Genomic DNA, 57,671 nt, shown 5'->3' with positions numbered 1-57,671 from the left:
CCGGCGAAGATGGAGGAGCCGGTGATGATGCTGTTGATCCGCAAATCCTCGCAACACGCGACGTTCGACGGCGAGTCATTGCACAAGATCTTCTTTCCGAGCGCCGCATACTCGAGCAATTTGGTCGGCGTCTGATAACAATGCGGACGGTGGTACGGAAAGTACGACACCGCAATCGACGACTTCGCGACAAGTGCAAGCGCCTCGCGCTGCGGCAACGGGCCCGCGAACACCAACCCGCGCTTGCCGGCGTATCGCTCGTAAAGACGCGGCTCGGGTTTGCCTACGAGCAATAGCGAAACATCGCTTTCGCGGAAGTTCTCAAGGAACGCGTCAATGACGAGATGAAATCCCCGCTCGAAGCTCATGTCGCCGATATAGCAGAAGTCGGCGATATCTTCGGCATCGGGTGCTTGTTGCGGCACCTCGAAGATCCATTTCGGAACGCCCATTGGAAGTATCACTGACGGCACGTCGTCGTTGAACTTCATGATGTTCTGCTGCCGCGTGTTCTGGAAGATCCGCAAATTGGGCCGCGCGTTCAGATAGCGCTTTGCGATGTCTTTTAGTCCCGCCGAGCCGCCGACGGACAGCGACCGGTAGTCGTGAATGACGAAGTCCGACGCCAGTTGCTTCGGATAGAACCCCATGATTGCCCACACCAGAAAGTCGGCCTTGTTCTCCAACGCCTTGTAGTCGGTCAGCGTTCCGGCGACCACATCGACACCGCGCGCAGCGTAGTAGTCCTGGTATGCCAAAAGCTCGGGATAATTGGCCCGCCCCGGATGCAGCAAGAAAATTTTGTACACAGTGGGTCTCTCTGAATCGTTGGTGCGCTCAACTAGTCGATCGGATCGAATGCCGGAACTACACTGACTTGTCCGGGTTAGGCTGGATATCGCAAGGTCCGATCGAATGGGTGTCCATGACTTCCTTGCTGCGTTTTTCTGCGGTGGACTCGTAAGTGCTCAGCCATCTGTGAAAGATGATGTCCATCGAAAATTTGGCGATCGCGAGTTCTCTTGCGGCCGCGCCCATCTTTTCTCTCAGTTGCCGGTTGCCGCGGAGCTGCTCCACGTAACCCGGCATCTCTTCGTCGGACCCGACGAATCCCGTCACGCCGTGAACGACCACGTCGCGATTGCCGACCACGTCCGTCACGACCGCGGGGATGCCCGCGACCTGCGCTTCGATGAGCGCCACGGGCATGCCTTCCCAGCGCGAGGTCTGCACGTAGATGTCGAGCTCGGACATCAACGCCAGCGCGCGCGAACGAGTTAGCCAGCCACTGCATGTAAGCGCCGACGCCTGACTCGCATCGGGCACCTCTTCTCGGTTGCCGCCGATCCACACAAAGCGCGTGGTCGAGTCGTGCAACGTGTTCGCGAGAGAGATGAAGAGCTCGTGATGTTTCTGAAACGACGCGCGGCCATTCATTCCGATGACCACATCTCCGTCGTCGCGAATTCGGCGCAATGGGATGCTGCTAATGTCGACGCCGTTCTCTATCAGTTCCGCGTCCTTCACTCGCACCTTCTCTTCGATTTCGCGCAGCTCTCCCGGCGAACACGCGACCACTGTTCCGCCCATCAGGTCGGCCATGCGTTCGAACATCAGATACGCAAGCTGCTTCGTGCGAGAAACGTCGCGACGCAAAAATGCAAGACCGTGCGGCGAGTAGAGAACCTTCGCGTTCTGCGTCGCAATTTTGGCGGCCGCCCGCCCTAATACGCCGGCCTTCGACGAGTGAAGATGAATCACCGTCGGGTCGACGCGCCGCATGTGTCTCGCCAGTTCCCACACGCTCGACCAATCCTTGCGAACATGCACGTCCCTGCACATGGACACGTGCACGAGGTCGACCTTGGGGTGGAACAGTTCGACGAAATTCCTGGGCGTTTCAGGTCGTGTCGAGTAAAGCACCGTGACATGCGCGCCGACTGACGCCGCGCGGTTGCAGAGCTCCGTGAGCATCGACAGAACGCCTCCTCCGAATGCCTCGGTAACGTGAACGATTCTCATGGGGCTCCCACGCCAATTAACGATTTGCCAACTTATTCGCCCTGCTCGCCGTCCAGATATGCGCCAATTAACCGGGTGTCCTGGAGCCTGCGTCCGTTTTAAAACGCAAAATGCGAAAATTAATCTGCGCAACTGGAAGTCATGCGTGAAGCGTCGCCAGGTAATCGATTTCAGGGCGCCGCGTTCTTTTTTGCCCGTAGCGAACACCGTTCAGGCCGCAATACGCGAAGCAATACAATGGATTAATACCAGTTAACGCGAACACGCAATTCGAGTTGCTAATCAACGCGAGACTTAGCTTTTTTCGGATTGATGCCTGTCGATCAACAAGCAAACAAGGAAGGCTACTGCTTCTGCAAACGCGGATTTCGCAAACCGCGATGGAACAAAAAGGAAAATCAGGCTCGTCGCATCTTTTAAATGCCGAAAAATGCAATGCGCAAAACCCTGCGTGACGATAAAAGTCTAAAAGTTATCGCTCCGTGCGGAAGGACACATCGCGCGGTAAGTTTTGCAAATGGCGTTTTGGAAGGAGCGGTAAGACTGACTTTCAGATAATATTATTACTTGGCGGGGATTTTTCGATTTATTCTGGGTCCAACCCATTGATTCGCGGTGAAGCGGCTGGAATGGTTATAAGCACGGTTCATTCACAGCGGATAGACCGCCGGAGCGCTTCTACAAACGGGCGGCCAGGGGCGAAGAGAGCAGCGTATGCTTGTGTCGGAAGGTCCGGGACGCGCAGCGCAACGGCTGCTCCTGGCAGGCATGGCCGTAACAGGCGGTGAACGTTCTACAACGAAGCTGTGACCGTCGGCCTGTCGTTTTGATCGTGTACGCTTTGCTTTTTCTATGGAGTACGGCGTTGACAGCGATTCCGATGGCCCTGAGGATCAAGCACGCGTTCTCCGTTGTACGCGTGCTGTGCATCTTTCTTGTGCTTACCGTTTGCATGCAAGTCGTCCAGACCTTCGAACGGTTCGCCGAGCGGCGCAAGGCGCGTCGCGATAATAAATAGCTTTGGCATCGCGATGCGCCGGGTGGCGCGGCTGCGCTTCTTGCCCGGCGTCGGTAGTGAACGGAGTTAGAACGACCGTCGTCAAGCAAGCCGATAAACGCGCGAGACTGTGCCGCGAAACAGTGCCGCGCGTTCGTCGGCGCTTGCATGCGCAGTGAGGCGCTTGAACGCATTCCAGCCGTTGCTATACGGATACGAGCCTTTGTCGACGGGGAAATTGCTTTCGAACATGCAGCGGTTCACACCGAACGCCTCGATGCAGGTATGCATCCACGGTTTCCAGGCGTCGGCCAGTTCTACCGACGACGGCGGACGCTCGCCCTTCTCGAAGTCGAAGCCGTTGATCCGCATTCCAAGGCCGCCGACCTTCACATAGACGTTCGGCAGTTGCGCCAGTTGACGCATCGAGCGCGACCAGTTGTCGAAAACCTCTTTGCGCTTGTCCGCGTAGCTCGCAATGCGCACGACCCCGCCGCAATGATTGATGATGATCGGCATGTCGGGGTACGTCTTCGCCAGATCGAACAGTTCGGGAAGTTGCGGAAAGAACAGCCACGCATCGTATGAAAGACCGCGTGCGGCCAGTTGCGCGACGCCTTCGCGATAGCTCAAATCGAGCAGCAGACCGCGCGGAACCGCGGACAGCGGATTGACCAGCGTTTGATCGGCGTCCCACGTCACGAGGTGCCGAACGCCTCGAAAGCGCCCTTTGCCCGCCTCGATATGCGCGTCGAGCACGCTTTGCACGGCCGCGCCGCGACGAAGATCCGCGTAACCGACAATGCCCTTTGCGACCTGCGGCGAACCGGCGGGCAACGCGGCAACGGCGTTCGCGACATACTCCGTTTCTCCCACCGGGCGCAGCTCTTCGGGGCCGCTCTGACGATAGCGCGTCAGTCCCTGCATGAAGACGGACGCCGTGATGTTATGCCCCGAGCGTGCATCGGCGAGATAGTCGTCGAGCAGATAAATCCAACCGGGACGTTCATAAAAGTGATGATGCGCGTCGATGATCGGCATCTCCGGCTCGATGGCGGCTTCGGTGCCCGACGCGAGCCATTCCGGGCGAACCGGCAGATAGTTGCTGGTGGTCTTCATGCTGTGCGTGTCCTCTGTGGCGAACGCATGCCTGGGTGCGATGGCGCAAGCCGCAACCGATGTCGCGGCAGCGCTGAGAAAGTTGCGTCTTCCTCGTGAACGGATTGTGTTCATGGTCATTTTTATTGGTCGCGATTGAATGCGTAGAGCGACAGCGTCAGCAGCGTCGTGATGCCGAGCACGATGGCAAGCCCCATCATTCCCGCCGTGAAAGTGCCGAAACTGTCCTTCAGATAGCCGACGAGATACGGTCCGGCGAAGCCGCCCAATGCGCCGATCGAATTGATCAGCGCAAGGCCGCCCGCGGCTGCCTGTCCCGACAGAAAGCGGGCCGGCAGTGTGTAGAAAATGGTTCGTCCGGCAATCGTGCCGATGAGCGCCAGCGTCACGCCGAGCAGCGCCCGGCCGAGTTGATGAAAGTGCGTCGATACGCCGAGCGCCACCGCGCCGATCAAGAGGCCCGCCGCGAGATTTGCAATCGCTCCGCCCCGCCGATCGACGCGTTTCGCCCACCACAGCAGCGCGATCGTCGCGAAGAAGTAAGGCACCGCGGAGAGCCAGCCGGTCTGCGTCACGCTCATGCCGTGTCCCTTGAGCATCTGCGGCAGCCAGATGCCGATGCCGTACGAGCCCATCGTGAAGCCGAACGAGATCATCGCGAGGATGTAGACGCGCACGTCCTTCAGCGCCGCGCCGAAGTGCTTTTCCTTGCGTCCCGACGATGCTTCACGATCGAACGCACCCTGCAGCGCTTCGCGTTCTATCGGCGACAACCATTTGGCGTCGGCCGGCCGATCCGCGAGCATCTTAAGCACGAGGAAGCCGAGCACACACGCGGGCAATCCTTCGATGATGAACATCCAGCGCCAACCGGCCAGACCCAGCACGCCATCCAGTTGCAGAAGCCAGGTCGACAGCGGCGCGCCGATCAGCGATGAAAGCGGCGTCGAGACGGTAAACCACGCCAGCACGCGAGTGCGGTATTGAGCGGGAAACCACACGGCCAGAAAAAAGATCACGCCGGGAAAGAAGCCCGCTTCGCCGATGCCGAGCAGCAGCCGGATCGCGTAGAAGCTGTTGGGCCCGACCGCGGCCGAGGTGGCGGCGGCCATCAAGCCCCACGTGATCATGATCCGCGCGAGCCACCGTCGCGCGCCGAAGCGATAGAGCGCGAGGTTGCTCGGGACTTCGAAGATGCAATATCCCGCGAACATGATGCCGGCGCCCCAGCCGAACTGCGTCGCCGTCAGTCCGAGTTCCTTGTTCATCGTCAGAGCGGCGAAGCCGACGCTCGTACGGTCGAGATAATTGAAGAAGTACGCGAGCGCGAGCAGCGGAATAAAACGCCACGCCGCCTTGCGCACCGCCTGCTGTTCGAGCGAACTGTCGTTCACGCTGTCGGCAGCCATGCCGGGGGAAATTGAGGTCATCGTCGTCTCCATGACTTCGCCGGGCCGCTGCGAGAATGGGCGCGGCCGGGCGGTTTGATGCGTTGGCGGTTTTAACTTTTGCGGTTGCGGCCTTTGCGGTTTTCACCACTAACCGCTTCAGGCACTGGCAAGCTCGTTTGCAGATGGGCTGATGCGATCGCCGGCCTGCCACTCCTGACAGCGGACAACGCCGGCATCGGTCAATTGCCTGACGTGCTCATCCGTATAGCCAAGCTCCGACAGCAGCGCCTGCGTGTTCTGTCCAAGCGCTGGCGGCGCGGCGCGCAGGCGCAGCCGCTCGCCGGCAAGCGTCAGCGGCAACAACGCCGTTCGCGTGGTAACCGGCTGTCCCGCACCGCTTGCGTCGGGCGGCAAGGTCACGTCGGCGAGTCCGCCGGTCGCGAGAAGATGCGGATCGTCGAACAGGTCCTGGGGCTTCGTGATCGGCGCATAAGGCAAGCCGATCCGGTCGAAAATCCGGCTGATTTCCGCCGCGCTGAACGCCTCCATGTGCGTGCGCAGCCGGGGCAACAACCAGTCGCGCGCCTGAACCCGCTGGTTGTTGGTCGCGATCCGTTCGTCCACTTTGAGCTCGTGCAAACCGAACGCATCGCAGAAAAGCGCCCACTGTGTGTCCGATACCACGGCGAGGAAAATCTGTTCGCCATCCTTCACGGAGAACACGTCGTACACGGCCCATGCGGACAGGCGATTCGGCATCGGCGCGGCGGCCTTGGCCGGTCACCGCGAACTGCATCATGTGCTGCGCGACGAGAAACACGTTGTTCTCGAACAGCGCACTCTGCACTTCCTGGCCCTGCCCCGTGCGTTCGCGCTGCGCGAGCGCGGCCATCGCACCGATCGCGCCGAACATGCCGCCCATGATGTCGTTCACGCTCGTGCCGGCGCGCAGCGGCCGCCCTTCGGGTCCGGTCATATACGCGAGGCCGCCCATCATCTGCACGACTTCGTCCAGTGCCGTGCGATGGTCGTAAGGCCCCGGCAAAAAGCCCTTGTGCGAAACGTAGATGAGGCGCGGGTTCAGCTTCGACAGCGCGGCGTAGCCGAGCCCGAGCTTGTCCATCGTTCCGCTCTTGAAGTTCTCGCTGAAGATGTCCGCGCCGCCCAGCAGCTTGTGCACGATTTCGAGCCCGCGCGGATCTTTAACGTCGACGGCAATGCTTTTCTTGTTGCGGTTGAAGGTGCTGAAGAAACCCGCACCCGAACCGCGGAGCGCGCGCGTGCTGTCGCCGGCGATCGGCTCGACCTTGATGACCTCCGCACCCAGGTCCGCGAGCACCATGCCGCAGGTCGGGCCCATCACCATGTGGGTCATCTCGACCACGCGCACGCCGCTATAGGGCAGCGACGGGTTGTTGTTGGCATCGCTCATTGCGCGGCTCCTTTGAGGCAAGCTTCCGGCTGGACGGCGCTTGGGCCGCGGCCGTCCGCGTAGGTGAATCCCTTGGGCAAGCCGGCGTCCTGCACGTGTCCGTACAAGGCTTCGCCGGGGAGCGCGTCGGCCAGGATCGAGCGCGCGGCAACGAGCGCATCGATGTCGATGCCGGTGTCGTATCCCATCGCTTCGAGGAGGAACGCGAGGTCTTCGGTGACGATGTTGCCGGTCGCGCCTGGCGCATAGGGGCATCCGCCCAGACCTGCCTGACTGGAGTCGATGGTCGTGACGCCCACTTCGAGTGCCGCGACCACATTGGCGAGACCCTGGCCGCGCGTGTTGTGAAAATGCGCGCCGCCCGCCTTGCTGCCGAACTCGGTTTGCAGGCGGCGAAACAGGCGTCGAACCTGGGCCGGATTCGCATAGCCGCTGGTGTCGGACAGGCCGATTTCATCGACGCCGCACGCCGCCATCGCGGCGCACATGCGGATCGTCTCGTCGTCGCTGACCGCGCCGGCAATCGTGCAGCCAAACGCAACCGACACACCGGCTTCGATTGCAATGCCGGGAAATTCAGCGTCTCGCAACGCGACGATCTGCCGGACCTCTTCGATCATCTGATCGGTCGCCTTGCGGATGTTGGCCAGCGAGTGCTCGTTCGTCACCGACACCGGCAACGTCACTTTATGGACGCCCGATTCGAATGCCGCCTGACATCCGCGCAGGTTCGGCGCGAGGACCGCGACGTTCAGTCCTGGGATCGTCAGCGCGTGCGCGACGACCTCGCGGATGTCGGCCATTTGCGGCAGCAACTTCGCGGGCACGAACGAGCCGACTTCGATTTCCTTGAGCCCGGCTGCGGCGAGCGCGGAGATCCAGCGCAGCTTCGCGTCGGTGGGCATGACGGTTCGGATGCTCTGAAGGCCGTCGCGCGGACCGACTTCACTGATCATCACCGGTAAAGGGAGAGACGTATTCAAGAGATGCTCCTTATCGTTCTGCTATACAGAATGGTGTTCTGTTAAACAAAACTATAGGAGCGCGGTGATTGCGCATCAAGCGGGTAAACCCGTTCGCCGTGTCCGTTTTATAGAATAACGTTCTTCTATGCAGAACGACGTGGACAGTGTTTACCCTTGTATGTGTTACGCCGACGAAAGTTGACGCATCTTCGGCGAACCCCTACGATGGTCTGCACAACAGAACGGTATTCCAGATGCAAGCGGACGATGCAGACAAAGGTGGCGTAGCAGCACTAGACCGGGCCTTCGCCATTCTCGGCGTGTTCCAGCCGGGCGAACGCGCGCTTTCGCTCGCCGAAATTGCCCGGCGAACGGGCTTCTACAAAAGCACGATTCTTCGATTGCTGAGTTCGCTCGAACGCGGCGGCTTTATCCGAAGGCTTGACGGTAACTATTCGATCGGCCCCGAGCCGCTTCGGCTGGCGCAAATATTCCAGGAGTCGTTTCACATCCGCGAGGTGATCGAGCCGGTATTGCGGCAGCTTTCGGACGATTCGGGCGAGACGTCGTCGTTCTACGTCAGGCAGGGCGAATATCGCGTGGTCTTGCATCGCGTCGAGCCGCCGCGTTCGGTGCGCGTGTCGATTCGTGAAGGCGAGCGTTTTCCGATCGATCGCGGCGCGTCGGGGAAAATACTCATCGCATTTTCAAAGCCGTCCCGAGCCACTCACGATGCAGTGCGCGAAAGATTGTGGGCGTTGTCCTACGGCGAGCGCGACCCCGACACGGCCGCCGTGTCGGTTCCGGTCTTCGGGCCGAACAGCGAACTCGCGGGCGCGTTGACGTTGTCGGGTCCGAAAGATCGCCTCGGCGCCAGCGACAAGATGCGAGCCGCGTGCAATCTGTTGCTGACCTCGGCAGCGCGGGCGACGGCTGCGCTTGGCGGCGATCATCGCCTCTTCGCGTATGGCATCGCGCTCGCCGCGCAGTTCGATTTCGCGCTGCCGGGTGAAACGCAAAAAGCGTGAGCGTGTATCGCGGATATGGCCTATGGGCGATTCGTCGCATAGACCTGCGGCTCACTCTCGCCCTGCAACTCAGCGCATATGCCGTAGTGTCGAACATCGTCTGACGCGGCAATAGTCCGACACTCTGAAACGCCACGCTGATCTTGTCGCGGCCTGGATCACGCAAGCCTTTGGCGTTGCGTTTAATGCGCTCATCGTCGGAATGACTAATACGTTCTGGCGCATCGCCCCGCATTGCAAGCGCTGACAACTCTCCCTTCCCTGTTCGTTTCTCCGTCACGCGATTCGCTTCGCTGCGGGCGGACGGCGCGCGCGATAGTACCTTTCCTAGCGGCATCAACGTTCGCGCAGCGACGCTGCCGTCGCCGGCGTGTGTGCGGCTGCCAAGTGCTCGCAGACGCGCGATGAGCGGCAGTAAGCAGGCACCAGACGACTAGCAAGCGATCAGCAAGCCGACCGCTCATCGGCCGCCGAATCCGGCTGACCGGCTCTATCGCCTCGACGCACTGCATGCATTGCCGCTCGCCCTTCATCCATTGCACGCCGCCGGCGGCCCGTGCCCGCACTAACACTCGCACTCGCTGCACAGCGATCCGGTTCACGCGGTCACGACATAGAGACAACTTAACCAGGGAAATACGACATGCCTCAGATCGAACCAGGTTCCTCCGCATCCGGCCACAACCCGCACCTGCCGCCGCCCGGCGGAATTCCCGCCGAGGAGCCGGCCACGCCGTCGGCTACACCGCAACCGCTCTCGCCCAGCCTTCCGACTGCCAGAGCGCGAGGCCCCGAAGGTTCCGGCGAGCCCGCGCCGTCGGCACGCCCGCGCCAGGCGCTGCCGGCATCGAAGACCGACACAGCCGCGCCGGCGCAGAGTAAAGAATGGCCCGCCAGGATCTCCATGCGCGACTATCTGACGCCGGAGAACTGCGGCGCGCTCGCTCGCGATGGCTCGCTTTCGATGCTCGGACGCGCGCTGCCGCGGCTGACGCCGCAGACGGTCGGACGTTATTTCAAGGAGCCGGCGGGCGACTGGCCGCGCGATCGCAACAAGCTTGGCCCCGCGGTCAGTAAAAATCTGACGCTGCTCGCCAGCATGGAGGAAGGACCGAAGCGCGAGCAACTGCACTTAGAGACGACGCTGCAATGGCACGCGCTCTGCGAAGCCGAGCAAGGCGACGTGCTCGAAGCGCTCGGCACGCGGCAAGCGGACCTTCTCGGCGATACGGCGCGCCAGGCTTCGAACGATCTGCCGCGCACGCCGGTTCGCGACTGGCTCGAGCATACGGCCGTTTTCATGAAGCCCGAAACCGCCGCGCGGCTGCTCAATTCGTGCACGCCGGAGGCGCGTCAGAAGCTCGACATGCCGATGCAAGCCGCAGGCGACGACGCCGATCTCAAAGCGCTTCTGAAGGACCGCTTCACCGATCTGCGCATGACCATGCCGCTCGATCACATGTACGACTACACCGGTTTCTGGTGGGACAACAACCGCCAGGTGGGCACGCTGCCAGAAGGCGTCGCGGAGAACCTCAAGGTCTGCGTGGTCGGTGCGGGCCCGGCCGGCATCATGGCGGCGGACGCGTTGAACCGCATCGGCGTGAAGCCGGTCGTGCTCGAACAGGCGGATCACATCGGCGGACGGATTGCGTCGGGACGCTGGGAAGACGATCCCACGCCCTATCATCCGGGCGGCATGCGCTTTCACACGACGCGCGGCAACTTCTACTGGAGCCTCGCCGAACACTACGGCCTGGAGCATGTGCCGTTTCCGAATTCGAGTTCGGTGCAGACGTCGTATCTTATCGGCGGCAAAGTGTATGAAGCGCAGCCCGGCGAGGCGCCGGAGAACGCGACGATGCGCAAGGTCGCGGAAGACGTCATGCGTTCGATGACCGAGCCGCTGCTCGCGCCGATCCGCGAAGCCCGCGACGCAGGCGATACCGCGCGCTTTCGCGAGCTTTGCGACGACGCCAAGCAGAAATTCGACAGCCACACGTTCCAGTCCGGCCTCAAAGAGCTGCTGAAGGAAAAAGGCATCACCTGGAACAAGGACGAATGGCGCACGTTCGGCGCGACGGGCATCGGCGTGGGCGGCTATTCGGGCTACTTCAGCACGGGCTTTCTGGAGGAATTCCGTTTTCTCGCGGACGAGCGTCTGGAGGATCACGTCGCGCTCGTCGACGGCGCCGATGCCCCGCTCTACAAGGTGATCGAAGATAGCGACGACTTGCCCGAAGGAGCCGTTTCGCTTGCCGAGCAGAACGCGATCCAGCTCAACGCCGAAGTTACGAGCATCAAGAAGGTGGACGGAAAGTACCAGGTGACGTGGCTCGACAAGACGAGCAAGGAAACGAAAACCGCCGAGTACGACGAACTATTTTTTGCCGGCGGTCCGCGCGAGGCCGTGCGTCTTGGCCTGACCGGTCCGCAGGAAGGTTCCGAGCCGCTGCTGCCGGACGATTTCGCCGCTGCCGTCAAGGACGCTCGCGTGGTGCCCGCCACCAAGATGGCCGTGAAGATCGCCGCGGATCTGCTGGAAGACCGCCAACTGCCGGGCAATGTTCAGGCGGACGAACTATTTCAGCAGTCGTACGTGGTGCCTGCCCGCGACGGCGGCGCCGTGGTTTATCCAAGCTATACGCTCGGCGACAACTCGACGAAAGTCGCCGGCATGACGGGCCGCGAGCAGATGGACCTGTTTATCCAGACGCTTCGAAACGTGGCCTCGCGCGATCCGGAGAATCCGTCGCATAAGAAGCTCGCGGATCTCGCCGACGTCGTCGAGCAGAGCCGCGAGGGCATCGCGTATACGCACTGGGGCCTGGAGCGTCATCAGTGGGGCGCGTTCAAGATGGACGGACCGGACCAGCTCGACAACACGCGCACGCTGTATGCCGCGCTGCTGCGCATGAGTGACGGTGCGATCGCGATCGGCGAGGAACTGACGTTCGAGGGCGGCTTCGCGAGCGGCGCGCTGGCGTCGGCGACTCATGGCGTGCAGCAGTTCGTGCGGCGTCAGGGCGGGACACTGCCGCCGAATTCGCCGTACTACCAGGAGTTGCTGTAAAGCCGGCATGGCAAACGGCGACCGGCAAGCAGCAAAACAAGTGCTTTCCCTATAACCGTCCTAAGTGCTTGACATGGGAAATTTGATTTCATAAATTCGTTCCCAGTCTGTCGCCATGAATCTTGTGGCGGCACACGGCAACGTTGCCGTGCTACACATGGAAGGCTATGCAGCCCCCTAACCTTGCGTTTTCAACGCTGGTCAGGGGGCTTTTTGTTTTGGGAGACGAAAACAGCAATGTCGCACTACGACCTCGCAAAGCCCGGCTCAGAGGAACTCGTCATCGCGTGCGTGCAGATGGAGCCGCACATCGGTGCCAAGCGCGCCAACGTGGCGCGGCTGATCCGGCATGTGGAAACCGCCGCGGGTAACGGTGCATCGCTCGTCGTATTGCCCGAGCTGGCGACGACCGGTTACGTGTTCGCGGACCGCGACGAAGCGTTCTCGCTTGCCGAAGGCTTGCCCGATGGCGAGACGTCCCAACTCTTCGCCGAGACCGCGCAGCGCCTCGGCGTTCATATTGTCACCGGCATCGCCGAACGCGCGGGCAAGCGTCTTTATAACTCGGCGCTCTTCACCGGTCCTTCCGGCCACATCGGTATTTATCGCAAGCTGCATCTGTGGAATAACGAAAACCGCTTCTTCGAGCCGGGCGATCGCGGCGTGCCCGTGTTCGGCACACCGCTCGGGCGCATTGCGATTGCGATCTGCTACGACGGCTGGTTTCCGGAGACCTACCGGCTCGCGGCGATGCAAGGCGCGGACATCGTATGCGTGCCGACCAACTGGGTGCCGATGCCCTCGCAGCCCGACGACCGCTCGGCGATGGCGGCGACACTCACGATGGCCGCCGCGCACAGCAACGGCATGGCGATCGCGTGCGCGAACCGCATCGGCACCGAGCGCGGGCAACTGTTCATCGGTCAGAGCCTGATCGTGGGCGGCGACGGCTGGCCGCTCGCGGGGCCCGCGAGCGTCGACCGCGAAGAAGTGCTCTACGCGACGATCGACGTCAAACGCACTCGCGCCGCGCGCACGCTGAACGCTTTCAATCACGTCCTGCGCGATCGCCGCGCGGACGTGTACGACCCGATGCTGGGCGCGCGCTGGCCTTCTTTTCAGACATGAAGCATGCCGTATTCGTGCAACTCCCCTACTCTACTCACCACCACTGCGAAGGACATCATGAGACCGTTCACTAAACTCTTCCTGGTTGCCGCGGTCGCGGCAATGGCCGGCGCGGGAACCTGCGCGAACGTGTTCGCCGCGGAGCCGATCCGCATCGGCGTCGCGGTCGGACTGTCCGGCGCGAACAGCGTGGTCGCGCCCGCAGTGGTGCAGGCGTCGCAACTCGCCGTCGATGAAATCAACGCAACGGGCGGCATTCTCGGCCGGCCGGTGCAACTCGAGATCGCCGACGACGCCTCCGGCGCGGTCGGCGCGCAGAAGGCGTACGACACGCTCGTCTTCCAGAAGAACGTCGACGCGATCATCTCGATGGAAACCAGCGCCGCGCGCAATGCCGCGCTGCCGATCGTCGCGCGCGGCAAGAAGCCGTTCATCTACACGTCGTTCTATGAAGGCCGCTCGTGCAATCCGTGGATGTATGTGAACGGCTGGGTGCCGGAGCAGCAGGTCGCGCCGGTGGTCGACTACTTCGCGAAGGCGAAGAGCGCGAAGACCTTCTATCTGGTCGGCAACGACTACGCGTTTGGCCGCGGCATGCTGCAGTTCACGCGCAAGTACATCGAGGCGCACGGCGGCAAGGTCGTCGGCGAGGAATATCTGCCGACCGACGGCACCGACTGGACGCCGATCCTTTCGAAGATCCGCGCGGCGCACCCCGACGCGCTGATCAGCGCGACCGCGGGCGGCGCGCCCAACGTCGCGCTCGCGAAACAGTTGAAGGGCTCGGGCCTCACGCTGCCGTACGGCAATCTCGCGATCGACGAAGGCACCGCGAAAAGCATGGGCGACGTGGCGACCGGCATCTACATGTCGGGCTCGTATCTGACGAGTATCGATACCTCGGCGAACAAGAAGTTTCTCGCGTCGATGGACAAGCGCTTCGGCAAGGACATGAAGACGCCGAACGAACTCTCCGAGCCGCAGTACGAGGCGTTTTTCCTCTACAAGGCCGCGGTCGAAAAAGCCGGTTCCGCCGATCCGGGCAAGGTCATCAAGACGCTCGATCAGGTATCGTTCGATGGTCCGCGCGGTCAGATCGAAATGGTCAAGAGCCGGCATACGCCGCTCGCGATGCGTCTCGGCCAGATCCAGTCGGACGGCTCGGTGAAGATCCTGCAGACTTTCCCGGACGTCGATCCGGGCGCGCAGTGCCCGAACATCAAGTAGGCGCTACCGGCAACAAGGCATCCGCCTGAGCGCGCGGCTCGCCGTGCGGATGCGACTGGAGACAACCATGGTTCTCGCATTAGACATTCTCACCACCACAGCCGTGCTGTTCATCGTGACGGCCGGCCTGATGGTGATCTTCGGCGTGATGAAGATCGTCAACTTCGCGCACGGCGCGTTGCTGACGATGGGCGCTTACGCGAGCTTCGTCGTCACGCAATTGAAGCTCAACCCGTGGCTCGGCGTGCCGCTTGCGATCGTCGTCGGCATCGTGGTCGGCATGCTGGTCGAGCTGATCATCGTGCGGCCCCTGTACAAGCGTCCGCTCGATGCGATTCTCGCGACGTGGGGCCTCGGCATCGTGATCGGGCAAATCATCGTGATGGTGTTCGGCCGCGAAGTGCAGTTCGTCGAAACGCCGCTCAAGGGCGTGGTGTCGATTGCGGGCACCGACTATTCCGCCTACCGCCTCGTGCTGATTCCGGTTGCGCTCGGCATCTGCGCGATCATGACCGCGCTGCTGACCGGCACGCGCTTCGGCGTGAAGACACGCGCGGTCATCATGAACGAAGACCTCGCGCGCGGGCTCGGCATTCACTCGGGACGTATCCGCTTTATCACGTTCAGCCTCGGCGCGGCCTTCGGTTCGCTCGCCGGCGTGCTCATCACGCCGTTATCGAGCGTCGATCCCGACATGGGTCTGCCGTGGCTCGTCAGTGCCTTCATGCTCGTGATGGTGTCCGGGCATTCGATGCTGAGCCTGCTCGTCACCTGCTTCGTATTCGGCGCCTGCCAGGTGCTCGTCAGCACCTTCGTGAGCCCGGTGCTCGGCGGGCTGACCATCGCCGTGCTGGCCGCGCTCACGCTGCGCATCCGTCCGCGGGGGTTCTCTCATGGCTAAAGTCAACGCGTCGCTGGATCATGCCGGGCGCGACTCGTCGCCGGGCAGCAAGCGCTTAGGTACGCAGCAAAAATCGTTGCGCGGTCTTGCGATGATCGGCGTGCTCGGCATTCTGTTGATCGCAGCGGGACCGTTCCTGTTCGGCTCGTATCTGCTGAACGTGCTGATTCAGGCGTTCTTCTTCTCGATCGTCGCGGTGACGGTCGATATTTTGTGGGGCTACACCGGCTATCTGACGTTCGGCCAGTCGGCCTTCTTCGGACTCGGCGCGTATGCAGCCGGTCTGGTGTTCACGCATGGCGGCTTTTCGACGGCATACGTGCTGCTCGCGCTCGCGGCCACGCTTGCCGTGACGGCCGGCGTCGCCGCCCTGCTCGGCTGGCTGTCGTTCTATCGCGGCGCTTCGCCGTTCTTCGCAACGGTCATGTCGCTCGTGCTGCCCATCGTGCTGAGTCAGTTGCTGCTGTCCGGCGGAGAGTGGACCGGATCGAGCTCGGGGCTGACCGGCTATCAGACCTTCGATCTCTCGCTCGAAGCGTGGTACTGGATCGCAGGCGCGGCGCTCGCGGTCGTCGTGGGACTCGCGTGGGTCTTCGTGCGCAGCGACGGCGGGCGCGTGCTCGCGGCGATTCGCGACAACGAATCGCGCTGCCTGTATCTCGGCATCAACACGTCGCTCGTGAAGATCGGGCTGCTCGTCGCGACCGCCGCGGTCGCGGGACTCGCCGGTTTCGGCTATGGCTCGTTCAGCGGCGTGGTCGCGCCCGAACTGACCGGCTTCGTGCTCGGCACGCAACTGATCATCTGGGTCGCGCTCGGCGGACGCGGCACGTTGTGGGGTCCGGTGATCGGCGCGCTGCTGATCAACGTGGGCACGTCGTATCTGAGCGGCATCATGCCGTTCGCGTGGCAACTGATATTGGGTGCCGCGTTCGTCGCGGTGATCGTGTTGTTGCCGCAAGGTCTCGTGCCGCTGCTCGTGAAGCCGCTGCGCCATCTCGCGGGCGAGACGCGCGAACCGGAGCTGATCGAGCGGCCGGTACGCGACGGCGACGCGCTTCATGCCGCCGCGCCCGCGCTGCGCATGAGCGGCGTCGCGCGTCATTTCGGCAGTCTGAAGGTGCTGCAAGGCATCGACCTCGACGCGCAGGCGGGTGAACTCGTCGGCCTCATCGGTCCGAACGGCGCGGGCAAGACGACGCTGATGCGCTGCATGAGCGACGGCGCGGAACGCTCGGCCGGCACGGTCATGTTGTGCGGCAACGATATCCGGCAATTGCCGCCCGACCGTTGCGTGCGCTTTGGCCTCGGCCGCAAGTTTCAGAACGCCAACATCTTCGAAACGCTGACCGTCGCGCAATGTCTGCGCATTGCGGGCACGCTGATCGAGCGGCCGTCGCTCGTGCGGCGCTCGGCCACGCTCGCATTGCCGCCGTATGCGCTCGAAGTGATTCGCGCGACGAACCTCGAACGCAAGCTCGGCGCCGTCGCGAAAGACCTCTCGCACGGCGAACAGCAGGCGCTCGAACTCGCGATGGTGCTCGCGCTCGAACCGCGCATCGTGCTGCTGGACGAGCCGACCGCGGGCCTCACGAAAACCGAGCGCACGCAGATCGGCAACGTGCTTGCGACGCTCGCTCACCGGTACAAGCTGTGTTGCCTGCTGGTCGAGCACGACCTGGATTTCGTCGCGGGCATCGCCACGCGTATCGTGGTGCTGCATCAGGGGCGCATCGTGATGCAAGGCAATTTCGACGAAGTGGTCAACTCGGAACTCGTCAGAACCATTTATGCCGGCACCGCGCAAGGCGATGCAGCCGCCGGCGCAGCAACACAACGGGAGGCGTCGTGAGCCAGCTCGCGTTGAATCTGAAGGATGTGACAAGCGGATACAAGGCGTCGGTCGTGCTGCGCAAGCTGTCGTTCAGCGTCGCGAATGGCGAAGCCGTCGCGCTGCTCGGCAAGAACGGCATGGGCAAGACCACGCTGCTCAAAACGATCATGGGTTATCTGCCGAAGCAAAGCGGCGCGGTGCATGTGCATGGACAGGACATCACGCGGCTGCCGCCGCATCGCATCGCGCGGGCCGGCATTGCCTACGCGCCACAGGAACATGCGCTGTTTCAGGATCTCAGCATCCGCGACAACCTGCGGCTCGGGCTCGTGAACGTCTCCGTGTTCGACGAGCGCTTCGCCGAAATCGAGCCGATTTTTCCGGTGTTCGGCAGCCGCTTGCGCCAGTACGCGGGCACGCTGTCGGGCGGCGAGCAGAAGATGCTGCTGGTGGCGCGCGCGCTGATGATGCGCCCGTCGATCATCCTGCTCGATGAAATCACCGAGGGTCTGCAACCTTCGGTGATCGACCGGCTGGCCGATGCGCTGTTATGGGAGCGCAGCCGTCATGGCACGACGCTTTTGCTGATCGAACAGAACGTGCCGTTCGCGCTGAAGGTCGCCGACCGCTACGCGGTGCTCAAGCAAGGCGAGATCGTCGACGAAGGCAACGGGAAGGACGATGCGGCAGCCGAATCGATCTACGAACATTTGCGCGTTTGACTCTCCTCTGCACTTACGCCATGACTCTTGCCCAATCGTTTTATCGACCGCAGTCCGCTTATGCGCTGCTCGAGCGCGGCGCGCAGAATCCGCATGAAGGCAGCAGCCGTGCCGTGCTCGAATCGCTCGCGCGCATCGAGGAAGTCGACGCCGAACTTCGCGCGATGACCGCCGTTGCCACGCACGAAACTGCGCGCGCGAACGCGTCCGCCGCGCAAGGGCCGCTTGCCGGGCTGCCCGTCGTGGTCAAGGACATCTTCGACACGCACGACTTCGTGACTTCGTACGGTTCGCCGATCTACGCGGATCATCGGCCGAAGTCGGACGCGGCTATCGTCACCTTGTTAAAGCGCAACGGCGCGGTGCTCGTCGGCAAAACGGTGACGAGCGAATTTGCTTACATGGCGCCAACCGTCACGCGCAATCCGTGCGACCCTGGCCGCACGGCGGGCGGTTCGTCGTCCGGGTTCGGCCGCAGCCGTCGCGGCCGGCATCGCGCCGTTTGCGATCGGCTCGCAGACGGGCGGCTCGACGATACGGCCCGCTTCGTTTTGCGGCGTCGCCGGTTTCAAGCCGACGTTCGGCATGCTGCCGACGGCCGGCATGAAATGCTTTTCGTGGTCGTTCGATACGGTCGGCCTCTTTGCCGCCGGCGTGCGCGACGTGGCCTATCTCGCGCAGGTTTTAAGCGGACGTCCGCTCGCGCTCGAACGAAACGCGGAGCCGCCCGTGTTCGGTGTGCCCGAGACTTATCCGTGGACCGAACCTTCGGCGAATGCGAGCCACGTGCTCGACACAGCGATACGTGCGATCGAGCGCGCGGGCGGCCGCGTTCGGCCGCTGCGCTTCGATTCATGGATGGCCGAACTGATCGCCGCGCACGACACGATTCAAAGCTATGAGGCGTGGCAAACGCTCGGCTTCGAGTACGATTCTCATCGCGCGCAACTGTCGCCGGTGCTGTTTGCGTTTCTCGCGCGCGCATCGAATGTCGATGCCGCGGCGTATGCGAACGCGTGTGCGTCGATGGCTCGCGCGAAAGCCAGGCTCGCCGAACTGTTCGACGGCGTCACGGCGCTGCTCACACCGAGCGCGCCCGACGAAGCGCCCGACGGACTTGCGTCGACCGGCGACCCGGCGTTCAATCGCAACTGGACGCTGCTCGGCTGTCCGTGTGTGAATGTGCCGGGCCTCAGCGGCGCGCGCGGCGCGCCCATCGGCGTGCAGGTGATCGGCCGGCCGTTAGACGATGCGCGCTGCCTCGCCGCCGCAGGGTTCGTCGAGCAGGCAATCATCGCAAGTGCGGGAACAACAGTTAGCCAACGCGCCGCGGTCTAACCGAACGCAACGCGCAGCGCAGCGAGGAGAACACTGAATGGAGACGATGGAGACGATGGAGACGAACCGGCAACAGCCCGCGAAACCGCTGTCCGCCGAAACGGGCTGGCGCGTCGGCGTGCTGTTCTCGCGCACGGGCGTGACGGCGGCTACGGAGTCGGAGCATTTCTTCGGCACCGTCCTTGCAATTGAGGAAGTCAACGCGGCAGGCGGCGTGGACGGTCGTCTGCTCGACCCCGTCGTGTACGATGCGAAAAGCGATCCCGACGAATATCGCCGGCTCGCGTCGCGCATGTTGCAGGAGGACGAGGTCACGGTCATTTTCGGCTGTTCGACTTCGTCGAGCCGCAAGGCGGTGTTGCCGGTCATCGAACGCTATAACGCGCTGCTCTGGTATTGCTCGATCTACGAAGGATTCGAATACTCGCCGAACGTGATCTATACCGGCGCGGTGCCGAACCAGAACAGCATGCAACTGGCGGCCTACCTGTTGCGCAATCATGGCCGGCGTTTTTTTCTGGTTGGCGCCGACTACATTTATCCACGAGAATCGAACCGCATCATGCGCGACATGGTCGAGCAGCATGGCGGCGAGATTGTCGAAGAAGTCTATCTGCCGAGCGACGCCGAGCCCGCGGTGCTGCAGGACGTCATCGAGCAGATCCGGGCAGTCGAGCCCGACGTGGTATTTTCGACGCTGATTGGCCGGGGCGCGCGTGCGTTTTACAAGCTCTATCGCGAGCACGGAATCGATCCTGCACGCATCCCGATTGCAAGCTTGACGATGACCGAGGGCGAAACGCGGATGATCGGTCCTGAACTGTGCGGCAACCACATCATTTCCGCGAGCTACGTAAACACGCTGAAGCTGCCGGGCAACCAGCGCTTTCTCGAATCGTGGCGAGCGCGCTTTGGCGACCAGCCCGCGAGCATGTGGTCGGAGATGGCCTACAACCAGGTGCATCTGTTTGCGCTCGCATTGGCACGCACGCGCAGCCTCGATACGGCGAAACTGGTCGACGCGGTCTACGAGGTCGAATTCGATTCGCCCGAAGGCTCGCTGCGAATCGACCGCGCGAACAATCACGCGATCCTCACGCCGCGCATTGCGGTGTGCCGGCCTGACGGCGCATTCGACATCGTGTGGGAAGGCCGTCAACCGGTCAAACCCGATCCTTATCTGACTTCCTACGGGTTCGCCGAATTCTGGCTCGACGGAGAGCCGGTATGAACGCAGGCGCGCGCCGCATCTTCGACGATCTGCGCACGCTGCGCGTGGTGGTGATTCATCCGCCCGGCGACGACCGCAGCGTGCTCGAAGAGCAGTTGCGGCGCATCGGCTGCCCGGTTCGCGCGATCTGGCCGCTGCCCGCGCATTTACCCACGGATGCCGACGTGATCTTTTTTCTGGTGGGCCCCGAAATCAGGAACGCGGGCAACTGGAGCGCCGCCGACACGCAAGCCACGCTGATTGCGCTGTCCGACTACGAGAACCCGACTGCGTTGAAGATGCTGCTCGATACGCAGGCGCACGGCGTCATCACGAAGCCGTATCGCTCGACCGGTGTGCTGAGCACACTCGTGCTGGCGCGCGCTTCGTCGGGTTATCAGCAGCGGCTGCACGCGAAGATCGGCAAGCTCGAGGAGGCGATCAAGGCGCGCCGACATATCGAGCGGGCCATGCGCATTCTGATCGACGCGCATCGGCTAAGCGAGAACGAAGCGTATGAGCACATGCGTTCTCGCGCGACCGAATTGCGCGTGACCGTCGGCGAAATCGCGACGATCGTGATCGACGCTCACGAGGGCATGGAAAAGCTCGGGCTGGGGAAACGGTCGAAGCTTTAGCTTGTAGCTGCCGTGGCTCGCTGCCTCGCTGCCTCGCCGCTTCGCTTTAGCGGCGTCAACTTCCGAACCGCGCATCAAACGAAAATTCGCCGCTGCTACAGTTGGCTCGATCCTGCATGCTCAACCGATCTCGTCCCTTACCTTCCGAGCGAGGCCACCATGATCGATGCCGCCGAACTCAAACGTCTAGACCAGCTCATTCATCAGCTCGGGCCCGGCGGTTCCGGCACGGGCAGCGCAAGCGATGAGAACATCGCGCGCGAGATCGAGCAGATTCTCGCCGATCTTTTCAGCGATAGCGGCGCGTCAGGCTCCGGCATGCCCTCGATGCCTTCCCTGCCCTCCATGCCTTCCCTGCCCTCCATGCCCTCGCGGCCTTCGACGGCAACTCGCGCCGCGCCCGCCAGCTACAGAAGCACATCGACGACAGGCGGCGTGCCGGCCGGCGACGGCTCGGGCCAATCCAGTTCGGCCAGCACGCCTGAAGCCAAAAAAACCGCGCAGTACTTCATGACCAATCTGCAACGCGACTTCGGCCTGACCCGCAACCAGGCCGCGGGCGTCGTCGCGAATCTGTGGCACGAGAGCGGCGGGATGAACCCAGGCATCAACCAGGGCGGCGCAATCGGCGCGCCGAACTCGAACATGCAATCGGGCTATGGCATCGCGCAATGGACCGGCTCACGCAAGCAGGACTACCTCGACTATTGCTCGGCGAATCACCTCGATCCGTCGAGCGAACAGGCCAACTACGGCTTCCTCAAGCACGAATTGCAGACCACGCAAGCGGGCGCGATCGACGCGATAAAAAGCACACAGTCCGCGCAGGACGCCACCGTTGTGTTCTGCAATACGTTCGAGCGTCCAGGCGATCCGCAGATGTCGAGCCGCCTCGCCGACTTGCAGTATGTGTTGACCGCGTGATCGAGCATGTTCGGCGCGCGCGATTCTCAAGGCCACTTGTGTTGAGAACGGAACGCGCCGGACACGCCGTTTAGAACAGCACGCGCCGCGTCACCGCTCCAGCGTCTCCGAAGGCGCCTCGTGAAACTGCTTGCGATAGCCGCTCACCAGCGTCGAACGATTCTGCACGCCCCACTTGTTGGCCGTGAACAGCACCGTGCGCTCGCCGTTAAACGAATCGTCGAGAAGGTCCGCGCGAATCCGCTCCATCCGCAGACGGCGAATCAGTTCGGTCGGCGAAAGACCTAGCGAATGCTTGAACGCGCTTTGCAACGCGCGCTCGGTCACGCCGACTTCGGCCGCCACTTCGCGCACCGACAGATCGCGCCGGTCGAGGTTTTCCTGCAAGTAGCGATAAGCGCGCCGGTAGCGCGCGGGCAAACGTGCGGCGACGTCGTCCAGTTGCGGCGCCTGGCGCGCGGCCTTGCCCGCATACGACACGAGCACCTGCGAATCGTCGCGCAGGCACTGCGTGGCGATCAGCGCGTACCGGCCGAAAAACAGCATGCCCTCGCGGCTGCGCCCGAGCGCCTGATGCGTCTTCGCGACCGCATACAGATATTCGAGCTGCCGATGCCCCGTCGACGCCGCGTGGTCGATCCGATGCAGCGGCTCGAGCAGCATCTCGGCCAGTTGCGGCGCGTCGGACGCGAGCGCGGCGAGCACGACTTCGAGCCGCGTGGTGCGCAGATAATCGCCGAAGCCGCGCTGCTGAGCCCAGTTCAGATGCGCGGTGATGCCGTCGAGCGCCGCGCGTTCGCCACGCGCCAGCGCGCGCAACTGACGCAAATAATCGACGCGTTGGCGCAAGAGCGGCGTGCAGACGTTCAACGCCTCGACTTCGTGAAGATCGGCTTCGTCGCTTGCGGAGGCCATCGAGCGGAATGCGCCGGGTGTGCCTGGTGTGCCCGCGCCGCGCAGCGTCTGGTCGCCGAGGCCCGACTGCCAGTACGCGTGATCGGAAAGCAGCGTCGCGCCGCGTAGTTCGCGCTGCACCGCGACGTCGAAGCGCAACGTGGCGATCATCTCGCGCCAGTGCCCGAGCGACGGATCGGTGATTGCGGCCGCGAGTTCGTCGAGCGCGTCGCCCGAATCGCGCGAACGGCCGAGTTCGTGCAACGCACCGACAATGCCGAACCGCGCTTCGATCTGCTGCGCCGCGTCGACGTCGGGTTCGTCGACGAGCCGTGCGAAGCACGACAGCGCGGTCGCGAGCCGGTGACGAAACAGTGCCTGCCAGCCGGCGTTGCGGCACGACGCCGCGCGGATCGCCTGACGCGGCGAGCGGATCGCCTTCTGCGCGCGGCGATACTGTTCTTCGGCTTCGTCGCAGATGCCGAGCGCCATCTGCATGTCGGCATGCAGGCGCAGCAAGTCGGGCGAGCCCGCGGCGCCGCGCGCGAGGTCCGACCAGCGGCTCGCCTGCGCGCCCGCCGGTTGCAGATCGCCGTCGCGTATCTTGTTGAGAAACCCGTCCGGCAGATCCTGCACGGACAACGACGCCGCCAGGGGAAAGTAAAGCGTCAGGAACATTGCGCTACTCCTCGTTGATGCGCGCGGCTCGATTCACCCGCACGCATGCTGCTGCAAACCGATCGTTGCGAATGCCACCATCGTTCGCATCCCCTAATCTATGCAGATATGCGGCGCACATCTTCAACAAATCTGAGCGTTCGGGCCGATTTGAGAACTGTTGAGATTCGCGATGCTTGCCGAACGTGGACAGGCCCGCGCGCTGGACCCTATTGCCGAACCATGCAACTCGCAATAAGCTGACGAATCCATTGCCCGGCGAAATTGTCAAAAGGCGTCGACCGCGCGTGCCGCGAGAACGCCTCTGCGCACGCGGCCACGATCGACATGACCGGTGAGCATTTGATCCGCCGCACGCGGTGGCGCCCAGCCGACCGGGCTCGCCGAATCCGCTGGAGATCCACGATGCCGTCATTACGACCGAACGAAACGATCCTGGCGTTCAGTCGCTTCACGCTGTCCCAGGAGCCGCCGCGGCTCGTCGCCGATGGTCTCGAGGTCGAGCTCGGCGCGCGGGCGCTCGAACTGCTGATCGCGCTCGTCGAGGCGCGCGGCCGGCCTGTCGCCCAGGCCGAGCTTGGGCGACGCGGCTGGCCTGAGCTGAACGTCGACGTCAATACGGTTCAATCGCAGATTTCCGCGTTGAGGCGCGCGCTCGGCGACGATCGCGATCTGATCGTCACCGTGCCGGGTTTTGGCTATCGCTTTGCCGCCGAGGTTCAGACCAACGGCCCTGGCGATTCCGCTTCGCCCACTCCGCCCGCTCCGCCCGCTCCACCCGCGCCGAGCTGGCAGTTGCCGAGCGAGCCGCCGATCGTGACCGCGCCTCGCGCGGCGCAGCCCGCGTTTGGCGCAGCGGCGAGCCCGGCCCGCACGCAGCAGCAACTCACGCCGTTCATCGGCCGGCATGCCGAGCTTTCGGAAGTGCTCGGCCTCATATCGATCACGCGGCTCATCACGCTCGTCGGCGCAACCGGTGCGGGCAAGGCGCGCCTCGCACACGAAGCGGCGCGCCGCCTCGCCGCGCGCTTTCGCGACGGCGTCGTGCCGGTGGCGCTGTCGGCGCTCACGCCCGACGACGGTTTCGCCGCTGCGTTCGCGCTTGCGTTGCATCTGCCCGCGGGTTCGGGACAGACGCCGCTCGCGCGTTTGCTCGACGGCGTGCGCACGCGCGACGTGCTGCTCGTCGTCGATTGCAATGAGTGCGACGGAGCGCTCGCGGCCCACACGCTCGACGCGTTGCTGGCGGCCGGACCGAACGTGCGTGCGATCGTGACCGCGAGTGCGCCGCTTGGCTTGTGCATCGAGGAAGTCGTCACGCTCGGCCCGTTGCGCACGCCCGAACAGTCTCGCGTGAACGCGACGCTCGCGCCGGAATACGACGCGCTGCGTCTGCTGTTCGCGCGGCTCGCGACGCTGTCCGCGCGGCGGGAGCGGCAACGGGTTTCGCAGCAAACGTCCCAGCAAACGTCCCAGCAAACGTCGCCGCGTCCGCTCAGCGGCAACGCGCTGCTGACCGCGCTCGACGGCGGGGCGATGTCGCAAGCCGCCATCGACGCCGCCGTGCTCATCACGCAACTGCTCGCCGGCGTGCCGCTCGCGCTCGAACTCGCCGCGGCGACCATCGACCAGAACATGCGCGCCGGCGAGCCGCTCGAAAGCGCACTGGCCCGCTACGCGCAATGTCTCGATGCGCTCATCGGACCACGCATCGAAACGCCCGGTGTTCCGCATTCGCGCTCGGCGCCGATCACGCTCGCGTTCGACTTGCATTTCGCGCGGCTCGACCGACGCGCGCGTCTGCACTTGCTGCGCCTCTCGATGTTCGCCGGCGAATTCCCGCGCTGCGCGGCCATCGGGCTGCTTGGCGCCTGCGAGCCGCCGATGGCCGCAAGCACAGGCGTCGGAACGCCGGAGCAAACGCACGAACGCACGCCCGCCACCCTGCACGACGCAATCCGCAGCGACGCGCTCGCCGACGCCGCGCTCGACGCGTTGACCGAAGCGGGCCTCGTCGAGGAAATCGACAGCAGCGGACAGTGGATGCTGCATATCCGGCGACCCGTCCGCCATCTCGCGCGCGACATGCTGCGCGACGCCGGCGAATACGACCGCACCGCGCTCGCGCTCGCAACCGGCCTGCCCGTGCGGCTGAACGCGCATCGCAAGCGCGGCGAGCGCGCGCATATCGACGCGCTCGACATCAGCGATCTCGAAGACCTGCGCGCGTCGCTCGAATGGAGCACGCAATGCGAACGCTTCGAAACGGCGATCTCGCTGCTCGAAGGATCGGCCTGGCTGTGGACGCGGCTTTCGCTCGAACCCGAATATCTGCAGCGCAGCCGTGCGGTGCTCGCCGGCGTGCAGGCCGGCGCCACGCCGCGTCGACGGGACGAGATGCGCGTTCATGCGGTCCTCGCGAGCACGCTGCCACTCGCGCATGCGCCGGTCGCGCAGGCCATCGCCGCATGGGAAACCGTCTACGAACTGGCCAACGCGTGTGCGGACAGCGCGTTCCGCGAGCGCGCGCTGACCGGTCTCATCGTGTGCTGTAGCGAAGCCGGCGATACACGTCGTGCGGCGGAATTGCAGGCGCGTTACGACCGCATCGTGAAAGCGGGCAATGCGCGCAGCGGGGCCGCGTCGCGATGACGGCGCTGACTTGGCCGACATCGCTTGCGCATTGCGGCGACTTGGCGTGGAATTCATCGCGGGCATCGTCACGTGTATTCATTGCCTAACGCTTCGGCAATGCGCGCGGCAATCGAGTCCCCGCCGATGCTCAAAAACTTCGCGACGATCGCGAGCGCCGTGGGATCGCCGCTGCGCAATACCGCAGCCGCGCAACGCCGCCAGTCGCGATCGGCGAGCATGTACAGACACCAGGCCTGCAATGCGGTGACGACGGGCGAACCGTAGCCCTGCTCGTCGATCTGCCGCAACAGACGCAACGCATCGATCCAGCGCCGCGAATTGACGAGCAGCCTCACCTCGCAGATGTCGACGACCGCCGGGTTCGGATGAAGCTGGCGCAACACGAGCAGCAGTTCCTCGAGGTCTGCGTGCGCGCCGAGCCGCAGTCCCACGGAGAAGATCGTCAGCAGCACACCCAGCACCGCGACACTGCATGGATCGTTTTTCATTGCACGTACCTGGGCGAACGAATGGCAGAGAGCGACACTCTGCATTCTCGGACGCGCGGCGCGTGGCTATCGCGCGCATACGAAGCGCGGAGCGTGATCGCGAAGCATGCGGTTGTGGCGCGCGGATTTCGCGTGCTCACACCCCGCTTCGCATCCGTCCGCGCACGCCGATGCCCTTCCCATAGTCTGTCTGTGTTGAAGTCGGCGCGGTCTGGCGACCTCATCAGTCTTCGTTATCCGCATGAATCAACCTTGTGAGAGGAACCATGACCACCAATAACGTGAACTCCGCGTACTACCAGAGCCCGACGTTCCAGTACCCAGGCGGGCAGCAGAACGGCGGCGCGAACCAGGCGCAGATCGACGCCGACATCCAGCAGTTGCTCAACGACCTCGGCATCACGGGCGGCCAGTATCCGGGCGGCAGTCAGTATCCCGGCGGCGGCCAGTTCCCCGGCTCGACCGGTCAGTATCCCGGCGCGCCGTCGAACGGCAATCCGCCGCTGCGCTCCATCAAACTCTCGACGCGCTCCGGCGGCGAAGTGAGCCTGCTCGAAGATCCGTCCGGCAATCTCTACGACAAGAACGGCAAATCGGTCGGCACGGTGGGCGCGGACGGCAGCGTGAGCTTCACCGCCGACGGCAAGAAGGAAGTCAACGAACTGATGACGAACGGCCGCTCGCCTTTCGACCTCATCATGAGCGGCGGCCTCGTCGAAGGCGAGAAACAGAGCGACGGCACGTACAAGTTCGCAGCGGATCAGGTGAACATCGGCGCGGGCGATCTGAATCTGAACAGCGCGCCGAACAATCGGGTTCAGCCGCTGACGGTTGAGCAGCCCGCACAGTTGCCGGGTAATTACACTCTTAACGTGTGACTTTTACGTTCGACGTGCCGCTCACCGATACACGCACGCATGCTGACGGCGAACCGCCGATGACCTGCGAGATCCCGGACCCAGGCTCGTACAGCGTGCTGCCGTCGATCATCGGCACGGGTTCGGGCGATCCGTATCCGCTCTATGGATGGTTGCGCGCGCATCGGACGCTGTGCCGCGACGCGAGCGGCGTATGGCTCGCGTCGTCGCATGCGCTCGTCACGCGCATACTCGACGACGCGCGTTTTTCGGCGCGGCCGCCGCCTGGCACCGAGCCGCTCGACGATCCGCTCGGCTATGCCAGCATGGTCGTGTTTCAAACGGGCGAAGCGCACGAACGGCTGCGGCGCTTTCTCGGGCCGCTGTTTTCACGCAAGGCGTTGGTGTCGCTGCAAGCGTTTATCGACGATGAAGTCGCGCGCCTCGTCGATCAATGCGAGCACTTGCCGCGTTTCGATCTGGTCGCGAACATCGCGAGCGTGTTGCCGGTGCGCACGATCTGCCGTCTGCTCGGGTTTCCCGATGCGCATGGCGCGAGTTATCTGGAGGCGTCGGCGGGCGCGTGGCAACTGATCAGCGGCGCGCCGATGTCCGCCGCGGAACACGCGCTCGCGGCCATGCACACCGAAGCCTTCCTCGCGCAAGTCGAATCGTTCATGCGGGCGATCGACCCTCACGCCGCGCCCGATCATGCGGCCTCGCGCTTCCTGCGGCTCGAACAGGAAGGCGGCATCGGCCGGCGCGAAATGCTCGTCAATATCCTGTTTCTGTTTATCGCGGGATACGGCACGACGCTGCTGTCCATCGGCAATAGCGTCGCCGCGCTGCTGCGCGAGCCGCGCGCGTGGCAGGCGCTGAAGGACGACATTTCGCTCGTGCCGCAAGCCGTGCGCGAACTGTATCGCTACGATCCCGCAGTGCAGTCCGTGTTTCGCTATGCATGGGACGATGTGGAGATCGACGGCTGCCGGATTCGTCGCGGCGAACGCGTGATGCCGCTCATCGGCGCCGCGAATCGCGACCCGGCGGTGTTCGCCGCGCCCGATGAGATTCGCTTCGAACGCGAGGCCGGACGTTCGCTGACGTTCGGCGCGGGTCCGCATAGCTGCATGGGACTGGCGCTCGCGCGGATGCAACTGGAGTCGCTATTGCGCGCGTTGACTCGGCGCATGCCGGACTTGCGGCTCGCGCCTGGTTGGCAGGCGCGGCAGCAGCACGGTTCGTTTCATGGGTATGACCGGTTGATGGTCGAGCGTTAGTTAGGCTGAGCGTTAGGCTGGTCGTGATTGAACGCGATGCGCGTGAGGCTCGCGCATCTTGCATCGCATATCGGGTTGTCACTCGGACAGGAACTTCACGTCGCCCCGGTTGCCCGTATAGGTGTCGTACGACACCACCTGCGGGCCGCTGCCGCCTTGCGTATTGTTCGAACCGATCAACGTGATGCGGCCGTTGTCGTTGCTCGCGACGATCTCGACGTGCTCATCGTCGCCGACGATGCAGATGTCGCCCGGTTTCGCCTCGTTGCGGCTCACCGTGCGCCAGCCGTCGCCTTTCAATTCGCTGTGAAGCGTCGACACGAGATTCGTGTGCTGCGACTCGGAGATCTTTCCGGACTTCACGAGACACGCCGACGCGAAGTTCGCGCAGCACACGGTCGTGTCGACGCCCTTGTCCATCGGCACACCCTGGTCCGCCATGATGCTGGCCGCCGACTTGTGCAACTGCGTCTGGGCGACGCCCGCCGCATTGCCCGAGCCGGCCGGCCGCACATTCGCGTCGCCTCGCTCGACGGCGCCGTTCGCGTTGACCGCGCCCGTGCCGGATGAACTGCGATAGCTGGCTTGGGTGACGCCGCCGCTGCTCGTCGGGAGCGAAGGCATGGAGGGCATGGAAGGCATCGGCATGCCCGACGATTCCTGCGATGGACTCGTGATGCTCAACAGGAACTGCAGGAAGAGTTGTTCGAGCGCGTTGTCACCCATGCCGCCTGGCGAATTCCAGTTCGCGCCGACGTTGCCGCCGACGTTTCCCCACGCGTTCGGTTGCGTCGTGATGGATCGCGTGAACAGCGACGAAGGATCGGCCGCGCCCGTATATCCGCCTGCCGGATAGGACAGCGTGGAAAATGCGCTATACGTCATGACGACTCCTTGTTAGCGAAGCGACGCGGTGGCCTGGCGCGCGTTGTTGCCGGGCACGCTTGAATGTAAACGCGGCGCGATGCAGTTGCCGTGTGCCGCGCGCAACGATGCGCAATAAAGCGAAGCGGACGATGAGGTGTTGCGGCGGGGTGCGGGGTGGACGTTAGCGGTTGTCGCGGGTACTTGCATGGCGTTGCGGCATTCTCGCGGGAGCCGACATAGAAAGCGATTCTGCGCAAGTTCGTTCGGCGGGTTGCGACGTGCGGCGGCGCGCACGCTTCGTCGTTGCGCGGCATCGCGGCGATCTCGCGCAGGTCGCCGCAAGAAGTCGATTCTGCGTAGATCCGTCCGGCGCTTCGCAGCGTGCCGGCGCATCCGTCGCGCTTCATGTCTACTACCGCCATTGCGTTGCGTCGAGATCGCCGTGCCGAAACATTCTCTTTCCGCGCTCTGTCCCGTGGCCGCGTTGCATGCGCCTGCTGTCGCCGTCCGCGCGCTCGTCGCACTTGCGCTCGCGAGTCTACTCACCGCGTGTGCCGACCCGACGCCCGGTTCCATGCAACTGAAGATCGCCCAGCAGCAGAAGCTCGTCCCGCCTGCCAACGAAACCTTGCCGCTGTCGCTGCGAGCCGGATCGCAGGAGGTCCTTCAAGACGTGTTGAGCGCGGTCGGCGATGAAGTGTGGAGCTGCCGGCGAAGCGGCGGCGCGCTTCAGTGGACGTCGACAGGCACGGAAGCCACGCTCGTCGACCAGGCGCGCAAGAGCGTCGGCACGGTGATGCCCAACCGCATGTTCAGCGCGTACGACGGCAGCTACATGATCGGACGCCTCGCCGCCGACCAGACCGTCACGCCCGACGCGCTGCCGTGGCAACGCATGGACGCGCGCTTCAATGCCGGCGAGCGCACAGGCGAAGGCCGCTTTGCGAGGACGACGTCGGTGCAGCGCGTGCTGACCTCTGGCGGGCTTCCGCCGAATCCGGCTTGCGACCAGGAAGGCGTGTCGCTCTTCGTGCCGTATTCGGCGACGTATTTGTTCTATCGCGCGAGCGACCCCGCCGCAGTGGTGCCCGCGCCGGAGCCGCCGTTGAGCGCGGCGTCGGCTGCGCAATAGCGTGGTCGGGTCTTGCGTCACGCACGAGGCGAAACACGACACATCAAATTCGCACGAAACGCGTGACGTATAGCGCCTAACGCGGCGCCCGCCTCACACGCGACGCCCGACGCCACACTCCCGCTTCTCGCGCGCCGCGCCGCTGCATGCTTCGGAGGACTCGATGAACTTCCGCTTTCCGCCACTGACCTCTCTTCTACCCAGCCGCGATAACGCCGCGACTTCATCACAACAGCAACCGCAGCCACAAACCCACCCCACCACCCCCGACACCCAGACCCCGCTCAGCGGCCTCGCCCGTCTGTCCGACCGCGTGCGCCACAATCCGGTCACGCGGATTTTCCGCGCGTCAAACACCACGGTAACCGTGCTCGAATCGACGCTCACCGCAGCCGGCAGCGTCGCCAACCCAGCCGCCGATACGCGCTTTCCCCGTCCGCCGCAACGTGCGCCGGCGCAGGAACCGGCATCGCTCGACAGCGCGGCAATCGCGATCGGCGCACAGGGCGCGCAACTCGCGAACGCGTCGATCGGACGCACGGCCGCCTTCCTGGCCGACGACGCCACGCGCGGCGCGCTGCCCGTGCCGAAGTTCATGAGTCCGCGCGCGATCGGCCAGACGCTGCGCCGTCTGCGTAACCGCGAAGCCAACGCGGCCGCCCGCGAATGGGCGCAAACGCTCGACGATCACTTCATGCAGCCCGTGATCGCCGTGAACCGGCTCTTCCCGATTCCAGCCGATGCCACGCCGGAGGTGGCGGACGCGCGGCAGACCGCCATCAATAGCCTGCTCGACGGACTCACGCTGCGCAGACCCCGGCCGGCGCGTGGCGATGCGTCGTTGCCGCCGGCCGTCGAACGCCTGCCGCAGGAGTGCGTGGTGCCGGTCGCGGAGGCGCTCGCCGAGGCGAGCGGCGGCGATCCCGCGCTGGCCGCGCGAATTCTCGAACGCTTGCAGCAGCCGCTAGACATCGCCAGTAATGCACCACCCGACAAGTCCAACGCACCCGACGCAACCGATCTGGAACCCCGCACCTGGCGCTGCGCGCAAAACCTCGCGCAGGCGCGTTGCGCCGCACTCGAAGGTCTGCTGCGTTTGCAGTTCGGCGACAGCGCCCCGCATGCGGAGCGCGGCAACAGCGCGGCCGCGCGGCTCGTCGTCTATTTGCAGGCCGGCCACAAGCTGCGTTCGATGGACGCCGACCTCGGCGCGACGCCCACCGATCTCAACGACGACGCGACGTATCGCATGTTCATCGACGATCCGTATGGCCGGCACGCGATGCTCGCGCTCGATGCGGCGCGGCGTCTGCCGTCCGACGCCGTCGACGCGAACGAGACCAACGCCCACGACATCGGCGCGTGCGAGATCGAAGCGATCACGGCTTACCGTCTGTGGCAAATGGGCTTCGACGAAAGCGGCCCCGGCTCCGATCTGGAGCGCGCGTCACAATTGCTGTTCGACGGCGGCACGACGTGGGTTGAGCGCGGCGCAGAGCGGCAGCAGCGCAAGGACGCGGCGCTCGGTTCGATCGACGGCGCACCGCCCGCCCAGCGCTTCGCGCATGCGAAGGCGCGCGTGGGGCTTGCGGTACACGACGTGCCGCGCGTGTTCGGCAGGAACCGCTCGCCGATCGGCGCCTCGAGTCTGCTTGGCGCCGACACGCCGTTCTTCGACACGACGCGCGGACGGTACGACACCGCGCTGATCGCCGCCCGCACCGCGCTGCTCGACTACAGCAACGAGCAGTTGCCACGCGCGGCCACGCCCGGCCGGATGCTCACGCATGCGCTGAACGCGGAGCGCCTGCGGGCATGGACCGATGCGCGCCCCGATGTGCCATCCGACGCGCGGCTTCGCGAGTTGCAAAAGCGCCGGCCCGAATCGTTCGAAATCGGCCGGCGCGACGCGCGGCGGATGTGGGACGCCGCGCGCGCACGCGTCGCCGCAATGCGTGGGCAAGGCGATCCGCGAGCGCAGCGCAACGTCGAGCGCTGCTTGCGCATGTTCGACGATCGCGAGCGGCGCCGACGCTTCGTCGATGAAATGACGGACGGCGGCTTCACGCTTGCCACGCTCGAACGCTGGTTCAATGCAAGCGCGATGGCCGCCGACGACGCCCCGCTCGCCGAGCCCACGCAGCGCAATCTGCAGGCCGCGCACGATCTGCTGGACAACCCCGGCATTGCGCCGCTCGAACGGATCACGACGCGCAACTTGCGCGAACAGCATCTCGCGCTGATGGCGCAGAACGTGCCGGGCACGGGCTTCACATCGTATGACGGCAATGCGCTCGGGCTCGACGCCAGCGCGTGGGGCAACTTGCCCGCGAAGCTGCTGGTCTCCGCGGGACCGATCGTGACGGTACTCGGCGGGCGCGATTCGATGTATTCGATCGGCACCGCGTACGAAGGCGGCCAGATGATCTTCGGCAACCGCAGCCGCGTGAACGGCGCGCTGGGCGCGCAAGGTTTCGTCGGCGCGGCGCTCGATGTGGCCGGCGTCGCGGGCATGGCGGGCGGCTGGGCATCGTCGGGCGTCGGCGGCTCGCTTGCGTGGGAGCAGTCGGTCGTGTTGCGCGCGCGGCGGCTCGCGCCCACGCCCGCGACCGCCGCGCACGAGGCCGAGGTCTGGCACAAGGACAGCCGGCAGATGGTCAACGCGTACTGGGACGCAGCCGAACAGGCACAGACACCCGACGAGTTCATGCAGATTCTCGCCGCCGGTATCGCGGACAACGAACGTATTTCGCTGTCGTCGCAAAGCAATAACGCGACGTCGGTCACGGCGACGCCGCTGACCGTCGGCGGCGTCGCGCGTGCGAACGTGCCGGGCGCGAGTTCGCCGGATCGCGTCGGCGTTTATGCGGGCGTGAGCTCGGGCGTGACGCTCTATTCCGCCGCCGATCTGAAGGAGAGCGGCGCGCTTGCCAGCACGATCGGCGCGACGTCCGTGCAGGGCTCGCTGACAGCGAGCGCGGGCGCGCAGTTCGCGCCGCGTGCGATTGCGCTCCGCGACGACGGTTTGAGCACGGGCTTGGACTTAGGCGACGTGGGATCGGTCAGCCCTGCCCCGAAGACGCTGGCCGGCGCGGCCGTCGACGTCACGCCGTTTGGGCGCTCGTCGTTCGTCTTCGCGATGCGCGATAACCGCGGCCTCGTCGCCGAATACACGATGCAGGACCGCATGTTCCGCAACGCCGACGACTGGGCCCGCTCGGTGCGCGCGAATCCGGCGTGGGTGCACGGCATCGGCGCGCAACGGCTGCAACAGGTGATCGAGCAGACGCAGTTGGAATCGTCCGGTGAGTTTTCGTTCGGCGAACGCTGGGTCATCAAGGATGAATGCGTACCGCGCCTGAACCAGTATCTGACGTTGTCGAATCAGTTGCGCTCGCGTCTGGAAGATGATGCGTCCACGCGGACGCTGAGCCGCGCGGAGCGTGCGCTGATCGAGGCGAAGCTGCGCACGCTCGAACGGAAAATGCAGAGCGCGTTCGAAGACCCGTCGGCGTGGCGGCCGCTCGGCTTGTTCGGTTTGCGTGAGGTCGCGCGAAGCAGCTCGCAGGGCTGGAAATATGGACTGCGGGCATCGCATGAGCAAAGCCGGATCGGCAAGAGCCTGACGTTCTGGACGCCGGTGTCGGAACCGGAGGGTGAATCGGCTGCGTTGGAAGTTGGTGGCGTGGTGCCGACGCATGCAAGCACGGGCACAGCGGCCGCTGACGCGCCAGGCGGCGCGATGTAACGACGGGCGGAGGCTTTGTCGATGGCTTTGGCTGCTGGCCGCAGCCCCCAACTACAACACCTCCCCCGCCGTCGATACACCTTGCCGCGCTTCGTCCGCGATCAGCCGTTCCATGATGCGGCGCGCGTGCACCGCGCCCGCGTCGATCGGCAGCATCGCCGGGCGCAGCGACCAGAAATCGCGTTCGCCGATCATGCGTTGCTGCGCTTCGAGCATCGGAATGTCCTCATCGCGAAACGGCGCGAGCAGGCTTTGCGCCGTGCGGCTCACCAGCTCCGCGCCATGCTCGCCGATCGCGCGCGGCAAACCGAACGCGAAAAAATAATGCGAACTCGCGGCGGTTTCGGGGGTGAGCCAGTGCGCTGAAACCGCTTCGCGCGTCGTCTCCGGCAAGCCGCTTTCGCAAATGCGCACGACGATCGTGAGCAGCCCTGGCGGTATCCATTGCACGTCGAGTTCGCGGTCGGCGCGCTCGCCATAGAGCAGATTGAAACTCTGCGTGAGCATCGGCCGCAGATATTCGCCCTTCATCTCGCGACGCACCGACACCGTGTTGCCCGCGACCGTCGCACGTACCGCGCCGCTCGCCATCTGCTCGCTGCCGAGCGTTTCCGGATGCAGGTACTGAAAGTGGCTCAGGTCGAGCAGATTGTCCGCGCTCAACTGATAGTTCGCGTGCGTGTGCAGATAGCGCTCGCTCGTGAAGTTCTCTTGCGGATCGAGATAGTCGAACGCGGGAAGCGGCGTATCCGATGCGCGTTGCGGATCGCCCGGCCATAGCCAGATCGCGCCGTATCGTTCGCGCACCGGATAGTGACGCGCTTCAGCGCGCGCGGGCACGCGGCCATCGCCGTGCGGATTGAACACGCAGCGGCCTTCCGCGCCAAAACGCAGTCCGTGATACGGACATTCGAGCGCACCGTCGACCACGCGTCCGCGAGACAAAGGCGCGAAGCGATGCGGGCAGCGATCCGCGAGCGCAACCGCATGTCCGCCGGCAACGCGATACAGCACGACGGGCTCGTCGAGCAGCGTGCGCGCCAGCGGCGCATCCGCCGTGACCTCGCTGGACAGCGCGGCGACATACCAGGCGTTGAGCAGATACGGCACGGCGAGTCTCCAGTCGGATCGAGGCACGATTCACCTGCGGCGAGCCCATATTAGGCAATCCGTAATTAAACACGCTCAACAATTCTCATAGCGGTAAATAACGGCAGACGCGCAATTAAGCAGGCGCTCGTGCGGAAATAAATGCGTATTACGGATTGCAAGCGATGGACGCGCGTGTCGCTTGCCCCCAATACCGCAGCGGTTAAATATTGGCCGGCGTCTAAACCGCGCCCTAACCTTACACGAACATTACATCAATGTAAGGATCGCGCGTAAACGGCTGTCGCAAAAGCGATTTCCGCGCTTCGCGCAGCTTCGCGTCTGTAAGGTTTAACGCGCCCTGCTCCGTCATTATTTTTTCGGCAAGCGGCAAAAAACGTCTATTGCGCCGAGTGAACTACGAGAAACAGGTAGTCGAAAAATGGCAATTTCGTGATCCGCTTTTCAATCAGGCGATTGAATCGCGGTGAGGAAACAAAACGTTACATCCTTGATGGACCGCTCCCTCTACTGTCGAGTCATTCGAATTGCGTAATCGGCCCAAACCGCAAACGCATCCGCCTACCCGTTCCACGAATGACGTTCGCCTTTCGCCCGTGAGTCTCGCGGGCGAGCGGTATCGCACGGAGGAAAAATGAAACTTGCAGTGATGACCAGAAGCGCAACACTGTTCGGGTTGATCTGCCGTTGTTTCGAAGCCGACGGCGCGGTCTGCCATCGGTTCGCCGATGACGTCGCCTTCGCGCGCGCAATCTATCGCGACGAATACAGCGCGATCCTGATCGACGCCGACACCGGTCTCAATCCGCTGCGCCCGGTGCTCGCGCGGCGTGCCTGCTATGCCGACCGCCGCGCGCCGCTGATCGTGATCGGCGCGGGCCACGACCGCGAAGCCATCGCGCGGCTGTTCGATGCGGGCGCGGACGACGTCGTGCTGTCGCCCGTCGATGCGCGCGAGGTGATGCTGCGTGTGCACCTCGCATTGTTCCGCGTGCAACTACAGAGCGCCGATTCGAGCGACACGCTGGAATGCGGCGCATACCGGCTCGATCGCCGCAACTGCACGGTTCACGTCGACGGCCACGCGGTGCGCCTCACGCCGCGCGAATTCGCGATTGCGTGGCTGCTGTTCTCGCGCCGCGGCGAATATGTGAGCCGCCGCCAGATCGCGGGCGCTGTATGGAGCCGTTCCGAAGACATCATTGGACGCACGCTCGAACAGCACATCTACAAGCTGCGCAAGAAGCTGGAACTGAACGGCCCGTGGGGCGTGCATCTGCGGACCTTGTATGCGCACGGCTACCGCATCGAGATGACTGATACGTCGGACGCAGCGCTTGAAGAAAGCGTTGAAAGCGCGGAGAGCATGGATAGCGTGGATTGCGTGGATAGCCACGGCGTCGCATTGGAGACACTGCACGACGATGCCCGCACAGCCGCGGCCATGACCTGCCTCGCACCGATGCAGCCCGTCGCTGCGCCGGCCGCGCCGCCTCGCGCCGAAGTGCATCCCGCCGATAGCGCGGTGGCCCGCAATGCGCCCGCGTGGGGCGACTCGCAAGCAGCGTTCGCCGCGTCCGCGAGCAGCGCGCCGAAAGCGCCGTACGCGTTGCTGAGCGCAGCCGCCCTCGCCGCGCGCACGCGCGGCAACGGCTAAGCCCCAAGCGTCGCGCTCAAAACTCGATGATGCGCGGCGACAGCAGAAACAAGCGCTCCATGTGACTGCGCTGGTCGTCGCGATAACGGAACAGCCCGCCGATCAGCGGAATCTTCGAAAGACCCGGTACGCCGGTTTCGCCGTTCGTCGACGTATCGACGCGATAGCCGGCAATCAAAAGACTCTCGCCCTGCCCGACGAACGACTCCGTGTTGATCGTGCTGGTCGTAATCACAGGAATGTTGTCGACCTGCTGCGAGGTAATCGCGCCGTCCTCGATATGAACGTTCAGCTTGATGTCCGTCCTGCCGTTTTCTTCCACGACGAGCGGCAACACGCGCAGCGACACGCCGGTCGACACGCTGTACAGATCCGCCGACGTGTAGCCCGACACGCGCACGAAGAAGCGCGTCTTCTGGTCCATCACGGCCTCCACGTTATTGAGCGTCGCGACCTTCGGGCTCGCATCGATCTTCGCGAGATTGCTTTGCTGCAGCGCGTTCACGCGCGCGAGCAGATAGCGGCCCGCGTTGCCGAGCACCGCCGTGAGCGATCCGCCGAGCGGCGTCGTGTTGATGACGGTCGTGCCGTCCGACAGCGTCTGCGTGCCGAAGATCGGATCGATGTTGCCGTTGTAGCCGTTTTGCTGCGTCGTGCCGTTGCCGGTCTGAATGTCGATGTGACTGTTATGCGCGCGCCAGTCGACGCCGATCTGCTTGAGCGCGTTGTCGTCGATCTCGATGATATGCGCCTCGATTTCGATCAGACGCGGCCGCACGTCGAGCTTGTCGATCAGGCTTTGATACTGCGACAGGCGTTGCGGCACGTCCCGGATCAGCACCGAGTTCGTGCGCGGATCGGCTTCGATCACGGGCAGCGTCTGGCTGCCGCTCACCGACGTGTCGCCGCTGCCGCCGTCGCCGCTATCGGACGAACCGACCGACTGCATGCCAGGGCCACCGCCCGCGGCCATGCCGTTCAGCAATCCGGCCGATGCCCGGCGCGACGCCGCCGTTCGCCGCAATGCCGGCAGGCAGCGGCGGATTCACGCCGCTTTCGTAGCCGCCGCCGTCGGTGCTGCCGGTCACGTCGCGCATCGGTTGCAGGCGGCGCATCGTCGGTTCGCGCGCCGCGCGATTGGCGGCCTGCTCGTAGCTGTCCGCGCCGTTGCGCCCGCGCTTGTCGCGCGGATGGTACATCGACGACAGCACGTTCGCGACGCCCGACACGGTCACCGTCTTGCCGTCGATCTCGACGTTGTGATCCGCGGCCCACGCATGATGCAACTGGAACACGCGAATCATCGAGCCCGAGCGCTGCGCCGCGTTGTCGTCGAGCCGGCGCGCGACTTCCGACACGAGTTGCACGTACGCTTGCGGGCCGCTCACGAGCGCGGTGCTCTGGCTCTCGTCGTAAGTGATCGGAAAGCGCGAATTCTCGATGCGCAGTTGCGTGAGCGCCGCGCGCAAGTCGGCGGCGCTCGCATGATCGAGCTTGATCACGCGCCGCGTGACGGTGTTCACATCGCTGATCGACAGCACGCTGCCGTCGTAGAACCACACGAAGCCGAAGCTCGACGCGAGCGTGTCGAGAAAGCGCTGCGGCGGCATGTCGAAGCGGCCGCTCACGCTGCCGTGGACGTCGCCGGAAATGGTTGCGGGCACACCTTGTCCGGCGGTGAAATCGCGCAGCACGTCTTTCACGTCCTGCCCTTCGGCGCTGACGTGGACCACGGAACTGCGCCAGCGGATCGCGGCGGCTTCGGCGGGCGCCGCGAGCAAGGCGGGCAACGCGAAGACAAGAGACGCTGCCAGCCGGGCAGCAAGCATGAGCCGTTTGTTGTTCATGGGTTCCACGATGTCCACGATGGTCGATGGGTTGGCCGTGCGTCATGCAACGTGAGCCGGCGATGCCCAATGTATCGAAGCGTGTGAAGCACATCCTCAACAAATCTGACGGTTCATGCGCATTTGAGGAGTGTTGAGAATTGGCGGCGCGGCGTGCGCGCTTATTTGCCCGCTCATTGCCCGCTTATTTGCGCAGCGGCCCCGCGATGGCGCGCAACTGTTCGCCGAGTCCCGAGAGCACGAGCTGATCGCGGACCTGGTCGACAAAAATCCCGACGAAGAGCGCAAGCATCATCACCGTGAGCGCGCCCTTCACCGGCTGACTGAGCGTCATCAGCTCGAGTTTTTGCGCCGACTTCGCCGCGAAGCCGAACGCGAAATCGACCAGCAGCAGCATCAGCATCATCGGCGCGGCGAGCTTGGCGGTGGTCTGCATCAGCGAGTCGGTTTGCTGCAGCACGAAGCTTTCGAGCACGTTCGCGGGCACCGGCGTCGCGGCGGTCAACGGCCACCAGTGATACGACTCGTACAGCGCGCCGAGCAGGAACGTCATGCCGCCGAAGGTCCAGAACGCGACGCTCGCCACTTGCGCGAGCAAGGTGCCCGTCGGCGTGGACTGCTCTTCGCGCAATGGATTGGTGATCTGCACATTGTTGTAGCCGGCCAGATCGTCGACGTAGATGCCCGCGCCTTCCGCGACCCAGAATACCGTCGATGCCGCAAAGCCCAGCAGCAGGCCAATGGCCGCCTCGCGCAAGCCGATCACGACAAGCGCCGTTCCGGTCAGCGACGTATAGAGCGAAACCGGCTGACCATACGCGATGAACGAGCTGAACAGCAGCACGACGCCATTGCGCACCACGCCTTGCAGGATGCCGTCCGCCGTCGGAGGAAACAGGTAGAGCATCACGAAGAGGCGCACCGAGCACACGCCGAGCACCGTCAGCGAGCGGATCAGTGTGGCGCCGAATTGCGGCAGCGTGGTGATGGTGTCGTACATTATGGATGGCTAATCAAATTTGGAACCGTGTGGCGTGCTCATTGCGCGGTGTCTTCAAAGGGCTCTGCCGTGGATGCCGGTCGGCGGACGCAAACGCGCTAGCGCGGTTTCCTCCGCTTCGTCGTCCTCGGCGTCGGTGGCTTGACGGTCCAGCTCGACATGCAAGTGCGCGATGCGCTCGCCGCACAGATCGATGCGGCTGCGATTCACCGCCAACGCGCGCGTAGCCGCGGCGAGTTCGTCGGCCTTGCCGCGCAACGTGGTGTCAATCGCTGCGAGTTCGCCTTCCATCTGCTGAACACGCACGGTGACGACATCGGCGTAGCGCATCGTCGCGTTGAGTTCGGCGAGACGAACGGCGCTGCCGCCCGTCATCATCTGCGCGATGCGGGCGTGAAAGCCGCGCAATTGCTCGCGCTCGGCCTCCGTGCGCGCGAGTTGCGCGTCGCGTTGCGCGAGCGCTTCGGCATGCGCAGCGCGCGCGGCGATCAGGGCCGCTTGCAGACGGCGCTCGAGCCGCTCGCGACGGCCTATCGTCAATTGAAGCGCGGCCACCCGTCGTCGTGTCGTCTCGGGACTGTGCGTCGTGCTCATCGTGTCAACCGTTCGCCAGTTGGAAAAGCCGCGCCTCGGTGTCCTGCGGCGCGGCCAGTTCATGCGTCGCCTGATTGAAGAACGCGCGGATCGCGTCGATCTTGCGAATCGCCTCGTCGGCAAGCGGATTGCCGCCCGGTTGATATTCGCCGATCTGCAGCAGCATCTCGACCTCGCGATGCTTCGCCAGCAACTCGCGCAGCCGGCCTGCAGCGCGCACATAGTCGGGCGTCATCACTTGCGGCATCACGCGAGACAGGCTCGCAAGCACGTCGATGGCCGGATACTGGTTTTTGGCGGCGATTTCGCGCGACAGGATCATGTGTCCGTCGACGATCCCGCGCACTTCCTCGGCAATCGGATCGTTGCCCGACTCGTCCTCGGCGAGCACCGTGTAGAGCGCCGTGATCGAGCCGTGCTCGCCCATGCCCGCGCGTTCGAGCAGGCGCGGCAACTCGGCGAAGATCGACGGCGGAAAGCCGCGCCGCGCGGGCGGCTCGCCGGCGGCGAGGCCGATCTCGCGCTGCGCGCGGGCAAAGCGCGTGAGCGAATCCATCATCAGCAGCACGCGTTGGCCGCGGTCGCGAAAGTGCTCGGCAATCGCGGTCGCGACATAAGCCGCCTTCGCGCGCTCGATCGACGAACGGTCCGAGGTCGCGCACACGACGATGGAGCGCGCCATGCCCTCGGGTCCGAGAATCAGCTCGACGAACTCGCGCACTTCGCGGCCGCGCTCGCCGATCAGCGCGATCACGGTCACGTCGCATTGCGCGCCGCGCGCGAACATGCCGAGCAGCGTGCTCTTGCCGACGCCCGCCGGCGCGAAGATGCCCATGCGCTGACCTTCGGCGAGCGTCATCATGCCGTCGACGACGCGCACGCCGGTTGCAAGCGGCGTGTCGATCATGCGCCGGCTCATCGGCGAAGGCGGGTTCGCGAAGACCGGGCGCTCTTCGATGGTATCGAGCGGCCCGAGTCCGTCGATCGGCTCGCCCAGGCTGTCGATGACGCGGCCCAGCAACGCGTCGCCGACCGGCACCGTCAGCGAACGGCCTAGTCCTACGACGCGTGTCGAGCGCGAGATGTCGGCGAGCCGCGAGAACGGCGACAGCAACGCGACGTCGCGCGTGAAGCCGATTACTTCGGCATGCTGAAGTAATTCGCCGTTCGCCGAGCGCAGCTCGCACAGTTCGCCGAGCGTCACGTCGAGTCCGGCCACCTTGACGAGCGTGCCGATGACTTCGAGCACCTTGCCGGTTCGCGCGATGCTCGCTGTCGACAGGATCTCGTGTTCGATCGCATCGGCGAGGCGCTCGGCATCGAAAAGCGGAAGCAGCGCGTCGTCGGGGTCGTCGGCTTCGTGCATGGCGGGCGCATTGGCTGCGCGCGGCGGGGTCATCGCGAGCCCTCGTCGTGCCCGCCGTTCCAGTCACCGTCTGCATGGGCGAGTTCGGCGGCGTCGTGCTCGTGCTCGTGCTCCTGCACATACGGCGCGAGCGATTCGGCGACCGCGCCGAGTTCGCTCGCGGACTGCTTGAGCGCCCGGGAGACAGCGAGCCGCATCGCGCGCATTTGCGTCGCGAGGCTCGCGTCGATGGCGCCGAAATCGGACTCGCACAGGCAACTGCCGGGCGCGAGCCGCTTGTCCGCGACCACCGACAGCGGAAACGGCCGGCCGAGATCGCGCCAGCGCGCGGACAGCCGTTCGAACGCGACGCAGGCCTTGTCGTAATCGACCGGGCTCACGGCGACGCGCAGCCACGTCGCGCCTTCGACGATGCGGTCGACTGCCGACAGCGCCCGCTCGAACAGTTGATCGGCCTGCTGGACCTGCACGATCTGCTCGACGGCCACGGTCACGATGCTCGCGATCCGCTCGCGCATTTTCAGTTGCGCGCGGCGTTGGCCGGCGCCCGCGTCCGCGAGCCGCTCGACCCAGTCCGCGAGCGCGCGCTGTTCGCCGTCGCGGTAACCGCGGGTGGCGGCGTGCTCGTACTCGTCGCGCGCGGCCGCGAGAATCGTTTGCGCTTCGGCGTGCGCGGCGGCGATGATCGCCGCGGCTTCGTCGCGTGCGGCGGCGAGGGTTGCTTCGCGGTCGGCGGCGAGTTGCGCGTACGCGGCGTCGATTTCGATCAGCGCGCCGAACGTGGCGCGCGGCACCACGTCCGCATGCGCGCCGACATGGCCACGGCCGTGTGCGTCGCCGTCGATGCTGACCGCGGCGGGCAGTAGACGGTCCGATCTCAGCCAAATAGCCATGCCCACTCCGGAAGCAGTTCGGGAAGTTGCGCGAAGAGGAACGCCGTGCCGCCGGTGTCGAGTTCGCGCGCGGTCGTGGCGGGCCACGGCGGGGGTAAGTCGCGGGGCAAGGCGAGGCGTAGGAGCGGACAGGGGCATGGCCACGCGAACAGCGCCGCCTCCTGCGCATCGCTGGCGGACAGCGCCAGGTCACGTGCGATCAGCGCATAGCCTTCGTACGCCATCCTTTCCGCGTCGAGTTCTTCGAGCGAAGGCAGATGTCCACGCGTGACGAGGCGCGCTACATCCGGCACATTAGCCGACGCGCCGCCAGCGCCGCCGCCATGCCTCGGCGCAGCACCCAACCGTTCGAGCGGCACGCCGATCCATTCCGCGAGGCGGCGGCGGCTCGGCTTGTCGATCAACCTGCGCACCTCCGCCCGACGCAACAGCAGCGCGCGCATGCGCAGCACGCGCAACGCGTCGTCGACGGGCAACGCATCGAGCACGAGCGGACTGGGCGCGCGCAAGCTGTCGAAGTCCGGCAGCGGCACGCCGGCCGCGCGCAACAGCGCCCGCGAACAGGCGGCAACGGCACCGGTGTCTGTGTTCGCCAGCGCGTCGCGCAGTGCGTCGAATGAGGCGGATACCGTGGCCGGCGACACATCGAGCGCGGGCGCCCACCATGACGGATGCGCCCAGCGCGCGGCGTCATTTGCATTGCGCTGCCACGCGGCGAGCGCGGCAGCGGCGCGAGAAAATGGGAAGGCTGCGGGGGATGGTGCGGAGCGTGCTGTTGCAAACGCGGTGGATGCGGGCGTCGAAAGCGCAGAGGAAGAACTCGCTGATCCCGTCCCCGCCAACCCAACCGAAGAACCCGCCGATGCCTGAGCCGAAAGCGCAGGCGAAGACCCCGCCGCCCCCGACGCGGCTAACCCACCCGAAGACACCGCCGCCATCATCACGCCGCAGAAGAAGGTTTCGCACGCCGCCACTTGCCGACGAGCGCGCTGATTCGTGCATAAACACGCGGATACAGCGGACCCGCCGCGCCCTTCGCCGGCATCCCGCGCCGCAGCCACAGAAAGAGACTCGCGGCGCCGACGAGAAACACCAGCGCCGCACCGATCAGCGTCGGCAGCGGCGAGACTTGCGCGGGCGCGGGCTTCGGCAGATCGACAGGATCGGCGGCCACCGCCGTCACGCTCACCGCGTCGTAAGTCAGACCTTCGACGCTATGCATCACCAGCGTCTTGATCTGCGGCACGAGCGCGTTCGCGTCGGAATCGGGCCGGTACTTGATGAACACTGACGCCGACGACGGCTTCATCTGCTGCGCAAGCGGATCGTTGTTCGGCAGCACGATCTGCACGCGCGCGACGATCACGCCGTCGATCTTCGAAAGCGTCGCCGACAATTCCTGCGACAAGCCGTAGATAAAGCGCACGCGTTCCTCGGTCGGCGTCGACACGAGGCCGTCCTTCTTGAAGAGGCTGCCGAGATCGTCGTAACGGCTATGCGGGAGGCCGCGCTCGCGCAGCACCTGCATTGCGTGGACGAGCTGCTTGTCGTCGACTTCGAGCGTCCAGGTCTTGCCGTTGTCGATGGTGCTCTTGGACGCGTCGACGCCCTGCTCCAGCAGCGCCACCACCATCTCGTTCGCGTCCTGTTCGGTCAGATTGCGATACAACTCCTTCTGGCAGCCCGCGAGCAGCATACAGCCGGCAAGCGCAAGCCCGAGCGCGGCCGCGCGCATCGCGCGGACCGGGTTGTGTCTTGCTTGCGTGGCCTCTCGCATCGTCCGCAACATAGGCCTATTGATTCTTCATCAGCGTTTCGACCGACGACTTCGACGAGTTGACCACGCCCATCTTGGCCTCCATGTCGAGTTGCGTGCTGGCGAGTTCGAGCGTCGCTTTCATCGCGGCTGCGGTCATCTCCTGGACCGACATGCTGTTCGCCTGGCTCGACAACGCGACCACGTCGTTCACCGACTTCTGAATCTCCGCGTCCTGCGACGCCGCCATCTTCGCGATCACATTGGTGCTCATGTCGTCGCCGCGATTGGGCGGCGCCATGCGCGGATTCTGCATCAGCGATTTGAAGCGGTCGCCGGCCTGTTGCAGCGATGCGTCGCCACCGGCCGCGTGCGATGCCGGCGCTGCCGCTTGCAACGCGGCCGCAATCTGCTGGTTCGTCACAGGAAGTGTCATGCTCAGCCTCGTGCCGTTGAATGTTTCGGATGACGTAGTATCATGCCGACCGCCGCAATCAGATAATCAGATGCGCAAATAGCCTTGCTGCGCGATCGCCTCGTTATGCGCGGCGGTGGGCGGCGGCGGGCTCATGGCGGGCGGCTCTTGCGGCAGGTCGTCGTTGAGCGCGGTGATCGACAGCGGCACTTCGAAGGTGCCGCCGTTGCGATAGACGCGAATCGCCTCGCGCAGATCGTCGCGAGCTTCGAGCGCGCGCACGAGCTGGCGCGTGTCGCGGTCCGGGTTCTGCGCGAGCGCGGCGCTCGCCCATTGACGCCAGCCGGCATCGCCCTTCACGGACAGGCAGAACGCGAGCAGCGCCTTCGCATACGAGAAGTGCGGCGCGCCTTCGATCACACGCGAGAACACGCGGATCGCATCATCCCAATGGCCGCGCTGCATGTAGAGCACGGCTTCCATCGTGTCGAGCTCGGCCATTCGCGGGCGCAACAGACGCAGCGCGTCGAGCGTCAATTCGATGTCGTACGGATCGGCTTCGAGCGTCGGAAAATTGTTGAGCAGCGCGCAGGACAGCGTGTCGATCAGACCGCCCACAATGGCCTGACTGCAGTTGAGGTAATCCGGCGTGGCGGTACTCATGGCGAGAACTCCTGCTGATGGACTTGTCGACGAAGCGCTGCCACGCAAGGCCGATTCAGCATCGGCATGCGGCGCGCAGCGATGCACCAGGATACCGCTGCGCTTTGCGCCGCAAATGCGCGATACGAAGCGAGCGTGATCCACGCGAAGTGGGCGAGCGGCGTGTCGTGCTCTCTGTCGTGCGTCGCGTGCCGTGCCACGCAGCGCCGCGAGCCCGAACTGCGTCGCTTCGTTTGCCGGACGCGGGCTTCGCATCCGCAGCGCCGCGTGGCGAGCGGCCCGCTACCGTCGGGCTACCAGGGCAAGGAGCCTCGTGACCGCATATCAAACACAGCGGCATACACGACGGCATACAGCGGCACCCAGCGCATGCGATGACCCGAGCGGAATGTCATGAGCGAAGAAAAAACCGAGCAGCCTACCGACAAACGCCTGCGCGACACACGCAAGGACGGCGAGACGTCGAAGAGCGCCGACCTGGTCGACGCCGCGACGATGGCCGCCGTCGTCGGCGTACTCGCGTTCGCGGCGGCGAGCTTCGGCGGCGCGCTGCGTTCGATCGTGACGACCGCGCTCGAGTTCGCGTCGGGCAATCACGATCAGCCGCTCATGTACGGGAAGCTGTTCGACCTCGGTAAACAGGCGCTCATCGTGATCGTGCCGTGCGTGGGCGCCGCGGCGCTCGCGGCAGTGGCCGCGCTGATGCCTCAAGTGGGCTTTCAGATCGCGACCAAGCCTGTCGTGCCCGATCTGAAGCACGTGAGTCCCGTCGACGGCGTGAAGCGGATTTTTTCGTGGCGCACGGTGATCGACCTCGTGAAGATGATCGTCAAGGCCGCGATTATCGGCGTGGTGATGTGGTTCACGATCAAATGGATTTTGCCGTTGATCGTCGGTTCGCTGTATCAGCCGCTGCCGGAATTGTCGAAACTCTTCTGGTCGCTGCTCATCAAGCTCTTTGCCGTTGCGGTGGCCGTGTTCATCGTGATCGGCGTGATCGACGTCAAGCTGCAACGCGTGCTGTTTCTGCGCAAGCTGAAGATGTCGAAGGACGAGGTCAAGCGGGAGCGCAAACAGATGGACGGCGACCCGAAAATCAAGGCGGAACGCAAGAAGCTCGCGCGCGAATTCGCGACGTCGGCAGCGCCCGCGCAGCGCGTCGGCTTCGCGAATGCGCTGATCGTCAATCCGACGCACTATGCGGTCGCGATCCGCTATGCGCCGGCCGAGCATCCGTTGCCGCTCGTGATCGCACGCGGCATGGACGAAAGCGCGGCGCAGTTGCGGCGCTTCGCGCGCGACGCGAATGTGCCGATCATCGGCAACCCGCCGGTCGCGCGCGCGCTCTACAGGGTCGGCATCGACGAGCCGATTCCCGAAGAGCTGTTCGAGACCGTCGCCGCGATTCTCCGCTGGGTCGATGCGATCGGCGCGCGGCAGATCGAGAACCCGCACGGCGGGCACAGCCACGACAGCCACAACAGCCACCACAACCTCCAGAGCCGCGATGTTCAAGACACTTAAGCTACCCGCCGTCGGTGAGATCGGCATCGCGTTGCTGGTGGTCGCGATCATCTCGCTGATGATCCTGCCGCTGCCGCCGTTTCTGATCGACATCCTGCTCGCGATCAACATCACGATCAGCGTGACCTTGCTGATGGTGACCATGTATGTGCCTAACGTGGTGTCGCTTTCGGTGTTTCCGTCGCTACTGCTTTTCACGACGCTATACCGGCTCTCGCTGAACATTGCGTCGACCAAGTCGATTCTGCTGCACGCGGACGCGGGCAACATCATCGAAAGTTTCGGCGAACTCGTGGTGGGCGGCAACCTTGTGGTCGGCATGGTCGTGTTCGTGATCATCACGACCGTGCAGTTCATCGTGATCGCGAAAGGCTCCGAACGCGTGGCCGAAGTCGGCGCGCGCTTCACGCTCGATGCATTGCCCGGCAAACAGATGAGCATCGACGCCGATCTGCGCGCGAACCTTCTCACGCCCGAAGAGGCGCGCCGCAAGCGCGCGACGCTGGCCGTCGAAAGCCAGTTGCACGGCGGCATGGACGGCGCGATGAAGTTCGTCAAGGGCGATGCGGTGGCCGGGCTCATCATCACGCTCATCAACATCATTGCGGGGATCGCGGTGGGCGTCGCGTATCACGAGATGACGGCGGGCGAAGCGGCGAACCGCTTTTCGATTCTGTCGGTCGGCGACGCGATGGTCTCGCAGATTCCGTCGCTGCTGCTTTCGGTGGCCGCGGGCGTCATGATCACACGTGTCTCCGACGAACGCGACGCGCGGCCTCTGTCGCTCGGCGACGAGATCGGTCGCCAGTTGTCGGCAAGCGCCCGCGCGCTCTACTTCGCGAGCCTGCTGCTGCTCGGCTTTGCCGCCGTGCCCGGCTTTCCGACATCGCTGTTCCTGCTGCTCGCGGCGATCCTCGCGTTCTGCGGCTATCGGCTCGGCAAGCGCAAGCCCGCCGCGACCACGCATGCGGGCGAAGCCGTCAACGCGATGCAGCGCGCCGGCTCGAAAGCCGAGACGCCCGCGATTCTCACGCGTGCGCCGCAGTTCACCTGCCCGCTCGGCGTGCGCATCTCGCCCGACCTCGTCGCGCGTCTGTCGACGGCCGCGCTCGACCGCTCGTTCGAAACCGAACGCGCACGTCTGCAGGAGTATCTCGGCTTGCCGTTTCCCGGCATCACGATGTGGACCAGCGACGAGTTGCCCGCGTCGAGCTGCGAACTGCTGATGCACGACGTGCCGTATTGCGCAATCGAATTGCCGCCCGGCAAGGTGATGCTGCCGGACCCGAGGCTCGCCGGCACACGCGAACCAATTTCCGCCGACGCCGAAGCACTCGCCGCGCGTAGTGAAAAACGCCGCGGACTCGACGGCGGCCCCGGGCCCACGTGGTGGATCGACGAAAAGAGCCTGCCGCCGAAGCAACCGGCGTGGCGCGCCGAACAGGTGATCGCGCATGCGTCGGTGGCGATGCTGCGCAAACACGCGTCGCTCTTTCTCGGCATTCAGGAAGTGCAATGGATACTCGATCAGCAGAACGCCGAGTATCCGGGACTCGTCGCCGAAGTGCAGAAAGTGCTGCCGCCGCAGCGTATCGCCGATGTACTTCGCCGGCTGCTGGAAGAGCAGATCCCGATCCGCAACGTGCGCAATATTCTGGAGAGCCTCGTCGTGTGGGGCGCAAAAGAAAAGGACATGCTGATGCTCACCGAATACGTGCGCGGCGACCTCGCGCGCTTTCTCGCGCATCGCGCGGCGGGCGCGGGACGGCAATTGCCCGCGGTACTGTTCGATCTGCCGGTCGAGCAGCATATCCGCCAGGCGATCAAGCAGACGCCGACGGGCAACTTCCTCGCTCTGCCGCCCGATGAAGTCGGTTTTCTGATCGACCGCATTCAATCGTTTGTAGGCGATACGCCGCGTGACGGCGTCGCACTCGTCACGTCGATGGATATACGCCGCTACGTGCGCCGCATGATCGAGGCGCGGCTCGGCTGGCTCGCGGTGTATTCGTATCAGGAACTCGGCGAGCATGTCGAACTGCAGCCGCTCGGCCGCGTGACGATCTAGCCGCGCCGATCGCCTTCACGTTCACGCTCATGACGATCATCGAACCGCGGCCGTTGCGCATCATTCCGTCCGACGCCGATTCGCGTCCCGCCGCCGACGCCGCACGCGCGCGGCGTTTCGATTACGCGGCGCTGGTGCGTCGCACGCGCTCGCAACGCACGCCGGTTTCATTCGACGAAGCCGCAGGCGCGTCGCAAGCCGAGTGCGCGTGCGCAGCAAACGGCGCGGCAGACGACGACGCGCACGCGAACCGCTTCGGCGACGATCACGCCCGCGATTCAAGCGCCAAAACAGAAGCCGAGACCGAAGCCCATGCCGCCGATGAAAGCGCGCGCGCATCGGAACGCGCTATCGCCGCGCACGAAGCGTTGCTACAGCGCTTGCCGCCAGCGACGATGCCCGCCGTCGACGCCCTCTTTCGCACGCAAGGCCATTTCCTCGAACTGGCGCGCTCGCTCGCGCGCGAGGTCGCGGCCTTCTGCGCGGACCCCGCGATCGGCGATGCGGGCAACTGGGAAGTGCGCATTCCGCTCGACGAACGCATTCTGCCGGACACGACGCTCTATCTGTCTCTTTCGCGTTTCTGGTTGTCGCTTCGGTTCGACACGCGGGGCATCGAAACGCGGCAGTTACTCTTCGACCACAGTGCGATGCTCGAACGCGAGCTCGCTTCGCTGCTGAACGCGTGGGGCACGCCGCGCGACATCGAACTGACGGTGTGGTGAGCGCGCCGCCCGTCGTTTATCCTGGCCGACGCTGGCCGCATTCCTGAACCGACGCCGCATGGGTTATTCGATCGCCGAAATGCCAGGGGTGGACGCTGCCGCGGAACGTGCGGCGGCGAGGGTTCCCCAAACGGCGCCCATCGCAAGACTGCCGCTTCGCGCCGTGCCGCCGCTTGCCGCGCGCGTCGCGCGGCTCGTCTGCGATGCCGGCGCTGCGCAATGGCTCGCTCGCGATGCCGCTATCGTCGATTGGCAAGCGACGCTCGAACCCGCTGCCGAGCGCAGTCACGCGCCCTTCGAACAGCCCGGCGTGCTTGATCTCGCGCATGCGGCCGGCGCGGTTCGCGTGCTGTTCGATCTCGCCGCGTATCCTGCCCTCGACATCGCCGCGTTGCCCGACGGCACGCTCTCTCGCGCGCCGGTGCCCGGCGATACGGCTCGCGCGTTGCGCATCGCCGTCGCCGGTGTGCTGCTCGAACCGCTGCTGAAGCGGCTCGCGGCGCTCGGCCTCGGCGATATGCATGTCACGCAGCTAGCGCGCGGCACGCCGCCTGAACCTTCGGCGCACGATTGCGCAACATTCGACGCGACCTTCTCGCTCGACGGCACACGGCATCGCGCGCGCGTGCTGCTTACTGCGTCCGTGGTGGACGCGCTCGAAGCATCGCACGCCACGCGCACAGTCCGCCTTATCGCCGACGCCTTCCGCACGCACGCTTCATCGCAGACACAAAACAGCGCGCCGTTCGACGGCTATAAAGTGCCCGGACGCCTGATACTCGGCTCACGCCGTCTGCCCGTCGACACGTTGCGCGCGCTCGAAGCCGGCGATGTGTTGCTGCGTTCGCTGCCGGGCAATCTGCGCGCGCTGCTGCCGGCCAGCGGCGTAGAACGCATCGACGAAACCTGCGCCGCTCACGCAGCCGACGCCCACGCCGCGACTCACGCCACCCCGCTCGCCGAGCCCGCGATGGCGAGCGCGACCGTGGCCTGGGGCTCGCCCGGCCTGATGCGCGTTCACGCGCAAGTCAACATTGAAGGCCGCAGGCTTTCACTCACGAAGGAGCCCATCATGACCGATGAGCTGGATCCCGTTCGCCCGGACGATTTGCTCGCACCGGATCAACATTCGAATCCGATCGACATCGGCGAACTCGATCTGCCCGTCCAGTTCGAAGTCGACACCGTCGCGCTGCCGCTCTCGCAACTGTATGCGTTGCGCCCCGGCTATGTGCTCGAACTGCCGACGCCGGTTGCCGACGCGCAGCTCAAGCTGGTCACGCATGGCCAGACCATCGGCTATGGCGAGCTCGTGACCGTGGGCGATCATCTGGGCATCCGCATTTTGCGCATGGCGCACGGCGATGGTCCAGTTCAGTGACATCACCGGACTGCTGATCGTCATCGTTGCGATCAGCCTCGTCCCTTTCGTCGCGATGGTCGTCACGTCCTACGCGAAGATCGTCGTGGTGCTCGGCCTGTTGCGCAATGCGCTCGGCGTGCAGCAGGTGCCGCCCAACATGGTGCTCAACGGCGTGGCGATACTCGTGTCGCTGTACGTGATGGCGCCGGTCGGCATGCAGGCGATGCAATCGATGCAGGGCCAAACGATTGCCGGCCAGCCCACTCAGGCGCTGATCCAGGTCTTCAGCGCCGCGCGCGAACCGTTCCGCACGTTCTTGCAGAAGCACACGAACGAGCGCGAAAAGCGCTTCTTCATCCGCTCGGCGAATGTCGTGTGGCCGAAAGACGCCGCGTCGAGCCTGCATGAAAACGACCTCATCGTACTCGCGCCCGCCTTCACGCTGACCGAACTCACCGACGCGTTCAAGATCGGCTTTCTGCTCTACATCGCGTTTATCGTCATCGATCTGATCATCGCCAATGTGCTGCTCGCGATGGGCCTGAATCAGGTCACGCCGACCAACGTCGCGATTCCGTTCAAGCTGCTGTTGTTCGTCGTGATGGACGGCTGGTCGACGCTGATTCACGGCCTTGTGATGACGTATCGTTAGCACGCAAAGATCGGGAACATCGACTCATGGACATCGACTCATGGACATCGACACGCTCGTTCGCTTCACCACTCAGGGCATGCTGCTCTGCATGTATATCTCGCTGCCTATCGTGATCGTCGCCGCGCTCGTGGGACTCGGCGTGTCGTTCCTGCAGGCGATCACGTCGATGCAGGATCAGACGCTTTCGCACGGCGTGAAGCTGATTGCGGTGACGGTCGCGATCGTGATCGCCGCGCCGTTTTCGGCGGCGGCGCTGCTGCACTTCGCGAACGAGATCATGCATACGGCGGTGCCGCAATGACGCGCGTCGGCACATCGATCAACGCGGCGTCGCTGACGGCACACGCGGATGCGGCTCGCGAACGCTCGCAGCAAACAACGGTCGCGCGCTTCGCGGTGTTGTATCGCGGCACGATTACGTTCAGCTATGCGCGCACGCAGCAAGCGGCGATGCGCGGTTCGCAGCTCGCGCGCAAGCTCGCGGCGCTCAACGCGCGCAGGCGCAATGCCGCGCGTCGCACGGGCATGCGACGGCCCATCGTCGTGACGGGTAACGATGCGAGCGAGCATGCGCCCGATGCCGCCGACTCCGGTCGCATAACGCGCGACGGCGGCGGTGGCCGCGGCAATGGCGGGCAATCGCATGACGGCCGCGACGGCGCTGACGGCGAGAATCGCGAGAACGGCGCGCCGCGCACGCAGGTTCGCATGCGCAGCAGCGGCCGGGCGGCGATCGCGGCACCGGAGCGCGGGCCGTTGCAGAAGTTCGTCGAGGTGCAAGCGGGTCATGCCGATCTTTCGGAGATGCTGCCGCGCCTCTGGTGCGACGCATTGCTCGCATCGCGCGATGAAGCCGCCGTGCGTCCGCAGGCATCGCTCGATGCGCTGCTGCATGAGCGCTTCATCGATCTGCTTCGCGTGCAGTTGCAAACCGGTGCGCCCGGCGATGCGGACATGGGCGCATGGCGGCAGCGGCTGATCGACGCGTCGGCATCGCGAGGCGCTGGTTCAGATCGCGCGGGCGCAGGCGCAGGAGGCGAAGCATCGGCGGAACAAATCGGCCGTACAGGACGGCTTAATCTGCTGATGCCGCTGTTGCTGCTTATGTACGGCAAGCCTTCGACATCGCCAATGCGCGAGCGCGCATTGAACGTGCGCATCGTGCAGCGCGGCGCCGCGCTTGCGGCCGCCGCGCGCCGCTAATGCCGCTAATACCGCTAATGCCTCGCATTCTCCCGCCCTCGCGCGCAGTTTCGCTTTCCATGTATCCGCTTCGCATTGTGTGCTGGAACGTCATCGGCGGCGGCTAGAGTGAGTGTCGAAGGCGTGCCGCTGCGCGCCGCATCATCCTTGAACGGGCTTTCCATGACGAAGCTGCTGCGTATCCTGACTGGCGTGCATGCCGGCGCGGAATTGCGTCTCGGCACCGGCGCTCATCGGATCGGCGCGGACGACGACGCCGACATCCGCATCTCCGACTGGCATGGCGACGATGTGCTGCTCATCGTCGATGCGAGCGGCGTGGTGAGCGCGCGTCGGATGATGGCGGTCATGGCGGGAAACTTCGCGGCTCAAAGCAATGAGTCAAGCAGTAACAACAACGAAAGCAACGACGGCACTCAGGGAGCCTTCCCCGCATCGCAAGACGAAGACGAGCCGGGCACCGTCATCCTGCTCGAGTTCGTGCCGATGCAGTTCGGCGATACCGTCGTGTGCATCGGCTCGGACGACGCGGCGTGGCCGAGCGATCTCGACCTGCTGTCCACGCTGCTCGTCAAGCCGGACGAAACCCGGCGCGCGGCGGAGCGCTCGCGCCGCCGCAGAATGACCGGCATCGTCTCGGCGTGCGCGATGCTCGGCGCGGTGCTCGTGATCGGCTCGGTGATGCTGACGACGGCGGTCAGCCGTGCCGCATTGCCGCGCGACGCGGGCGACCTCGCGCAGCGCGTGAATCTCGAACTCGCCGCCGCGCACATGAAGGAACTGCACGCGCAGGTGCGAGGCGCGACGGTGATGGTGAGCGGCATGGTCGCGACGCCCGACGAAGACACGCAGGTGCGCAAGATGCTGATGCGGATCTCGCCGAACGGCATCGTGCGGCACTACGACATCGCGCAAAACGACGTGCGCAACATCGCCGATTCGCTCGCGATGCAGGGACTCAAAGTCGTCTACACAGGACGCGGAAACTTCGAGATCAGCGGCAAGGCGGCCAATCCGCGCGACGTCGAATCGGCCGTCGCGCGCATGCGCCACGATCTCAGCGACAACGTGAAGGACGTGCGTGTGCGCGTCGCGCAAGCTGACGATGCGTTGCCGTCGGCGCCTTCGTTCTCGTTCCTGATGTCCTCCGACGATGTCCGCTACGGCCAGACACCCGACGGCGTCAAACACATTTATACGCAGCCGGAAGAACCGGCTTCGTCGACGGCCGCTGCGGGAAACGTCGCGGGAAACGCCGCGGAAAATAGCGCGAGCGATGCGCAGAAGAATGCGAGTAGCGACGAAACATCCGCCAATAACGGTCCCGCGATAATCGCGAGCGGCGCTGCACGCGGCGTGATGCAGCCCGTCGAGGATATTCCCGCGACGCCGCCCTCGCCCGCCCCGCGCGCGGCGAACAAGACCGCGGCAAACAAAACTGCTTATCTGCCGCTACCGAAGTGAGGTTCCCATGACGCAAACATCGAACATCTACGCGCCGCTCGAAGCGTGCGCCGCCGACTTCAACGATCTGCAGAAGACGCTCGCCGATCCGGCCGGCGGACCGCGTCTTGCCGCAATACGCGAGGCGCTCGAGGCGACCGCGAAAAACGTCGGCGAGGCGCACGGCGCAACCGAACTCGACCGCAACGATCTCGCGAAGCTCTATCGCGGTCTGCTCGCCGCGAGTCGCATCGTCGGGCAGCTTGCGGACAAACGCGGCGCAACCTGAGCGCCGCGCACGAGGCTCGCCCCTGTGCGGCGGCTGTGGTTGCCTGCCGCACAGGGCAGCATTTCTTCTTAACTTGAGCACGAGGAGGTCTTATGTCTATCGGTCCGGCAATGGGTGCGATCACCGGCATGGCCGCGCAAGGCAGCACCGCTGCTATCGGCGCGGCGCAGGCCACGCTGCAGATGTCGCTGGCGGGCGCGGTTGCCAACACCATGAAAACCGCGGGTCAGACGATCCAGGGCGGCACCGGGCATTAAGCGCCAGGCGCGCCGCAAACCGCGCTGCGGAATGCGGTGCAAGCTTGTCGCCAGTTTGCCGGCCGGCTCGCGGTTCGCCGCGTGCCGGCTCTTTGCGTCATCGGCGGGATTTTATTGAGTTGCGCGGGCCTTTGATTTGGACACCAACGATAGTTCGGAGCGCTACGCATCATTGGTGCGCGATCTGTGCGCGACGGTCGGCCTCGCGGATGCCGAGCATGTGTTGCGCACGCGCTCGATCGAGGTGGAAGGCTTCGACGTGCGGCTCGAACACTTCGAAAACGATCTCGACGCGCTCTACGCCAATTTTCATTACGGCACGGTGACGGCCGGCCGTACGCTGGTCGTGTTCCGGCTGATGCTGGAAGCGAACCTGCTCATCTACGCGCAAGACCAGGCGCAACTCGGGCTCGATACGGATACGGGCGGCATCGTGCTCGTGCTTCGCGTGCCGATGACTTACGACGTCGACGGCGCCGCGCTCGCCGATCTGCTCGCGCACTATGCCGAGCATGGCCGCTATTGGCGGAAGAACATCATCGAATCGACGGATGAGATGTTCGAAGGGATCGTGGCGGGGGAATTTACGTGGCTGCGTGCTTGAAACGACGCGAGTTGCTGCGCGACGGTGTCGAACCTGTTCCCGTGACGCAGCCGCCAACTTGATGACGCACACGCAAGCGCAGACGCGACCGCGTACAGCGGCCGGTCAAGCGCTGCATGACAGCCGGCTCACGTCGCGCCGTGAATCACCTCGCCGACACGCTTCGTGAATTCAACGAGCAACGCGATGTTGGCGAACATGTCCCTCGCGGCGGCCGCGTCGAATGCGGCTTGCCCGATAGGAGGCGCGTCGGAGAATCGCGTTTGCACGGGCCGAACCGGCAGCGTGCGCGTCCACGACGACTGGCTATCGTCGTCGACGCGTGCCGCGCCTGGCGCGATCACCACGACACTTGGTCTGCGCAGCACCGGCAGATTGTCGCCGCCCTTGCGCAACAGGCTGAACTTGACCGGGCCTTGCGGCGGCGATGCGATGTCGCGCAACTGCGCCAGTTCGCCTGCGAGCTTGACACTCGTCGGCACGAGCGCCGCGCGCCCGGCGGCTTTCTCTGACCACGCGTGATGACCTGCACCTTCTATGCCGCCGACGCTCGCCGCCGGCAATGCGGCAATGGCTTTGCTGCCCACGTTGGACTCTCCCAGGTTCGGCGCGGCAAACCGGCATGTGCCGCCATGACGGCACCTTAGCGTTGGCTCGCACGCGACGTATCCGGCCGAGCGAAATGCCGGCAGGCGATGCGAACGCGTGTGCCTTCCCCTTCGCATTTGCGCCTCCGCCTTCGCGGCATCCGCGATGTGTCATGCATCTCTTCATCGACAATCGGATCAAACGCCGCGCCTGGAGATCTCCGATGTCGCCATCGCCATTCCGCTTTCCCGCGCTGATCGAATCCGCCGACCTGCTGATGCGGCCGCCCGAGCCGCGCGATGCCGAAGCGCTTTTCGAAGCCATGCTCGGCGATGCCGCGACGACGCGCGACCTCAGTTTCAAGCGTCACACGCAACTCGACGAGACACTCGCATTCATCGACGATTCCGTGCAAGGCTGGCGCGACGGCACACTGATCCGCTGGGTTCTCGAAGACCGCGCGAGCGGCCGGCTCACCGGCATGATCGAATTGCGGCCGCATCCGCCGCGCGTCGAAGTCGGCGTGATGATCAGCCGGCGCGGCGGTGCGCGTCGCCGGCGCGCGGGCCTGCATGCGCTGCGCAAGCTGCTCGCGTGGATGCTCGCGCAGCCGCCGATTCTGCGCATTTACGCGTATTGCGCCGTGGATGGCGACGCGCACAGCAGCATGGAGAAGCTCGGCTTCACACTCGAAGCGAAGCTGACGAATTACGAATGCCGGCCCAATCGCGGCCTGCTGGCCGGCGACAGTTATCTCTATGCGATGACGCGTCCGCTGCAAGCGCCCGACGACACGCCTGCGACACGCTGGCTCAATGAATACGCGTCGCTGGACGCACATCTCGACACGGGCGACGTCCACGATCCAGCGAATGCGCGCGCCGCTGCGGAAGAATCACACATCGTCGCTTCGTAATTCGATGCCGCGCTTCGCATCGCGCGGCGCCGCAGCAACCGGCTGTCACATTGCGAGGACATAGTGCAACGCGGTCTCCTTCTGCCGCGTCGACATGTTCCGCTATCGCCCGCTCGATGTTTCGTCCGCTGACAGCCTGATCGAAAACGCGCCTGCCGCGGCGCAAGCGGAGGCCGCGGCGGCGCTC

The 57,671-nt window shown here is 64.7% G+C and carries 47 protein-coding genes and 3 pseudogenes (2 of these 50 cut by a window edge); 30 read left to right on the top strand and 20 right to left on the bottom strand.

The genetic code is table 11. The features are described from left to right. From ABIE53_RS29565 to ABIE53_RS29540, 6 genes and pseudogenes are all read right to left on the bottom strand, one after another. Positions 1-809, bottom strand: the 5' portion of a protein-coding gene (locus ABIE53_RS29565) for a glycosyltransferase (protein WP_006047156.1). Its footprint begins 133 nt before the window's first position; 809 of the gene's 942 nt are visible here — the first part of the coding sequence; its start codon is at positions 807-809; the stop codon falls past the left edge of the window. Positions 810-867: 58 nt separating this feature from the next. Next, on the bottom strand, positions 868-2,022 hold the full coding sequence (locus ABIE53_RS29560; RefSeq protein ID WP_044020128.1) for a glycosyltransferase: 1,155 nt from the start codon (positions 2,020-2,022) through the stop codon (positions 868-870). 1,099 nt (positions 2,023-3,121) lie between these two features. Then, positions 3,122-4,252: an amidohydrolase family protein gene (locus ABIE53_RS29555; RefSeq protein ID WP_175130913.1), complete on the bottom strand. Its 1,131-nt coding sequence runs from the start codon at positions 4,250-4,252 to the stop codon at positions 3,122-3,124. 8 nt (positions 4,253-4,260) lie between these two features. Beyond that, positions 4,261-5,568 (bottom strand): MFS transporter, encoded by a 1,308-nt coding sequence (locus ABIE53_RS29550; protein WP_192698950.1) that lies wholly within the window; start codon positions 5,566-5,568, stop codon positions 4,261-4,263. Positions 5,569-5,685: 117 nt separating this feature from the next. Next, a pseudogene (locus ABIE53_RS29545) lies at positions 5,686-6,961 on the bottom strand (CaiB/BaiF CoA transferase family protein). Beyond that, on the bottom strand, positions 6,958-7,944 hold the full coding sequence (locus ABIE53_RS29540; RefSeq protein WP_376916544.1) for a hydroxymethylglutaryl-CoA lyase: 987 nt from the start codon (positions 7,942-7,944) through the stop codon (positions 6,958-6,960). Before ABIE53_RS29540 ends, ABIE53_RS29545 begins: the two are co-directional and overlap by 4 nt. Positions 7,945-8,180: 236 nt before the next feature. Here ABIE53_RS29540 and ABIE53_RS29535 point away from each other — a divergent pair, with 236 nt between their 5' ends. The 11 genes and pseudogenes from ABIE53_RS29535 (at position 8,181) to ABIE53_RS29485 (ending at position 21,949) form a co-directional block, all read left to right on the top strand. Beyond that, complete coding sequence (locus ABIE53_RS29535; protein ID WP_006047150.1) at positions 8,181-8,954, top strand: IclR family transcriptional regulator; 774 nt, start codon at positions 8,181-8,183, stop codon at positions 8,952-8,954. Between the two features lie 643 nt (positions 8,955-9,597). Continuing rightward, the gene (locus ABIE53_RS29530) at positions 9,598-12,027 is read left to right on the top strand and encodes an FAD-dependent oxidoreductase (protein ID WP_044020123.1); all 2,430 of its coding nucleotides are present in this window, start codon (positions 9,598-9,600) and stop codon (positions 12,025-12,027) included. A gap of 237 nt (positions 12,028-12,264) precedes the next feature. After that, positions 12,265-13,155 (top strand): nitrilase family protein, encoded by an 891-nt coding sequence (locus ABIE53_RS29525; protein ID WP_006047148.1) that lies wholly within the window; start codon positions 12,265-12,267, stop codon positions 13,153-13,155. Between the two features lie 57 nt (positions 13,156-13,212). Further along, complete coding sequence (locus ABIE53_RS29520; RefSeq protein ID WP_044020121.1) at positions 13,213-14,382, top strand: substrate-binding protein; 1,170 nt, start codon at positions 13,213-13,215, stop codon at positions 14,380-14,382. Between the two features lie 67 nt (positions 14,383-14,449). Continuing rightward, positions 14,450-15,283, top strand: coding sequence for a branched-chain amino acid ABC transporter permease (locus tag ABIE53_RS29515; protein ID WP_006047146.1), 834 nt, complete (start codon positions 14,450-14,452; stop codon positions 15,281-15,283). Then, positions 15,276-17,135, top strand: coding sequence for an ABC transporter permease subunit (locus ABIE53_RS29510; RefSeq protein WP_006047145.1), 1,860 nt, complete (start codon positions 15,276-15,278; stop codon positions 17,133-17,135). Before ABIE53_RS29515 ends, ABIE53_RS29510 begins: the two co-directional genes overlap by 8 nt. Continuing rightward, the gene (locus tag ABIE53_RS29505) at positions 17,132-17,839 is read left to right on the top strand and encodes a branched-chain amino acid ABC transporter ATP-binding protein (RefSeq protein WP_192698951.1); all 708 of its coding nucleotides are present in this window, start codon (positions 17,132-17,134) and stop codon (positions 17,837-17,839) included. The genes ABIE53_RS29510 and ABIE53_RS29505 overlap by 4 nt, the downstream gene beginning before the upstream one ends. A 20-nt stretch (positions 17,840-17,859) precedes the next feature. Next, positions 17,860-19,177 (top strand): annotated as a pseudogene (locus tag ABIE53_RS29500) (amidase). A gap of 55 nt (positions 19,178-19,232) precedes the next feature. Continuing rightward, positions 19,233-20,408 carry a transporter substrate-binding domain-containing protein gene (locus tag ABIE53_RS29495; RefSeq protein WP_192699435.1) on the top strand — a complete coding sequence of 392 codons (1,176 nt, stop codon included), beginning with the start codon at positions 19,233-19,235 and terminating at the stop codon, positions 20,406-20,408. Next, positions 20,405-21,025: an ANTAR domain-containing response regulator gene (locus tag ABIE53_RS29490; RefSeq protein ID WP_006047141.1), complete on the top strand. Its 621-nt coding sequence runs from the start codon at positions 20,405-20,407 to the stop codon at positions 21,023-21,025. Before ABIE53_RS29495 ends, ABIE53_RS29490 begins: the two co-directional genes overlap by 4 nt. A 159-nt stretch (positions 21,026-21,184) precedes the next feature. Then, positions 21,185-21,949 carry a phage tail tip lysozyme gene (locus ABIE53_RS29485; protein ID WP_192698953.1) on the top strand — a complete coding sequence of 255 codons (765 nt, stop codon included), beginning with the start codon at positions 21,185-21,187 and terminating at the stop codon, positions 21,947-21,949. A 90-nt stretch (positions 21,950-22,039) separates the two neighbouring features. On the opposite strand, the gene ABIE53_RS29480 is transcribed toward ABIE53_RS29485, so the two are convergent. Continuing rightward, the gene (locus ABIE53_RS29480; RefSeq protein ID WP_192698954.1) at positions 22,040-23,521 is read right to left on the bottom strand and encodes a helix-turn-helix transcriptional regulator; all 1,482 of its coding nucleotides are present in this window, start codon (positions 23,519-23,521) and stop codon (positions 22,040-22,042) included. A gap of 405 nt (positions 23,522-23,926) precedes the next feature. Between ABIE53_RS29480 and ABIE53_RS29475 the strand changes: the two genes are divergently transcribed. Beyond that, the gene (locus ABIE53_RS29475; protein ID WP_192698955.1) at positions 23,927-26,173 is read left to right on the top strand and encodes a winged helix-turn-helix domain-containing protein; all 2,247 of its coding nucleotides are present in this window, start codon (positions 23,927-23,929) and stop codon (positions 26,171-26,173) included. Positions 26,174-26,241: 68 nt separating this feature from the next. Here ABIE53_RS29475 and ABIE53_RS29470 read toward each other — a convergent pair whose 3' ends face one another. Continuing rightward, the gene (locus tag ABIE53_RS29470) at positions 26,242-26,664 is read right to left on the bottom strand and encodes an HrpB1 family type III secretion system apparatus protein (protein WP_006047137.1); all 423 of its coding nucleotides are present in this window, start codon (positions 26,662-26,664) and stop codon (positions 26,242-26,244) included. Positions 26,665-26,930: 266 nt separating this feature from the next. Between ABIE53_RS29470 and ABIE53_RS29465 the strand changes: the two genes are divergently transcribed. Beyond that, positions 26,931-27,542 (top strand): hypothetical protein, encoded by a 612-nt coding sequence (locus tag ABIE53_RS29465; protein ID WP_006047136.1) that lies wholly within the window; start codon positions 26,931-26,933, stop codon positions 27,540-27,542. Between the two features lie 59 nt (positions 27,543-27,601). Then, positions 27,602-28,801: a cytochrome P450 gene (locus tag ABIE53_RS29460; protein ID WP_192698956.1), complete on the top strand. Its 1,200-nt coding sequence runs from the start codon at positions 27,602-27,604 to the stop codon at positions 28,799-28,801. Between the two features lie 78 nt (positions 28,802-28,879). Here the strand turns inward: ABIE53_RS29460 and ABIE53_RS29455 are convergent, their stop codons facing one another. Next, positions 28,880-29,686, bottom strand: a complete 807-nt coding sequence (locus ABIE53_RS29455; protein WP_192698957.1) for a CHAP domain-containing protein — start codon at positions 29,684-29,686, stop codon at positions 28,880-28,882. Positions 29,687-30,110: 424 nt separating this feature from the next. On the opposite strand from ABIE53_RS29455, the gene ABIE53_RS29450 reads away from it, so the two are divergent. Both ABIE53_RS29450 and ABIE53_RS29445 read left to right on the top strand, forming a co-directional pair. Then, positions 30,111-30,800, top strand: a complete 690-nt coding sequence (locus ABIE53_RS29450) for a DUF3455 domain-containing protein (protein ID WP_192698958.1) — start codon at positions 30,111-30,113, stop codon at positions 30,798-30,800. A gap of 163 nt (positions 30,801-30,963) precedes the next feature. Next, a complete protein-coding gene (locus tag ABIE53_RS29445) occupies positions 30,964-34,548 on the top strand; it encodes a hypothetical protein (RefSeq protein ID WP_192698959.1) in 3,585 nt (1,194 codons plus the stop codon). Positions 34,549-34,599: 51 nt separating this feature from the next. Here the strand turns inward: ABIE53_RS29445 and ABIE53_RS29440 are convergent, their stop codons facing one another. Continuing rightward, entirely contained in the window at positions 34,600-35,685 is a 1,086-nt protein-coding gene (locus ABIE53_RS29440; RefSeq protein WP_310075133.1) for an aromatic ring-hydroxylating dioxygenase subunit alpha, read from the bottom strand. A 607-nt stretch (positions 35,686-36,292) separates the two neighbouring features. Here ABIE53_RS29440 and ABIE53_RS29435 point away from each other — a divergent pair. Beyond that, positions 36,293-37,315 (top strand): response regulator transcription factor, encoded by a 1,023-nt coding sequence (locus ABIE53_RS29435; protein ID WP_192698960.1) that lies wholly within the window; start codon positions 36,293-36,295, stop codon positions 37,313-37,315. Between the two features lie 16 nt (positions 37,316-37,331). Here ABIE53_RS29435 and sctC read toward each other — a convergent pair. From sctC to ABIE53_RS29390, 9 genes and pseudogenes are all read right to left on the bottom strand, one after another. Further along, positions 37,332-39,162: pseudogene (gene sctC / locus ABIE53_RS29430) on the bottom strand (type III secretion system outer membrane ring subunit SctC). Positions 39,163-39,346: 184 nt separating this feature from the next. Then, positions 39,347-40,162 carry a type III secretion system export apparatus subunit SctT gene (gene sctT / locus ABIE53_RS29425; RefSeq protein ID WP_053860679.1) on the bottom strand — a complete coding sequence of 272 codons (816 nt, stop codon included), beginning with the start codon at positions 40,160-40,162 and terminating at the stop codon, positions 39,347-39,349. A 54-nt stretch (positions 40,163-40,216) separates the two neighbouring features. Next, the gene (locus ABIE53_RS29420; RefSeq protein WP_192698962.1) at positions 40,217-40,756 is read right to left on the bottom strand and encodes a type III secretion protein; all 540 of its coding nucleotides are present in this window, start codon (positions 40,754-40,756) and stop codon (positions 40,217-40,219) included. Between the two features lie 4 nt (positions 40,757-40,760). Continuing rightward, positions 40,761-42,122, bottom strand: a complete 1,362-nt coding sequence (gene sctN / locus ABIE53_RS29415; protein ID WP_192699437.1) for a type III secretion system ATPase SctN — start codon at positions 42,120-42,122, stop codon at positions 40,761-40,763. A gap of 29 nt (positions 42,123-42,151) precedes the next feature. After that, positions 42,152-43,015, bottom strand: coding sequence for a type III secretion system stator protein SctL (sctL, locus tag ABIE53_RS29410; RefSeq protein WP_192698963.1), 864 nt, complete (start codon positions 43,013-43,015; stop codon positions 42,152-42,154). Continuing rightward, on the bottom strand, positions 43,000-43,953 hold the full coding sequence (locus tag ABIE53_RS29405; RefSeq protein WP_310075126.1) for a type III secretion protein HrpB4: 954 nt from the start codon (positions 43,951-43,953) through the stop codon (positions 43,000-43,002). The genes sctL and ABIE53_RS29405 overlap by 16 nt, the downstream gene beginning before the upstream one ends. Positions 43,954-43,955: 2 nt before the next feature. Further along, positions 43,956-44,804 (bottom strand): type III secretion system inner membrane ring lipoprotein SctJ, encoded by an 849-nt coding sequence (gene sctJ / locus ABIE53_RS29400; protein WP_502922744.1) that lies wholly within the window; start codon positions 44,802-44,804, stop codon positions 43,956-43,958. Positions 44,805-44,808: 4 nt separating this feature from the next. After that, complete coding sequence (locus ABIE53_RS29395) at positions 44,809-45,207, bottom strand: type III secretion protein HrpB2 (RefSeq protein ID WP_006047122.1); 399 nt, start codon at positions 45,205-45,207, stop codon at positions 44,809-44,811. Positions 45,208-45,273: 66 nt separating this feature from the next. After that, on the bottom strand, positions 45,274-45,849 hold the full coding sequence (locus tag ABIE53_RS29390) for an HrpB1 family type III secretion system apparatus protein (RefSeq protein ID WP_006047121.1): 576 nt from the start codon (positions 45,847-45,849) through the stop codon (positions 45,274-45,276). Between the two features lie 393 nt (positions 45,850-46,242). Between ABIE53_RS29390 and sctU the strand changes: the two genes are divergently transcribed. From sctU to ABIE53_RS29335, 11 genes are all read left to right on the top strand, one after another. Beyond that, complete coding sequence (sctU, locus tag ABIE53_RS29385; protein ID WP_192698964.1) at positions 46,243-47,373, top strand: type III secretion system export apparatus subunit SctU; 1,131 nt, start codon at positions 46,243-46,245, stop codon at positions 47,371-47,373. Further along, positions 47,357-49,441: a type III secretion system export apparatus subunit SctV gene (gene sctV, locus ABIE53_RS29380; RefSeq protein ID WP_192698965.1), complete on the top strand. Its 2,085-nt coding sequence runs from the start codon at positions 47,357-47,359 to the stop codon at positions 49,439-49,441. Before sctU ends, sctV begins: the two co-directional genes overlap by 17 nt. Positions 49,442-49,470: 29 nt before the next feature. After that, positions 49,471-50,166, top strand: a complete 696-nt coding sequence (gene sctP / locus ABIE53_RS29375) for a type III secretion system protein SctP (protein ID WP_192698966.1) — start codon at positions 49,471-49,473, stop codon at positions 50,164-50,166. Positions 50,167-50,224: 58 nt separating this feature from the next. Next, positions 50,225-51,547 (top strand): type III secretion system cytoplasmic ring protein SctQ, encoded by a 1,323-nt coding sequence (gene sctQ / locus ABIE53_RS29370; protein WP_192698967.1) that lies wholly within the window; start codon positions 50,225-50,227, stop codon positions 51,545-51,547. Continuing rightward, a complete protein-coding gene (sctR, locus tag ABIE53_RS29365; RefSeq protein WP_053860688.1) occupies positions 51,531-52,181 on the top strand; it encodes a type III secretion system export apparatus subunit SctR in 651 nt (216 codons plus the stop codon). Before sctQ ends, sctR begins: the two co-directional genes overlap by 17 nt. Positions 52,182-52,221: 40 nt before the next feature. Further along, on the top strand, positions 52,222-52,485 hold the full coding sequence (sctS, locus tag ABIE53_RS29360; protein ID WP_006047114.1) for a type III secretion system export apparatus subunit SctS: 264 nt from the start codon (positions 52,222-52,224) through the stop codon (positions 52,483-52,485). Continuing rightward, positions 52,482-53,387, top strand: coding sequence for a hypothetical protein (locus tag ABIE53_RS29355; protein WP_192698968.1), 906 nt, complete (start codon positions 52,482-52,484; stop codon positions 53,385-53,387). Before sctS ends, ABIE53_RS29355 begins: the two co-directional genes overlap by 4 nt. 162 nt (positions 53,388-53,549) lie before the next feature. Then, complete coding sequence (locus tag ABIE53_RS29350) at positions 53,550-54,851, top strand: secretion protein (protein WP_192698969.1); 1,302 nt, start codon at positions 53,550-53,552, stop codon at positions 54,849-54,851. 7 nt (positions 54,852-54,858) lie between these two features. Beyond that, positions 54,859-55,119, top strand: a complete 261-nt coding sequence (locus ABIE53_RS29345) for a hypothetical protein (RefSeq protein WP_006047111.1) — start codon at positions 54,859-54,861, stop codon at positions 55,117-55,119. Between the two features lie 92 nt (positions 55,120-55,211). Further along, positions 55,212-55,376 carry a hypothetical protein gene (locus ABIE53_RS29340; protein WP_006047110.1) on the top strand — a complete coding sequence of 55 codons (165 nt, stop codon included), beginning with the start codon at positions 55,212-55,214 and terminating at the stop codon, positions 55,374-55,376. A gap of 136 nt (positions 55,377-55,512) precedes the next feature. Beyond that, positions 55,513-55,980, top strand: a complete 468-nt coding sequence (locus ABIE53_RS29335; RefSeq protein ID WP_029970641.1) for a CesT family type III secretion system chaperone — start codon at positions 55,513-55,515, stop codon at positions 55,978-55,980. A 128-nt stretch (positions 55,981-56,108) separates the two neighbouring features. Here ABIE53_RS29335 and ABIE53_RS29330 read toward each other — a convergent pair whose 3' ends face one another. Then, the gene (locus ABIE53_RS29330; protein ID WP_310075119.1) at positions 56,109-56,567 is read right to left on the bottom strand and encodes a hypothetical protein; all 459 of its coding nucleotides are present in this window, start codon (positions 56,565-56,567) and stop codon (positions 56,109-56,111) included. A gap of 224 nt (positions 56,568-56,791) precedes the next feature. Here ABIE53_RS29330 and ABIE53_RS29325 point away from each other — a divergent pair, with 224 nt between their 5' ends. Both ABIE53_RS29325 and ABIE53_RS29320 read left to right on the top strand, forming a co-directional pair. Next, on the top strand, positions 56,792-57,484 hold the full coding sequence (locus ABIE53_RS29325; RefSeq protein ID WP_192698970.1) for a GNAT family N-acetyltransferase: 693 nt from the start codon (positions 56,792-56,794) through the stop codon (positions 57,482-57,484). Between the two features lie 94 nt (positions 57,485-57,578). Next, positions 57,579-57,671, top strand: partial view of an autotransporter gene (locus tag ABIE53_RS29320; RefSeq protein WP_192698971.1) — the beginning only. 3,501 nt of this gene lie beyond the right edge of the window; the window shows 93 of its 3,594 coding nt (coding positions 1-93); the start codon lies at positions 57,579-57,581; the stop codon falls past the right edge of the window.

It is taken from the genome of Paraburkholderia sp. OAS925, assembly GCF_040543975.1.
GTDB classification, from domain to species: domain Bacteria; phylum Pseudomonadota; class Gammaproteobacteria; order Burkholderiales; family Burkholderiaceae; genus Paraburkholderia; species Paraburkholderia graminis.
The sequence above is the reverse complement of the archived record's forward strand: the minus strand, read 5'-3'. Positions and strand labels throughout refer to the sequence as shown.

Excerpts from the sequence above, each read along its gene's own strand:
- ABIE53_RS29560 (WP_044020128.1), bottom strand. The coding sequence starts at position 2,022 with ATGAGAATCGTTCACGTTACCGAGGCATTCGGAGGAGGCGTTCTGTCG.
- ABIE53_RS29555 (WP_175130913.1), bottom strand. The coding sequence starts at position 4,252 with ATGAACACAATCCGTTCACGAGGAAGACGCAACTTTCTCAGCGCTGCC.
- ABIE53_RS29550 (WP_192698950.1), bottom strand. The coding sequence starts at position 5,568 with ATGACCTCAATTTCCCCCGGCATGGCTGCCGACAGCGTGAACGACAGT.
- ABIE53_RS29535 (WP_006047150.1), top strand. The coding sequence starts at position 8,181 with ATGCAAGCGGACGATGCAGACAAAGGTGGCGTAGCAGCACTAGACCGG.
- ABIE53_RS29530 (WP_044020123.1), top strand. The coding sequence starts at position 9,598 with ATGCCTCAGATCGAACCAGGTTCCTCCGCATCCGGCCACAACCCGCAC.
- ABIE53_RS29525 (WP_006047148.1), top strand. The coding sequence starts at position 12,265 with ATGTCGCACTACGACCTCGCAAAGCCCGGCTCAGAGGAACTCGTCATC.
- ABIE53_RS29520 (WP_044020121.1), top strand. The coding sequence starts at position 13,213 with ATGAGACCGTTCACTAAACTCTTCCTGGTTGCCGCGGTCGCGGCAATG.
- ABIE53_RS29515 (WP_006047146.1), top strand. The coding sequence starts at position 14,450 with ATGGTTCTCGCATTAGACATTCTCACCACCACAGCCGTGCTGTTCATC.
- ABIE53_RS29510 (WP_006047145.1), top strand. The coding sequence starts at position 15,276 with ATGGCTAAAGTCAACGCGTCGCTGGATCATGCCGGGCGCGACTCGTCG.
- ABIE53_RS29495 (WP_192699435.1), top strand. The coding sequence starts at position 19,233 with ATGGAGACGAACCGGCAACAGCCCGCGAAACCGCTGTCCGCCGAAACG.
- ABIE53_RS29490 (WP_006047141.1), top strand. The coding sequence starts at position 20,405 with ATGAACGCAGGCGCGCGCCGCATCTTCGACGATCTGCGCACGCTGCGC.
- ABIE53_RS29485 (WP_192698953.1), top strand. The coding sequence starts at position 21,185 with ATGATCGATGCCGCCGAACTCAAACGTCTAGACCAGCTCATTCATCAG.
- ABIE53_RS29480 (WP_192698954.1), bottom strand. The coding sequence starts at position 23,521 with ATGTTCCTGACGCTTTACTTTCCCCTGGCGGCGTCGTTGTCCGTGCAG.
- ABIE53_RS29475 (WP_192698955.1), top strand. The coding sequence starts at position 23,927 with ATGCCGTCATTACGACCGAACGAAACGATCCTGGCGTTCAGTCGCTTC.
- ABIE53_RS29470 (WP_006047137.1), bottom strand. The coding sequence starts at position 26,664 with ATGAAAAACGATCCATGCAGTGTCGCGGTGCTGGGTGTGCTGCTGACG.
- ABIE53_RS29465 (WP_006047136.1), top strand. The coding sequence starts at position 26,931 with ATGACCACCAATAACGTGAACTCCGCGTACTACCAGAGCCCGACGTTC.
- ABIE53_RS29460 (WP_192698956.1), top strand. The coding sequence starts at position 27,602 with ATGACCTGCGAGATCCCGGACCCAGGCTCGTACAGCGTGCTGCCGTCG.
- ABIE53_RS29455 (WP_192698957.1), bottom strand. The coding sequence starts at position 29,686 with ATGACGTATAGCGCATTTTCCACGCTGTCCTATCCGGCAGGCGGATAT.
- ABIE53_RS29445 (WP_192698959.1), top strand. The coding sequence starts at position 30,964 with ATGAACTTCCGCTTTCCGCCACTGACCTCTCTTCTACCCAGCCGCGAT.
- ABIE53_RS29435 (WP_192698960.1), top strand. The coding sequence starts at position 36,293 with ATGAAACTTGCAGTGATGACCAGAAGCGCAACACTGTTCGGGTTGATC.
- sctT (WP_053860679.1), bottom strand. The coding sequence starts at position 40,162 with ATGTACGACACCATCACCACGCTGCCGCAATTCGGCGCCACACTGATC.
- ABIE53_RS29420 (WP_192698962.1), bottom strand. The coding sequence starts at position 40,756 with ATGAGCACGACGCACAGTCCCGAGACGACACGACGACGGGTGGCCGCG.
- sctN (WP_192699437.1), bottom strand. The coding sequence starts at position 42,122 with ATGCACGAAGCCGACGACCCCGACGACGCGCTGCTTCCGCTTTTCGAT.
- sctL (WP_192698963.1), bottom strand. The coding sequence starts at position 43,015 with ATGGCTATTTGGCTGAGATCGGACCGTCTACTGCCCGCCGCGGTCAGC.
- ABIE53_RS29405 (WP_310075126.1), bottom strand. The coding sequence starts at position 43,953 with ATGGCGGCGGTGTCTTCGGGTGGGTTAGCCGCGTCGGGGGCGGCGGGG.
- sctJ (WP_502922744.1), bottom strand. The coding sequence starts at position 44,804 with ATGTTGCGGACGATGCGAGAGGCCACGCAAGCAAGACACAACCCGGTC.
- ABIE53_RS29395 (WP_006047122.1), bottom strand. The coding sequence starts at position 45,207 with ATGACACTTCCTGTGACGAACCAGCAGATTGCGGCCGCGTTGCAAGCG.
- ABIE53_RS29390 (WP_006047121.1), bottom strand. The coding sequence starts at position 45,849 with ATGAGTACCGCCACGCCGGATTACCTCAACTGCAGTCAGGCCATTGTG.
- sctU (WP_192698964.1), top strand. The coding sequence starts at position 46,243 with ATGAGCGAAGAAAAAACCGAGCAGCCTACCGACAAACGCCTGCGCGAC.
- sctV (WP_192698965.1), top strand. The coding sequence starts at position 47,357 with ATGTTCAAGACACTTAAGCTACCCGCCGTCGGTGAGATCGGCATCGCG.
- sctP (WP_192698966.1), top strand. The coding sequence starts at position 49,471 with ATGACGATCATCGAACCGCGGCCGTTGCGCATCATTCCGTCCGACGCC.
- sctQ (WP_192698967.1), top strand. The coding sequence starts at position 50,225 with ATGGGTTATTCGATCGCCGAAATGCCAGGGGTGGACGCTGCCGCGGAA.
- sctR (WP_053860688.1), top strand. The coding sequence starts at position 51,531 with ATGGTCCAGTTCAGTGACATCACCGGACTGCTGATCGTCATCGTTGCG.
- sctS (WP_006047114.1), top strand. The coding sequence starts at position 52,222 with ATGGACATCGACACGCTCGTTCGCTTCACCACTCAGGGCATGCTGCTC.
- ABIE53_RS29355 (WP_192698968.1), top strand. The coding sequence starts at position 52,482 with ATGACGCGCGTCGGCACATCGATCAACGCGGCGTCGCTGACGGCACAC.
- ABIE53_RS29350 (WP_192698969.1), top strand. The coding sequence starts at position 53,550 with ATGACGAAGCTGCTGCGTATCCTGACTGGCGTGCATGCCGGCGCGGAA.
- ABIE53_RS29345 (WP_006047111.1), top strand. The coding sequence starts at position 54,859 with ATGACGCAAACATCGAACATCTACGCGCCGCTCGAAGCGTGCGCCGCC.
- ABIE53_RS29340 (WP_006047110.1), top strand. The coding sequence starts at position 55,212 with ATGTCTATCGGTCCGGCAATGGGTGCGATCACCGGCATGGCCGCGCAA.
- ABIE53_RS29325 (WP_192698970.1), top strand. The coding sequence starts at position 56,792 with ATGTCGCCATCGCCATTCCGCTTTCCCGCGCTGATCGAATCCGCCGAC.